This window comes from Arcticibacter svalbardensis MN12-7, from assembly GCF_000403135.1.
In the GTDB taxonomy this organism is placed as follows: Bacteria; Bacteroidota; Bacteroidia; order Sphingobacteriales; family Sphingobacteriaceae; genus Arcticibacter; species Arcticibacter svalbardensis.
In genome coordinates this window covers 57,672-115,342 of sequence record NZ_AQPN01000063.1, presented here as the reverse complement: position 1 = coordinate 115,342, position 57,671 = coordinate 57,672, and the positions used below count along the sequence as shown (strand labels likewise).

At 38.1% G+C, this 57,671-nt stretch carries 51 protein-coding genes; 29 read left to right on the top strand and 22 right to left on the bottom strand.

Annotation, left to right across the window (positions count from 1 at the left end; all coding sequences use genetic code 11):
- Positions 1-611: 611 nt before the first annotated feature.
- The 4 genes from ADIARSV_RS07845 to ADIARSV_RS07830 all read left to right on the top strand — a co-directional run bounded on the left by ADIARSV_RS07845 (position 612) and on the right by ADIARSV_RS07830 (position 3,278).
- Entirely contained in the window at positions 612-1,595 is a 984-nt protein-coding gene (locus ADIARSV_RS07845) for a hypothetical protein (protein ID WP_016194924.1), read from the top strand.
- Positions 1,596-2,065: 470 nt separating this feature from the next.
- Positions 2,066-2,614 (top strand): RNA polymerase sigma factor, encoded by a 549-nt coding sequence (locus ADIARSV_RS07840; protein WP_016194923.1) that lies wholly within the window; start codon positions 2,066-2,068, stop codon positions 2,612-2,614.
- 6 nt (positions 2,615-2,620) lie between these two features.
- Positions 2,621-2,956: a SurA N-terminal domain-containing protein gene (locus ADIARSV_RS07835; protein WP_040299443.1), complete on the top strand. Its 336-nt coding sequence runs from the start codon at positions 2,621-2,623 to the stop codon at positions 2,954-2,956.
- Between the two features lie 97 nt (positions 2,957-3,053).
- The gene (locus ADIARSV_RS07830) at positions 3,054-3,278 is read left to right on the top strand and encodes a hypothetical protein (RefSeq protein WP_040299441.1); all 225 of its coding nucleotides are present in this window, start codon (positions 3,054-3,056) and stop codon (positions 3,276-3,278) included.
- Between the two features lie 74 nt (positions 3,279-3,352).
- Here ADIARSV_RS07830 and ADIARSV_RS07825 read toward each other — a convergent pair whose 3' ends face one another.
- Positions 3,353-3,757: a hypothetical protein gene (locus ADIARSV_RS07825; RefSeq protein ID WP_016194921.1), complete on the bottom strand. Its 405-nt coding sequence runs from the start codon at positions 3,755-3,757 to the stop codon at positions 3,353-3,355.
- 56 nt (positions 3,758-3,813) lie between these two features.
- The gene (locus ADIARSV_RS07820; protein WP_016194920.1) at positions 3,814-4,536 is read right to left on the bottom strand and encodes a hypothetical protein; all 723 of its coding nucleotides are present in this window, start codon (positions 4,534-4,536) and stop codon (positions 3,814-3,816) included.
- A gap of 302 nt (positions 4,537-4,838) precedes the next feature.
- Here ADIARSV_RS07820 and ADIARSV_RS07815 point away from each other — a divergent pair, with 302 nt between their 5' ends.
- The 3 genes from ADIARSV_RS07815 to ADIARSV_RS07805 all read left to right on the top strand — a co-directional run bounded on the left by ADIARSV_RS07815 (position 4,839) and on the right by ADIARSV_RS07805 (position 5,955).
- Positions 4,839-5,057 carry an acyltransferase family protein gene (locus tag ADIARSV_RS07815; protein WP_016194918.1) on the top strand — a complete coding sequence of 73 codons (219 nt, stop codon included), beginning with the start codon at positions 4,839-4,841 and terminating at the stop codon, positions 5,055-5,057.
- Positions 5,058-5,417: 360 nt separating this feature from the next.
- Positions 5,418-5,630, top strand: coding sequence for a hypothetical protein (locus ADIARSV_RS07810; RefSeq protein ID WP_040299440.1), 213 nt, complete (start codon positions 5,418-5,420; stop codon positions 5,628-5,630).
- Positions 5,617-5,955 carry a type II toxin-antitoxin system PemK/MazF family toxin gene (locus ADIARSV_RS07805; RefSeq protein ID WP_016194914.1) on the top strand — a complete coding sequence of 113 codons (339 nt, stop codon included), beginning with the start codon at positions 5,617-5,619 and terminating at the stop codon, positions 5,953-5,955. The genes ADIARSV_RS07810 and ADIARSV_RS07805 overlap by 14 nt, the downstream gene beginning before the upstream one ends.
- 86 nt (positions 5,956-6,041) lie before the next feature.
- On the opposite strand, the gene ADIARSV_RS07800 is transcribed toward ADIARSV_RS07805, so the two are convergent.
- The 6 genes from ADIARSV_RS07800 to ADIARSV_RS07775 all read right to left on the bottom strand — a co-directional run bounded on the left by ADIARSV_RS07800 (position 6,042) and on the right by ADIARSV_RS07775 (position 12,347).
- Positions 6,042-7,595 (bottom strand): PepSY-associated TM helix domain-containing protein, encoded by a 1,554-nt coding sequence (locus ADIARSV_RS07800; RefSeq protein WP_016194912.1) that lies wholly within the window; start codon positions 7,593-7,595, stop codon positions 6,042-6,044.
- Positions 7,596-7,602: 7 nt separating this feature from the next.
- A complete protein-coding gene (locus tag ADIARSV_RS07795) occupies positions 7,603-7,902 on the bottom strand; it encodes a hypothetical protein (RefSeq protein ID WP_016194911.1) in 300 nt (99 codons plus the stop codon).
- Positions 7,903-7,908: 6 nt separating this feature from the next.
- Entirely contained in the window at positions 7,909-8,241 is a 333-nt protein-coding gene (locus tag ADIARSV_RS07790) for a hypothetical protein (protein WP_040299439.1), read from the bottom strand.
- 79 nt (positions 8,242-8,320) lie between these two features.
- Positions 8,321-10,792, bottom strand: coding sequence for a TonB-dependent receptor (locus ADIARSV_RS07785; protein ID WP_016194909.1), 2,472 nt, complete (start codon positions 10,790-10,792; stop codon positions 8,321-8,323).
- Positions 10,793-11,053: 261 nt separating this feature from the next.
- Entirely contained in the window at positions 11,054-11,989 is a 936-nt protein-coding gene (locus tag ADIARSV_RS07780) for an NADP-dependent oxidoreductase (RefSeq protein ID WP_016194908.1), read from the bottom strand.
- Between the two features lie 52 nt (positions 11,990-12,041).
- Entirely contained in the window at positions 12,042-12,347 is a 306-nt protein-coding gene (locus tag ADIARSV_RS07775; protein WP_016194907.1) for a hypothetical protein, read from the bottom strand.
- 117 nt (positions 12,348-12,464) lie between these two features.
- On the opposite strand from ADIARSV_RS07775, the gene ADIARSV_RS22440 reads away from it, so the two are divergent.
- Both ADIARSV_RS22440 and ADIARSV_RS22435 read left to right on the top strand, forming a co-directional pair.
- Positions 12,465-12,905, top strand: a complete 441-nt coding sequence (locus ADIARSV_RS22440; RefSeq protein ID WP_016194906.1) for a glycoside hydrolase family 97 catalytic domain-containing protein — start codon at positions 12,465-12,467, stop codon at positions 12,903-12,905.
- A gap of 37 nt (positions 12,906-12,942) precedes the next feature.
- The gene (locus ADIARSV_RS22435) at positions 12,943-13,392 is read left to right on the top strand and encodes a glycoside hydrolase family 97 C-terminal domain-containing protein (protein ID WP_016194905.1); all 450 of its coding nucleotides are present in this window, start codon (positions 12,943-12,945) and stop codon (positions 13,390-13,392) included.
- A gap of 71 nt (positions 13,393-13,463) precedes the next feature.
- Here the strand turns inward: ADIARSV_RS22435 and ADIARSV_RS07765 are convergent, their stop codons facing one another.
- The 3 genes from ADIARSV_RS07765 to ADIARSV_RS07755 all read right to left on the bottom strand — a co-directional run bounded on the left by ADIARSV_RS07765 (position 13,464) and on the right by ADIARSV_RS07755 (position 15,409).
- Positions 13,464-14,285, bottom strand: a complete 822-nt coding sequence (locus ADIARSV_RS07765) for an N-acetylmuramoyl-L-alanine amidase (protein WP_016194904.1) — start codon at positions 14,283-14,285, stop codon at positions 13,464-13,466.
- A gap of 137 nt (positions 14,286-14,422) precedes the next feature.
- Positions 14,423-15,055: a helix-turn-helix domain-containing protein gene (locus ADIARSV_RS20480; RefSeq protein WP_016194903.1), complete on the bottom strand. Its 633-nt coding sequence runs from the start codon at positions 15,053-15,055 to the stop codon at positions 14,423-14,425.
- 18 nt (positions 15,056-15,073) lie between these two features.
- Entirely contained in the window at positions 15,074-15,409 is a 336-nt protein-coding gene (locus tag ADIARSV_RS07755; RefSeq protein WP_235048383.1) for a type II toxin-antitoxin system HigB family toxin, read from the bottom strand.
- A 697-nt stretch (positions 15,410-16,106) separates the two neighbouring features.
- On the opposite strand from ADIARSV_RS07755, the gene ADIARSV_RS23005 reads away from it, so the two are divergent.
- The 3 genes from ADIARSV_RS23005 to ADIARSV_RS07745 are packed head-to-tail and all read left to right on the top strand — an operon-like array spanning position 16,107 to position 17,722.
- Positions 16,107-16,484, top strand: coding sequence for a radical SAM protein (locus ADIARSV_RS23005; RefSeq protein WP_316929495.1), 378 nt, complete (start codon positions 16,107-16,109; stop codon positions 16,482-16,484).
- 5 nt (positions 16,485-16,489) lie between these two features.
- Positions 16,490-17,248: a coproporphyrinogen-III oxidase family protein gene (locus tag ADIARSV_RS07750; protein WP_016194900.1), complete on the top strand. Its 759-nt coding sequence runs from the start codon at positions 16,490-16,492 to the stop codon at positions 17,246-17,248.
- Positions 17,249-17,287: 39 nt separating this feature from the next.
- Positions 17,288-17,722, top strand: coding sequence for a nuclear transport factor 2 family protein (locus ADIARSV_RS07745; RefSeq protein WP_040299438.1), 435 nt, complete (start codon positions 17,288-17,290; stop codon positions 17,720-17,722).
- 36 nt (positions 17,723-17,758) lie between these two features.
- Here ADIARSV_RS07745 and ADIARSV_RS22810 read toward each other — a convergent pair whose 3' ends face one another.
- From ADIARSV_RS22810 to glgX, 4 genes are read right to left on the bottom strand one after another with little or no spacing between them, the layout of a single operon-like run.
- Positions 17,759-17,971, bottom strand: coding sequence for a 4-alpha-glucanotransferase (locus ADIARSV_RS22810; RefSeq protein ID WP_083936541.1), 213 nt, complete (start codon positions 17,969-17,971; stop codon positions 17,759-17,761).
- Positions 17,961-21,851 carry a malto-oligosyltrehalose synthase gene (gene treY, locus ADIARSV_RS07740; protein WP_083936540.1) on the bottom strand — a complete coding sequence of 1,297 codons (3,891 nt, stop codon included), beginning with the start codon at positions 21,849-21,851 and terminating at the stop codon, positions 17,961-17,963. Before treY ends, ADIARSV_RS22810 begins: the two co-directional genes overlap by 11 nt.
- Before the next feature lie 27 nt (positions 21,852-21,878).
- The gene (gene treZ, locus ADIARSV_RS07735; RefSeq protein WP_200864730.1) at positions 21,879-23,714 is read right to left on the bottom strand and encodes a malto-oligosyltrehalose trehalohydrolase; all 1,836 of its coding nucleotides are present in this window, start codon (positions 23,712-23,714) and stop codon (positions 21,879-21,881) included.
- Between the two features lie 6 nt (positions 23,715-23,720).
- Entirely contained in the window at positions 23,721-25,850 is a 2,130-nt protein-coding gene (gene glgX, locus ADIARSV_RS07730; RefSeq protein ID WP_016194894.1) for a glycogen debranching protein GlgX, read from the bottom strand.
- Between the two features lie 158 nt (positions 25,851-26,008).
- On the opposite strand from glgX, the gene ADIARSV_RS07725 reads away from it, so the two are divergent.
- Entirely contained in the window at positions 26,009-27,808 is a 1,800-nt protein-coding gene (locus ADIARSV_RS07725) for a hypothetical protein (RefSeq protein WP_016194893.1), read from the top strand.
- On the opposite strand, the gene ADIARSV_RS22805 is transcribed toward ADIARSV_RS07725, so the two are convergent.
- The gene (locus tag ADIARSV_RS22805) at positions 27,809-27,943 is read right to left on the bottom strand and encodes a hypothetical protein (RefSeq protein ID WP_016194892.1); all 135 of its coding nucleotides are present in this window, start codon (positions 27,941-27,943) and stop codon (positions 27,809-27,811) included.
- A 996-nt stretch (positions 27,944-28,939) separates the two neighbouring features.
- On the opposite strand from ADIARSV_RS22805, the gene ADIARSV_RS07720 reads away from it, so the two are divergent.
- The 7 genes from ADIARSV_RS07720 to ADIARSV_RS07690 all read left to right on the top strand — a co-directional run bounded on the left by ADIARSV_RS07720 (position 28,940) and on the right by ADIARSV_RS07690 (position 43,002).
- On the top strand, positions 28,940-32,209 hold the full coding sequence (locus ADIARSV_RS07720) for a SusC/RagA family TonB-linked outer membrane protein (protein WP_016194891.1): 3,270 nt from the start codon (positions 28,940-28,942) through the stop codon (positions 32,207-32,209).
- A 31-nt stretch (positions 32,210-32,240) separates the two neighbouring features.
- Positions 32,241-33,848, top strand: a complete 1,608-nt coding sequence (locus ADIARSV_RS07715) for a SusD/RagB family nutrient-binding outer membrane lipoprotein (protein ID WP_016194890.1) — start codon at positions 32,241-32,243, stop codon at positions 33,846-33,848.
- Positions 33,849-33,888: 40 nt separating this feature from the next.
- Entirely contained in the window at positions 33,889-34,509 is a 621-nt protein-coding gene (locus tag ADIARSV_RS07710) for a hypothetical protein (protein ID WP_016194889.1), read from the top strand.
- Between the two features lie 28 nt (positions 34,510-34,537).
- A complete protein-coding gene (locus tag ADIARSV_RS07705; RefSeq protein WP_016194888.1) occupies positions 34,538-35,866 on the top strand; it encodes a M20/M25/M40 family metallo-hydrolase in 1,329 nt (442 codons plus the stop codon).
- A 28-nt stretch (positions 35,867-35,894) separates the two neighbouring features.
- Positions 35,895-38,642, top strand: coding sequence for a M14 family metallopeptidase (locus tag ADIARSV_RS07700; protein ID WP_016194887.1), 2,748 nt, complete (start codon positions 35,895-35,897; stop codon positions 38,640-38,642).
- A gap of 81 nt (positions 38,643-38,723) precedes the next feature.
- Entirely contained in the window at positions 38,724-40,169 is a 1,446-nt protein-coding gene (locus ADIARSV_RS07695; RefSeq protein WP_016194886.1) for an amidohydrolase, read from the top strand.
- A 40-nt stretch (positions 40,170-40,209) separates the two neighbouring features.
- Complete coding sequence (locus ADIARSV_RS07690; RefSeq protein WP_016194885.1) at positions 40,210-43,002, top strand: M14 family metallopeptidase; 2,793 nt, start codon at positions 40,210-40,212, stop codon at positions 43,000-43,002.
- 74 nt (positions 43,003-43,076) lie between these two features.
- Here the strand turns inward: ADIARSV_RS07690 and ADIARSV_RS07685 are convergent, their stop codons facing one another.
- A complete protein-coding gene (locus ADIARSV_RS07685; RefSeq protein ID WP_040299436.1) occupies positions 43,077-43,565 on the bottom strand; it encodes an RNA polymerase sigma factor in 489 nt (162 codons plus the stop codon).
- 203 nt (positions 43,566-43,768) lie between these two features.
- On the opposite strand from ADIARSV_RS07685, the gene ADIARSV_RS07680 reads away from it, so the two are divergent.
- Together ADIARSV_RS07680 and ccoS are read left to right on the top strand one after the other, a co-directional pair.
- Positions 43,769-46,168, top strand: a complete 2,400-nt coding sequence (locus ADIARSV_RS07680; protein ID WP_016194883.1) for a heavy metal translocating P-type ATPase — start codon at positions 43,769-43,771, stop codon at positions 46,166-46,168.
- Entirely contained in the window at positions 46,165-46,338 is a 174-nt protein-coding gene (ccoS, locus tag ADIARSV_RS21030) for a cbb3-type cytochrome oxidase assembly protein CcoS (protein WP_083936539.1), read from the top strand. The genes ADIARSV_RS07680 and ccoS overlap by 4 nt, the downstream gene beginning before the upstream one ends.
- A 6-nt stretch (positions 46,339-46,344) precedes the next feature.
- Here the strand turns inward: ccoS and ADIARSV_RS07675 are convergent, their stop codons facing one another.
- On the bottom strand, positions 46,345-46,746 hold the full coding sequence (locus ADIARSV_RS07675) for a DoxX family protein (protein WP_016194881.1): 402 nt from the start codon (positions 46,744-46,746) through the stop codon (positions 46,345-46,347).
- A 182-nt stretch (positions 46,747-46,928) separates the two neighbouring features.
- On the opposite strand from ADIARSV_RS07675, the gene ccoN reads away from it, so the two are divergent.
- Genes ccoN through ADIARSV_RS07645 form a run of 6 tightly spaced genes read left to right on the top strand, consistent with a single transcriptional unit; the run spans position 46,929 to position 52,719 of the window.
- On the top strand, positions 46,929-49,061 hold the full coding sequence (ccoN, locus tag ADIARSV_RS07670; RefSeq protein ID WP_016194880.1) for a cytochrome-c oxidase, cbb3-type subunit I: 2,133 nt from the start codon (positions 46,929-46,931) through the stop codon (positions 49,059-49,061).
- 19 nt (positions 49,062-49,080) lie between these two features.
- A complete protein-coding gene (locus ADIARSV_RS07665) occupies positions 49,081-49,290 on the top strand; it encodes a hypothetical protein (protein ID WP_016194879.1) in 210 nt (69 codons plus the stop codon).
- Positions 49,274-50,167: a cbb3-type cytochrome c oxidase N-terminal domain-containing protein gene (locus ADIARSV_RS07660; protein WP_235048382.1), complete on the top strand. Its 894-nt coding sequence runs from the start codon at positions 49,274-49,276 to the stop codon at positions 50,165-50,167. The genes ADIARSV_RS07665 and ADIARSV_RS07660 overlap by 17 nt, the downstream gene beginning before the upstream one ends.
- 42 nt (positions 50,168-50,209) lie before the next feature.
- Positions 50,210-51,604 (top strand): cytochrome c oxidase accessory protein CcoG, encoded by a 1,395-nt coding sequence (gene ccoG / locus ADIARSV_RS07655; protein WP_016194877.1) that lies wholly within the window; start codon positions 50,210-50,212, stop codon positions 51,602-51,604.
- Between the two features lie 6 nt (positions 51,605-51,610).
- Positions 51,611-52,039, top strand: a complete 429-nt coding sequence (locus tag ADIARSV_RS20475) for a FixH family protein (RefSeq protein WP_016194876.1) — start codon at positions 51,611-51,613, stop codon at positions 52,037-52,039.
- Complete coding sequence (locus ADIARSV_RS07645) at positions 52,036-52,719, top strand: sulfite exporter TauE/SafE family protein (protein ID WP_040299435.1); 684 nt, start codon at positions 52,036-52,038, stop codon at positions 52,717-52,719. The genes ADIARSV_RS20475 and ADIARSV_RS07645 overlap by 4 nt, the downstream gene beginning before the upstream one ends.
- A 3-nt stretch (positions 52,720-52,722) precedes the next feature.
- Here ADIARSV_RS07645 and hemN read toward each other — a convergent pair whose 3' ends face one another.
- From hemN to ADIARSV_RS07625, 4 genes are all read right to left on the bottom strand, one after another.
- Entirely contained in the window at positions 52,723-54,090 is a 1,368-nt protein-coding gene (hemN, locus tag ADIARSV_RS07640) for an oxygen-independent coproporphyrinogen III oxidase (protein ID WP_016194874.1), read from the bottom strand.
- Entirely contained in the window at positions 54,090-54,572 is a 483-nt protein-coding gene (locus ADIARSV_RS07635; protein ID WP_016194873.1) for a Rossmann-fold NAD(P)-binding domain-containing protein, read from the bottom strand. Before ADIARSV_RS07635 ends, hemN begins: the two co-directional genes overlap by 1 nt.
- Before the next feature lie 97 nt (positions 54,573-54,669).
- Positions 54,670-55,722 (bottom strand): response regulator, encoded by a 1,053-nt coding sequence (locus ADIARSV_RS07630; RefSeq protein WP_016194872.1) that lies wholly within the window; start codon positions 55,720-55,722, stop codon positions 54,670-54,672.
- Positions 55,694-56,908: a PAS domain-containing sensor histidine kinase gene (locus ADIARSV_RS07625; protein ID WP_016194871.1), complete on the bottom strand. Its 1,215-nt coding sequence runs from the start codon at positions 56,906-56,908 to the stop codon at positions 55,694-55,696. Before ADIARSV_RS07625 ends, ADIARSV_RS07630 begins: the two co-directional genes overlap by 29 nt.
- A gap of 134 nt (positions 56,909-57,042) precedes the next feature.
- Here ADIARSV_RS07625 and ADIARSV_RS07620 point away from each other — a divergent pair, with 134 nt between their 5' ends.
- A complete protein-coding gene (locus ADIARSV_RS07620) occupies positions 57,043-57,471 on the top strand; it encodes an HYC_CC_PP family protein (RefSeq protein ID WP_040299434.1) in 429 nt (142 codons plus the stop codon).
- Positions 57,472-57,671 lie beyond the last annotated feature (200 nt).

The following is a 57,671-nucleotide window of genomic DNA, read 5'->3' as shown; positions in this document are numbered from 1 at the left end:
ATTATTATGTAACAAACATGTGAATTAATGTAAAGTTTTTATGGGTTGAGAAGTTTGTTTAGAGGGTCAGTCAATGAGGGTGTTGAAGTTAAAAATAGAATAAAAATGGAATAGGGTGATATGATGCTGTGACTTTCGAATTAATGATGGCATAATGATACTATGTTGAGTCCACGATAAGTCCATGTTTTGGCTTTAAAACATGGACTTATCATGGTTTGAACCTAGTTTAAATTTGGAATTATTACTATCATGATTACTAGATAGTCACTCTTTCCATGTATTTTGTTTTTATGCTTTTTGACTCTTATTTGGATGAATTAGCACATTCTTGTTTTAATAAGGTTTATTATTTGATTGATCAAAAGTTTGGATAGACTGTTTGGTTTTGCTGCTTTTTAGCTTTTGTATGACTGAAATAGCATATTCTTGCTGTAGTTATATTTCATTTGGGGTCGTTTTAGCTGAGTTTATAGTCTTTTCTTTTTATGCTTTTTTGCTTTTGATTTCAAGAATTACCACAATCTTGCATGCTTTCTTTACAACTCCTTGATGAGGTTATTTTTCATAGGATTGTATTAAGTTTACCTGTAAAACTAAACTGAATTATTATGGCTGTTATAGACCACAAAGGCAATATTAGGGGCATTGCAGGCTCCGTCATTTTTAGAGGCTACGGGAAAAAGAACATTGTGCAGGGTAAACCCAAAGCATATCCACTAACGGCAGCAAGTATCACCAGTTCTTCCGAATTTGGACTGATCAGTTCGGCTGCTTTAGCTATCCGCAAGGCTTTTCTACCCGCTTACCGCTATTACGATGGGCCGGCTGTAGGACGGGTTACTTCTGCGGTATCCAAATGTATCCGTGGGGCTGCTGGAACAGTAGCCGGAGAGCGCGATTTGCATGATGGGGAACTGAGCCATCTGAACGGACTGGAGTTTAATTTAAACAACCCCTTATCTGCGGTATTGTTGGTTAAACCGCAGGTGGAGCAGGATTTTTCAGGCACAATAAAGGTTCTGATGCCGGCAATGAATCTGTCAAAAGACATGAAAATTCCTACATCGCTTAAAGGTAAAGCGTATAGGATTAAGGTACGTTTCCTGCTTACTGGTTTTAACTTCAGGGAGAACTATTACGAGTATGTCGACAATCAGGAGATTAGCTATGATCGTGATGAAAAGACCGCAGAGCGGATCATTGAAATGAAGGGGACGGTTCCTTCAGGTTGTATGTTAGTTTTGAGTATGTCGCTGAGCTTTTACAGTTTCAGTGATATGGATCAGGAACTGGTGCTATTAAACAGTGTAGAATGTAGTCCTTGTGCTATTATTGGCAGTTGGCAAGCGGAAGCCGTCATCCCGCTTGGGCAGCCAATACTGGAAGTAGTCGACACCGCTATAAGAACTTGCATGGAATACACTGGCAACTGGTTACTGGCAGAGTTGCCGAACAAGATTATTCAGCAAGCGAGAAAGGGAACTAATTCTGGGAATAAACAAGTAAATGGAAAGGTACAATTGGATACGTTCTCTACATTTCCGGATCATAATGAACTGGAAATGGTAATCGGGAAAAGGGTTGTGTTTTAGCAGTATTACAAGTTTGGTTGTTAATATAATAGCGATTAACTATTAGTGGATAGGACTATAAAAGGTGGTCTAAAAGGTGGTCCAATGGGTAGTTAATTGCAGATTTAGCTGGGATATAAAATGAAGCTTACTGAATCGCAATTAGACTCTGCATTTATAACCTTATTGATTTTGAAATAAAGTACTTCGATTGCAAGTATGTAACTGCAGCAAAATAAAAAGTAAAAATATTAGGTAAAATGCTAATAATCATTGGTATACTCATATTTGCAAGTTTATTATGCATAAGTAAATACAATTGAAGATATCAAATTCTATAAAGATGGTAGCTGGAACAGAGAATATATTCCATTTATGATAAATATAAATATTTAGCTAATATCTACAATCATATCAAACCTAAAAAACAAAATTCAAATAGTTTAAAGTAAAAAAGGCAGTTGACCGTCTTAGATACTAACAGCACGTAAATGCCAAAAAAAGAAACAGGCTCCACAGCAGACATCATCAAAAAGTACAGTGCCCAATTGTTAGGATTTATAACAAAAAAGGTGGTGCGGCTTGAGGATGCCGAAGATGTGCTTCAGGATGTCTGGTATCAGTTTAGCCGGCTCACAAATATCAGTGACTTGGAAAATACAAGCGCCTGGTTGTATAAGGTGGCTAAAAATAAGATCACTGATTTGTACAGGAAAGAAACGAATGATTCGCTGGAGGATTACACGTATGAAACGGAGGATGGGGAGCTGTGTATAAAATATATTTTGTTGTTGGATGAAAACAGTGATCCGGAGCTGGGTTTATTTAAAGATGCATTCTGGATAGAAATGATGGCTGCACTAGAAGAGTTGCCTGAAAAGCAAAAGCAGGTTTATGTTCTCAACGAAATAGATGGGAAAACATTGCAGGAGATCGCTGACATACAGGGTGATAACATCAAAACGATTATAAGTCGCAAAGGCTACGCAGTGAAGCATTTGCGCAATAGATTACAAGATTTGTATAACGATTTAAACTAAAATAACATGTATAGGAAATTTAAAGATCATAGAAAAGGGTGGTTCATACTATTTATCCCCCTAATGATTACGCTGGCATTTGCCCTTGGAGGCGTTATTATGTATTTATGGAATGCCATTCTGCCCGATTTGCTGGGTGTAAAGGTGATAGGTTATTGGCAGTCGTTAGGCTTGCTGGTTATGTGTAAGATCTTATTTGGAAGCTTTGGCCCGCATCGTCATCACGAGCACGGGCAACGGAACTCCTTTCTGAGAGAAAGACTGGCTGGCATGAATGATGAGGAGCGGCAAAAGTTCCGTGAAGAATGGAAAAATCGTGAAGAATGGAGAAGACGGTGCTAAATAGTAAATGTTAATATGATTATGCAAGAAACGAATTCAACTTTCGCAGTTGAAGCATATGGATTGGGTGAAAATTTTAATTAAATAATTAAGAGTTATGTATATCACAATTTTTAAAACTTCAATTGCTACTGTAAGGGATTTTTTACAGATTAAGCCACTACTCGATCTAAAAATAGAAATACAGTCCTGGACAATTGATCTGGATGATTGTGATAAGATCTTGAGAGTGGTAAGTCCGAGACAGTGTAAAGGGAATGTAACGGCGACTTTGAAAGCTAATGGATATTATTGTGAGGAGTTGCCTTATTCGCTTAGTTAGGGGTTAGTTTGAATGATACGTTTTTTCCTAATTATTCCTGATACAGAGATATACTTCAAGATGGTTCTTCCTTTTTAGTACACCTTTTCTTTAATTATTTCTACTCGGATTATTTCCCACTTTCCATTGTTCTTTTCCCACTCATATATTCCTTCTCTCTCAATAGTCCACTTTTTTGAAAAGAAAATAAAAATCTTTAAAGAGATTTGAGACTTTTGTACAAGTCTTTCAATTATCTTATCATCTACAACCTGGAAAGTAATTCTTTTATAGTCGCTAGATGAACTTATTACCCGTTTAAAATAGACTGCAATGTCATTTACCAATTTTGTTTTATTGATCGTTAGACCGTTAAGCTGCTTATATTTTAAATCATTTGAAAAATTCTCAGCATAGGATTTAAAATCTTTTTTCTTCAACGCTTCCTTCGCTAAAAGATGAGCATGATCAATTTCTTGTAGTAAAATGTCATTTTCCATTATGTGTCAAGTTGTGTTTGGTATGATGTGCGCTTTTTTTGCAAGACAGCTAACGGTTACAAATTTATACTATTAAGCCAATTCTCCTTCCTTACGGCCGGCTCTAAATAACGGGCTGAGTAGCTGAATTGTGAAGTAGAGTCTGATTCTGTTAGTAAAACCCAGTAGCCTTTTGCCATATCCTCACGCTCTAGTTGGTTAAGCCATTTTAGAGGTACAACCGTACCAATAATGCTGGATTGTTTGCTGAAGAATGTATAAGATTTCTCATCTGTGGTAACGCCCATTCCCCATACCAGATAAGATGTTTTGCACTGGCCAGCAATAATATTTGTGCAAAGCAAAATCATCCAATCATCATGCATGGAGTCTTCGTAATCGCCAAAATATACTCGTTGCTTGATCTCTTTTACAAATTGGATCTGTCCGGTTATCCGATTAGTTTTTAAATTTTGTAGGTTGAATTTTTTTAGTTCATCCGTAAAAGAGGGATTATCAGATAGAAGGTTGCGGTAGAACGCCATTGAAGAAATAGGAGGAAGCTCTTTGTTTACAAATGATTCAGTAAGCGTATTGATACCACGAATAGTTTTTAAAGAGCCTAATGGAGGTATGCATTTACCAGCTATGAAGCAAGTTTTGAGGTAGACTTTCACTCGGAAGCGATCGAATGCTGACCAGCTTGCTTTTTGCTCTATTACATGAAGATCAAGAAAAATTAATGCAATAAAACAGAGGATACCGCCTATAACTAAGCTAAATGTTTTAAGGTTTTTCATTTGAACTATAAATTTAATACAGGATTGGTAAGGTTTTTTGTGACAGGTCAAATGTATAAGATTTTTTCAAACGGTAATTTACCTATTCTGGGAAGAATACATCAGTTTTCGTTGAAATGAATTCAGGCTTATAATGTTAGGTAGTATGTAATTAATTTGCAACTACTATACGGATTGCAATTTTACTTTAGTAATTTGTGCATTTCCAAAGTATATGAACCAACCAAAGCCATCATCAAGCGATACTGCTACAGTAACTAAAAATTCTACCTTTCTGGAATCTAAAAAGCCATTACCAAATTTTGGATGGCTTACGTGGTGTAGCTGCTCTTGTTGTGGTTGCTTTTCACTGTTTTGAGGCTTATGCCGACGGTAACCGCTTTAACCAGATTCTTAATCATGGTTATTTGGCTGTCGACTTCTTTTTCCTTTTGTCGGGTTTCGTTGTTGCATATGCTTATGATGAGCCTGTGCGGGAATGGTTGAAGAGGCGTTTTTTGGTAAGAACTGTAAAGGTTTAGAAAGGGGTTGCATGTAAAAGCACCAAGGGGGTAAACAATAGAGCTGTTTTGGCGAAAAGTTTGAAGGAAATGACTAGTTTTAAGGAATAGTTATTTGTTTACTGATTCTTTAAATTTGTAATATGGAAACGCTGATTATAAATATTCCTGAAAAGAAGAATGTAATATTAAAGCACATTCTAAAAGAATTGGGTGTAATTTTTCAAAAAGCATCTCAGTCAAAAAAGGAAACTTTCTGACTTCTTGGGAGGTATTTCCAAAGAGACGGCCATTGAATTGTTACTTCATGATGTTGATCACAACCGGCAGGAATAGGAAAGAAGAAGAGTTGGGCAGTATAATTATTATTGAAATTAAAATATGCAAACAATCGATTTAATACAGGCAATTCAAGACTTACCACTTAATAAACGGTTTTATATTATCGAAGAAATTATTAAGTCAATTAAAATGGAAAAGATGAGCCAACAGATGGAACTTGCAGTCCATGAACTCTATGAAGATTACAAAAATGATCAAGAGTTGACAGCTTTCACCGCCATTGATCTGGAACATTTTTATGAAACAAAGTGAGATTTGGCTGATTGACCTTGATCCTACAAAAGGCGCTGAAATACAAAAAAGAAGACCTGCCATAATTGTCAATGATGATAGATTGGGCAAGCTCCCTTTGAAAATTATTGTACCGATTACCGACTGGAAAGATCGCTATGCTATTGCCCCTTGGATGGTAAAAATAGAGCCTGATGCTACAAACGGACTTTCTAAAGCTTCCTCTGCAGATTGCTTTCAAATTAGGTCTCTCTTTCAAGAAAGATTGATTAAAAAACTTGGTTATATTGATGGTTCTATACTTAATGAGATCAAAGAAGCTTTAAAAAAGGTTCTAGTTTTGTAAAAAATGAAAGCAAACTGAAGAGGGATAGATCAGGTAGTATATTGATTTTTAAAAGGCTACTATAGAAGTAAACAGCTTTTAAAAGATTATCCTTTCGGTTCTTTCCTTTTGGCCAACAAGCTAAACGCAAAGAAAGTAACGACAGAGGCAATCAACCAAAATGTATCAATTACAAAAATACTGGTTTGATGATGAGGCAGGGTTTTCCAGATCCAGTTTCCTGAGCTTAGTCCGTTTACTATCGGTATCAGCAACCCAACAATAGCAGCAATTAGCAGGGTGTATTTATTTGTGAAGTAATTGTTTTTCTTAAGGCCGAAAAGTAGTGCCATTACTATCCATCCAACAAAAAATACACTATACAGGATGGGTTGCCTCATGACGTCCATGTCTCTGGGGATGAGCTTTGATACGATGAAGGAGATTGCAGTTATTGGATACATGGTTAGACAAATGGAGAGATAGATATTACTCACACGGCGGTTAAACCGTCTTTTATATTCGGGGATACTTTTTTTATTCCTTGCTTCGAGCCAGATCAGGACACCTGAAATGATGACAAAACAGGTAATTATAGCCATTACGAAATAAGCGAACTTTAACCAATAGCCACCATAATCTCCGAAATGAAGTTTGCGAATGGCTAACTCCACATTTTCTAAGTAATTCGTATTATTTGGGTTTACAGAAGAAATTATTTGACCTGAATGAACATCATAAACCAGCCTTCCATAACCAAGTAATCTTTTATCGGGAGCTAATGCGCCATCAACCTGGTATTTCATGCTGCGGTCGCCATAGTTTTTGATATAAACTTGTAGCGGTTCAAATGACTTGCATCGGTCACTGTTTTGCTTAATGAATGTGTTGAAAGAGGTGACTTTTTCAGATTTGTGGAGTAGTGGAGAGGATTTGGTCATTGGACGTAGTTCCTCTAAAAGCTTAGCCTGGTTAGAATGATATAGGTAATTCGCAGGAATCAATACTAAAATAGATAAGCATAAAAAGCAACTGGTGAGGGCGTATACAAATTGAAATGGAAGGCCAATCATTCCTAAAGCAGTATGGGCATCCGTCCAGATCGTTTTTAGCTTTGATGTTGGCCTGAAAATGTAGAAGTTGCTAATGATCTTATCCCAGTGGACTATAACTCCCGTGACGATGGCAAATAGAAAAAATAAGGCGACGAAACCTGCAATATACAGGCCAAAAGGAATAGGGGTAAGGAAATGAAACCGGTAGATTAATTCGCCAAAACTGTAAAAGGCGTAGTAATCGGTAATTTTAAAGGTGACGGTATTGAGATAGAAATAAGCACCTGTTTTGTCCTGCTTACTGGCCTTTTCATATTTAGAGGCACTAAGTACGACTAGCATTTCATTCCGCTCATCGGGCATCAGTATGCGTACATCTCTGCCGGCAAGTGTATATCCTTTTTGCTGAATGGTACGAATTGCACGGTCGTAGTCGATGTTGCGCGGATTGTTTACAGTCACAGGTTCCCCTTTTTCCCAAACAGCGATATCACCTTTAATTAAAGCGAATGCTCCTGCAAAGAAGATGATAAACAAGAATACACTAATGGTAATCCCACTAACGGTATGCAGATGAAAAAAGATATTATAGTTCCGCTTGTTCATACGAGCTTTAAATGGGATGAATAATTTGACCGTAATGTACAGCAACACTAAATAGTAGGGTGGTCAGGAGATAAATTCCCCAGACCTTCCAGCCATTTTTTGCCAGGAAGGGAATGATCATTAATACCATCCAAAGAATAAATAAAGTAAATACAGAGGTAATGAGGACGATTTTATGATCAGGAAGCCATAATGCAAGGGCCATGTGGAAGGTAGAGGATACCAGATAACCGCCCAAGATAGCAGCAGATATTTTGGCAATACGTTGCGGGGTAGATTTGCTGAGGTATTTAGGATTTGCAGGCATGTTAGGTTAGCTGATAACGGTTTCCAGAAATATAGAAAAGAATAAAATGATCGATACGATCCGGATATTCATTAATTTTAATGGGGAAAGGATGATAATGAGTCCGCTGGCAATCATTAAAATAATGAAACCGGTTAACAAGCCTGCGGCTAAACCTTTTAATAGTACTAAGAGTACGAATACAATTAACAAAAGCAGTAAACCCATACTTTTAGAAAGAATGGGTTTACGGTGAAATGATGCTTGTAATTTTGATGACAGATTTAAGTCTGCCTTTTCGGAAGTGCTATATAACAGGTAAAACCCTAGAAAGAAAAGCAAGGAGATAAGAGATGTCATACGGATTTTACTTTGGCTATTTGAGATTCTTTATGGTATTAAAGAACAAATCCCTCTCGATAAAGAGAGGGATTTAATACTAAAAATTATAAGTGAAATTCGCTGAGAAAGTTCTAGCTGCCTGAGGACTGATCGTTGACCATCCCTTGTAGTAATCCTTATTGGTAATGTTATCCAGCTTTAAAGCTATCCGAAAGCTACTTGCTTCGTAAAAAGTGGAAGCATTGATGAGGGTGTATTTGGGTAATGTGAATGTTCCTCCAACGGTTCTATTAAATATTTCATTCTCACTTGCATAATTGCCTCCAAAACCTACACCGATACCATTTAAATCGCCTTTTAAGAATTTATAGCTTGTCCATAAATTAACCATGTGTTTAGGGCCGGCACTTTCGGGTCTTTTACCTTCAAAGTCAGCATCTCCTGCTGTAAGTTTGCTATCGTTATAACTGTATCCAGTGATCAGGTTTAATCCACTAACCGGACTGGCAATAACGCTACCCTCAAAACCTTTGCTTAATTGTTTGCCACCCTGGGAGTAAACATCTTGAGCAACATTAAGCACGATATCGGAAACTTTAATGTTGTAGTAGCTGAAGGTTGCGGAAAGCTTGTCATTCAATAAATTAAGTTTAGTACCAAATTCATATTGATTGGCTTGCTCAGGATCGAAGTTTAATACAGTCCCGGTAGTAGCAATAGTAATTGGAGCTACATTTTGGAATCCGTTCATGTAATTACCAAAAATGGATACCTTATCTAAAATTGGCTGATAAACTAAGCCGAATTTAGGAGATAAAGTAGTTTGCGTGTAACTATTATTATCAAAGTGGTCAATTCTTAAACTGGCCATGGCAGATAGCTGAGGGAAAAGCGTGATTACGTCGGAAACATAGGCACTGTAAATTTCCTGTTTGGATTTGCTGTAGCTTGAACCAGGGATATCAAGGCCTGCAATGCCTGCGTCTGCACCTGCCTGAGTCAAAATTCCTGTATCATCTGTTGTTTTAGTTGGATCTAATGTGTTGTTGTTTGATGGAGAATTATAATAAGCATGTAATGCTGGAGCTATGGCTTGAAACTGTGCTAAATTGTTTCCTAAATAAACAAATCCTTGATTACCATAACCGGTACTATTTCCAGTCTCATTTCGGTTAAAGTAATCCAGTCCAATTAGAACCTTATTTTTGATTTTGCCAATGTTGAAATTGCCTAAGAAATTTTGCTGAATATCAGAACCCGTAGTCTCTGAGTTTTGCTTACTGGTAGATCTTGATAAAATAATACCGCTAGTTAAAGTTGTTCCTGTAAGTCTTTCTGCAGGAGTGGTTATTTCATATAAATAGGAATAATAGCCATCAGATTTTGCTGACGTACTGGAAAATACGGTTTGGGATGTCCAGTTATCACTGAATTTATAATGCATCTGGCCTTGAAGACTAAATGTTGGCGTTTCCATGTATAGATCATTTCCTGTATAAGAACGCTTCTTGTCATATCCTAGTTCTTCAATATTATGAACGCGTAATGGAGAACCTCTATCTACAAAAAGCATAGGCTGATTGGTGCTTTTGCCTTGATAAAATTCGGTGTTCACAAAAAATGAAAGTTTATCGTTTACTTCGTAAGATAAAGAAGGCGCTACAAAAAGGGACTTTTTAAATCCGGCGTCTTGAAAGCTGCCTTGTGTATGATATGCTGTATTTAAACGGAAAGCAATATTCCTTTCCGTACTCAACATGGTGTTGACGTCGGCAGTGATCCTGTTTAAACCATACGATGCGGTTGTATAAGAGATGTTTCCACCAAAACCATTGTATGGGCGTTTGGTATTGATGTTGATTAATCCACCATAAGAGATTAAGCTGCTTCCATATAATGTCCCTGACGGGCCTTTGATCACTTCAATGCTTTCAACATTAGCAATGTCCGGAGAGCCATTAGTTAAAGCAGGCAAACCGTTAACCATTGTGGGTTGCACTGCAAACCCTCTTATAGAGAAATAGCCTGCACCATCGCCCCCTCTTCCTGTAGATTCCCATAATTTATCTATTCCTGGTGCATTTTTTAATGCATCATCAAAATTGGTTACGTTTTGTTCCTTTAATAAGATGTTGGAGATGGAATTATATACCTGGGGGTTTTCAATATCTTTCAAAGGCATTTTTGAAACTGTTATGCTTTGCCCCCTGTTGAATTTGTTGGGTGTTAAGTCATTGATGGTTACCTCATCCAAGTTAGAACCAGCTTGTTGTAAAATAATTGGAGGAACAGTAGTGGTTGAATTTGCGGAGACTTTGATACTGATAGTTGTAGATGCATAGCCCAAACGGGATACGCTTAAAGTATAATTTCCTTCCTTAATGGATGAGATATGGAATATGCCGTCAATATTTGTGCTTGCTCCTGCACTATGATTGACTATTTTGACACTCACATCCTGAATGGCTTCTTTATTTTTATTGATAACCTGACCTTCAATTTCACCGGTTTGAGCCAGTACTGAAAAGTTGAGTATAAGTAGACTGATTAACGTAATTGCTTTATGCATATTTAGATCAATTATAAATAGATTGCAAAAGTAGAAGGATATTTGAATATTCCAAATTATTTAGAATGATTATTGACAATTTGTTAAAATGGAAATAAAATGGTGTTTTATTAAGAAAAGAGCAGAAGTGTTCACTTAGAGGAAGTGATTAACTGAGGTGTGTTGACATACTTGTAACACTTGAAGGTTATGAAAAACTTCGAGGATATTTTTTTTAAGAAATTAAGGGTTGTATAAGCTGTTAGAGCCCATAGATGAATTTTATATTCTCACCACTATTTTCCCTTTGGTATCATGAGATTCTATGGCCTTGTGAGCCTGTATAATGTCTTCTAAAGGGAACACGCTATCTATTTCAACTTTCAATTTATCGTGTTCCAACAGGTCTGCGATTAGCTGCAACTGATCTTTGTTCAGGTACATCATAGGCCAGATTAATTTAACCCTATGTTTGATGGCAAGTGCTAAAGCTTTTGGGTCATCCTTAGTGGAAGAGGGAAGGCAAACAATAGTGCCTCCGGGTTTGACGCAAGCGATTGAACGGTATAATACTTCGCCCCCTATAGCGTCGAGTACAGCATCAAGAGGGGGAACTTTATCTTCAAATCTTTCATTTTTATAATCGATCACCTCATCAATACCCAGTTGTTTTAAGAATTCTGTGTTTTTTGCTGAGGCTGTTCCATATACATAAGCTCCATTTATTTTGGCGAATTGCACTGCCAGGTGTCCTACACCTCCAGCAGCAGCCTGAATCAAAACTTTTTGGTCAGGTTTTAATTTCAAATGATCATTGATGGCCTGGTAAGCTGTTAATGATGCTAAGGGAGCAGCGGCAGCTTCTTCAAAACTCATCTCTTCGGGTTTTTTAACAATTGAATCAGGGTCTGCCAGTGTAAATTCGGCATACGTTTTACCTGTACTATTGCATCCAAAAACGGCATTGCCTGGTTTGAAATAGGTTATGTTTTTGCCTACAGAATCAATTATACCACTTACATCTTTTCCTAAAATAGCAGGTAAGTGAAGATTTTTAGAGCTGATATGATTTCCTGATCTGATCTTGGTATCTACAGGATTAATTCCTGCAGCCATCACTTTAATAACTACCTGGTCGTCGTTTGCGATGGGTTTTTCCATTTCTGCCAGGTGTAATTCTTCTGGGGGTCCAAATTTACTGATGATGACTGCTTTCATTTTCTTACATTTTTAAAACGTTAATCTTTAAGAAAGAGTAAATATTACAAATTTACTTAATTACAATTTTTTTTACATCAATTAAATCAGGGCCGTTTTCTACAGGGTATCCTTCTACTTTGCTTCCTGTTATGCTTACTTCTTTACCCACATAATCGTCTAGTTTTACAATAGCGGTTTTTAATGCATATGTTTTGCTCTCTGTTTTTAAAAGATGCGTTCCATACTGAAAAGTCGACATGCCCATTTTTTCTACTGTTCCTTTAAGTACGAGAACGTTATTTTCTGCAGATGGTTTAACAGTTTTACAACTGATTATTGTGGAGATTATAATCAATAAGAGAATTGTTTTCTTCATAGTAGTGAAACGTAGAAATTTGTTTTTATGCTACAACAGATGATGTAAGTATTGAATATATTAAAGATTTTTGGAATCTGCTAATCTAAATATGTAACTCCTTATCCTGATTTCAATATGGAAGAAATAACAAATTATGCCAAGCAGAAAGGTGTAGAGATGATCATGCATAATGAAACTGGCGGAAGCGCTACCAATTATGACCGGCATTTAGATACCGCATTTCGTTTCATGAATAAGTATTCCTATAATGCAGTTAAAACAGGCTATGTAGGCCAAATTACTCCTCGTGGAGAGCATCATGACGGGCAGTGGATGATTGAACACTTTGTACGAGTGGCAGAGAAGGCTGCTCAGTATCAAGTGATGGTTAATATGCATGAATCAGTGCGACCTATTGGTCTGAATCGTACATATCCTAATTGGATTGCTAATGAAGCCGGAAGGGGGAATGAATGGAATGCTTTTAGTGATGGTAACACACCTGAGCATGAAACTATTATGCCATTTACCCGATTAATGGGAGGTCCAATGGATTTACACTCCCGGTATTTTTAAACTTAGACACTATGCTGAAAACGCGCCTGACAGACAAATGCACACCACACTTGTTAAACAGTTAGCCTTATATGTGACCATGTACAGTCCTTTACAAATGGCAGCTGATCTACCTGAAAACTATGAAGCACATCAGGATGCTTTTCAATTTATAAAAGATGTAGGTGTGGATTGGGATGATACCAAGATCTTAGAAGCAGAACCTGGCGATTATATCACTATCGCTCGTAAAGAGAAAGGTAAAGCGAACTGGTTTATCGGGGCTATAACAGATGAAAATAGTCGCCAGTCTTTGATTTCTTTAAGCTTCCTTGATAAAGGGAAAAAATATGCGACAATCATCTATAAGGACGGAAAGGATGCCGATTGGAAAACTAACCCGGAGGCGTATACTATTGAAAAAAGAATTGTAACCAGTTCTTCTACGTTAAAACTTAATTTAGCCAAAGGGGGAGGTGCAGCAATTAGTCTGATTCCTGTTCGATAACACCATCACAACTATCACCCTTTACCTGCTATTAGAAAAGAATGCGGGTAAAGGACCATTGGCAGCGTGGTTTAATTTCTTCTTAGGAACTTTGATGATACCCACCCTTCGAGATCCATAATACCATTAACATTTTCTAAGACTTCAACAAAGCTCCATGTGGTTTCAGTCTTCAATACATTCACTTTTACTCCAGGAGGTAAAGGGTCAGTTAAAGTAGGAAAAGTAGTTGCAGGACCGGAGCGAATATTAAGTGCCGTTGCAGTAATAAACTCGTCGATGGTCTCATCTTCTCTACCCATTGTTTTGGATCGGAAACTAGCCATTGGGAATGCAGGTCCTGGATCTGATTTCCTGATTGGAGATATGTCTTCATGTCCCAATACATCCTTTAAATTGTAAGTGCTTATAAGTAATGCTGCTATTTCTGTAGATACTTCAAGCTGATTTTCTGTATATTCTTGCCAAGCCGCAATATGGGTTTCATTTTTATGAACAGCCATGATTACTTCCTGGTCAGGGACTTTTCTCATATCAACTGAGCAAACCCATTTATCCCCGCTTCTTGTCAGACGCCCACCGTTAACTAACTCAATCCCGATTGAAAACTTATTCATGCCCACCAATCCTGCCCATTCGCTTTTGCCTGCATGCCATGCAATCCTATTAAATGGCAAAAACTGTGTAATTGCGCCATCACGACCTATGAGTAAATGTGCAGATGCCTGCGCTATCGGGTTGGGGAACCAATTTAACGTAGACTCGGTAGTGGTTGCAGCTGTATAGTGCAGAATAAGATATTGTGGATTATATGTGCCACCCATGTTAGGGGTGGCCTTAAACGGAACTTGTTTGCCATTATCGGCAAATAGAAGATCATGCTGTATTTTCATATTATTGAGTTGTAATACTAATTAACCCACAATTCATCAATTTTAAAATAGCTATAAATAGCCATTTTAAGGAATATAATATGCTACTTTAGATCGTGTTCGTTAACATTAACTCTAGTAGATGACCAATTAAGTAATTATTTATTATTGGATTTATATCGTTTGGGAACTAATTCAAATTCTGGTGCACTTTTGCTGAAATTACCCTCTTTTGCTAAAATGTATGGCTTCTTTTCTTCTCCAATAAGTATGATGTCAGGCAAATTAGATGACTTCGAAACACTAATTATCGAAGTCTCGCTTCTTAATAAGTCCGAAAGATCCTTTAATCTTAATATCCTTTCCCTGGATTTTTTTAATTGCTCGTCTATTATATCAGGTATATCTTCCTGACTACTGTAGTGCTCAAAGCCATATTGTTCATTGATAAATACTCTAGCTGGTATACTTAGAAAACTTGCCAATGATTTAGCCATTGATAAGGTTAATTGCCTTTTACCTTTAAGAACTGATGATATATGACCTTCAGAACCAATAATTCCAATAAGATCCCTGTTTCTCAATCCTCTTTGTTCCATTCGTAACTTAATAAATTGGATAGGATCATGGATTGGCATAGGATAGTATTTATCCTCATAATCCTTAATCAAAAGTCCTAGTAATTCTAATTCATCAAAGTCATCTGTACCAGGCTCTGAATCAAAAATTTGTTCTAATCGATTAACCGCCTTATTATACTCTTCTTGTGTTTTTAATATCTTCCATTTCATATTGTATTGTTTAGAAGGTTATAATTCAAATCTTATCGTTTCTACATCAATCGAATCATATTCCTTATGAGTTCCGAACCATATAACAAAGCACATTGATGCTTTGTAGTTGAATTTTATAACTAAACGATATTTATTGCCATGTATATTAAAAACTACTCTGTTGTTTCCTATTATACTCGCATTGCCATATACTATTTTCAATTCTTGAGGCGTTTGAAAAGAACATCTACTGAAATGATCATACCACTCACTTAAAGCGGTAGCAGACTCAGGATACTTTTTTTGATAATGATTAATGGTAGGCCTTTTTACTATATTAATCATATCCAAATTTAACAAATATCTTTTCATTTTGAAAAGATATTTATTTTTAAAAATAATGTAAGTGGTTCAAGTGTATTAAAAAATTAATTTTTTAGTCAATAGTTGTTTAACTCTTAATTTATTGCTGTTTTTTAGGTAGATTTAAGTGAGCATCCAAACAATCGGCAAAAATGATTCTTTGTTGCCGATTGTTTGAAAAATATTCTTACAGTTAGATAAGGTGGGCACCACTGTTTATATTGAATTCCACATCCTTACATCGACTAAAGCTGTTTTAAACTTTTTTATGACCTGCATGGGAATTTAAAGCTATTTTTAAAAAAAATCTATTCATCCTCTCTTTTGTTACGAAGTGCTTTAATAATCTTTATCAGGCTAGCTGATATGGGATGAGGCTTCTAAATAGTCTTTATCAACATAAATCATAAGGAACTCGTAGTTGCGTTTGCTGTTACCCTCGCCAGTATATGAATACACATCCAAATAAGCAATAAGTTTTCCGGGTCTTAGCTTTTTATATCTGATCGTTGCCAAGATATATCAGTTGCTTTTCTTTTGTTATTTTTGTCACTCGTTTATTTTGATAAAACAAAGGGTAACAAAAATAAAACAGAATAAAAATCAACAGATCAAAAAAGATAAAAAATATTATTTATGCTAATAATCAACAAGTTAATGGTATTTATCTGTCCGATTTTATCAGGGATTATACACTCTTAAAACCATGGCCGGCATCTATATACATATCCCATTTTGCAAGCAAGCTTGTCATTATTGTGATTTTCACTTTTCAACTTCTAAAAAATATAAAACCGAGATTATTAATTCAATGCTCAAAGAGCTTGAACTGCAGAAAGAATACCTCGGCCGGCAAACTATTGAGACTATTTATTTTGGAGGAGGAACTCCGTCCATTTTAACTGCTCAGGAAATACAGACGTTTATAGATCGGGTTATACATTTGCATCCCGTTGCTTCAGGTGCAGAGATTAGTATGGAGGCCAATCCGGATGACTTAACTCCGCAGCAGGTTAAAGAGCTAAAACCACAGACATTAACCGTTTCAGTATTGGCATCCAATCATTCTTTGAAGAGGATTTGAAATGGATGAACAGGGCACATAATGCAAAGGAAGCAGATAGTGCCGTGAAACGAGTACAGGATGCCGGTTTTGAGAACATCACACTTGATCTGATCTATGGTTACCCTTTGCTTACAGATCAAAAGTGGAAAGCAAATCTGGATAAAACACATGAGTTAAACGTTCCCCATATCTCTGCTTATTCGATGACGGTAGAATCTAAAACTGCCTTAGCTCATTTTATTAAAAAAGGAAAGCAGCCGGAAATGAATGACAATCAGAGTGCGGAGCAATTTTTATTCCTCATCGGGCAGCTTAAAGAATGGGGATATGAGCATTATGAAACCTCTAACTTTGCAAAGCCTGATCAATATTCCCGGCACAATACGAATTACTGGAGAGGGGTATCCTACCTTGGTATTGGCCCATCGGCACATTCTTTTAACGGCGAGGCCAGGAAGTGGAATATAGCCAACAATGCAAAGTATCTCGAGTCTTTATTGCTGGACAAGATTCCTGCAGAAATGGAAATTCTTACGCAGAATAATCGGGTCAATGAATATATCATGACCTCCTTAAGAACGATGTGGGGAATGGATCTTTCTAAAATTGATCGTGACTTTGGCTCAGGTTACAGTACTGAAATAGAAAAGAGTGCAGAAGAGTTTTTTGACAAAGGATGGATTATAAAAAAGGATCCGAATACGCTGGTCTTAACCGATGCCGGGATGTTATTCAGCGATCACATCGCTTCTGAACTGTTTATAGATGAAGAAAGGAAATAAAATTCTTAGTTTAGCAGCAGCCTATAATTATAATAAAATATGAAAAAAATTAGCTTATTTCTTGTACTGTCTATGTTTTTAAGCGTGGTGGTACATGCCCAAAGTAAAAGTGAAAAACAAGTTGCAATAGCTGTAGAAGCACTTAGGAAAGCCATGGTAGATGGAACGAAAAGTGAATTGGAAGCAATAGCAGATAATAATTTAACCTATGGGCATTCCAACGGTGTGCTGCAGAATAAAGTAGAGTTTGTAGATGCAATAGTTAGCGGGATGTCAGACTTTGTTACGCTTGAGTTTAAAAACCAGACTATTCTCGTATCTGGTAAAACAGCGATCGTTCGTCATGATCTAGTCGCTTCAACGAATGATAAGGGTAAAGAACCCGGTACTGCAAACTTGCATATCCTTACTGTTTGGCAAAAGACACATGGTAAATGGCTGATGCTGGCACGTCAGGCTGTTAAAAAAATCTAAAAATAAGGGGCTAAAGGCCCCTTATTTTATAATCCATCAACCCCTTCCATAAGTTAAAACCCAATTCCTTAAAGTTTTTGCATGTTTTGCATTCAGCTGATCAGGCAGTAAACGCCATTCCCAGTTCTTTTCTATTGTTGCCGGACTATTCATTCGGGCATGCTCACCTAAACCAATAATATCCTGTACAGGCAGTATCACCGTTACTGCAACACTGGAGTACGCTAAGCGACTCAGTTCAGTGTGCACATTTTTTGCTGCCGATCTTTTTCCCTAAGTAGCTATTTAAATTTTGCTTGATAGTCTTATCGGCATTTTCCTTGTACCAGCCAACCATGGTATTGTTATCGTGTGTGCCGGTATATACAAAAAAGTTTTCTTCAAACAAGTGGGGGCTGTTAAGCGATTGAGGCATATCATCTCCAAAAGCAAATTGAAGCACTTTCATGCCGGGCAAATTAAACGCATCCCGAAGTTCGTAAACCGGTTGGTCAATGTCGCCCAGATCCTCTGCAATAAAAGGAACCTTGCCAAGTGTCTGTTCCACTGCATCGAAAAATGCACGACCTGGCCCTGGCTTCCACTGTCCGTTTCTAGCAGTAAGCTCTTGTGCTGGTACTTCCCAATAGGAAGAAAATGCTCTGAAATGATCAAAACGTATCAGGTCAAAAAGTTCGGTATTCTTTTTTATCCTGTTGATCCACCAGTCATAATTTAGCTTTTTTAATACATCCCATCGAAATACGGGCATACCCCACAGTTGCCCGTTGTTATTAAAGTAATCGGGAGGAACTCCTGCAACGCCTAATATTCGGCCTGATTCATCCAGACAAAATAGCTCAGGGTTCGCCCATACGTCTGCAGAGTCGTAACTCGTATAAAAAGGCATATCGCCAAACAGGCTAATTCCTAAACCATTGCAGTAACTTTTCAATGCGCTCCATTGTTTGTTAAAGATAAACTGGATCCATTTTATCTCTTCAATTTGCTCAATTTTAGAAAACCTAAAGGTTTCTATAGCTTTCGGGTCTCTAAGTTTAAAGGCATCAGACCATTCATACCAAGCTAACTGGCCAAATTCATCCTTAAGAGCCCTATATAACGCATAGTTATCAAGCCATGAGGCTTCCCTTTCACAAAATAACATGAAATCATCTGAGGGTAGATACTCGTCTTTGAACCTGCGATATGCTTTTTTGATTAATGCCGATTTTAATTCTTGCACAAACTTAAAGTCAATCCGATCCGTAGGGATCACGTATTGCTTCTTTAAATCTCTATCACGTAGGAATCCCTCTTTAAGCAAGTACTCCGGACTAATAAGCAATGGATTACCCGCCATGCTTGAACACGAACTATAAGGGGAATGCATACTGGCTTCTTCTGTAGGATTTAGAGGAAGAATCTGCCAATACTTTTGTTTAGCGGAAGCTAAAATATCAGCGAATTTATAAGCTTCAGGACCAAAATCGCCTATTCCAAAAAGGGAAGGCAATGAACTGATATGTAATAACACACCTGCTGATCGTTTATTCTCAGATGGCTTAAGCTTCAAAACAGCGAATGGAAACGAACTAAAGATGGATCCAATCAACAGTTCCTCTTCTGCTTTTCCTGTTGCATCATTAAAAATATTTGTCCATTCCGAAGGAACTGATGAAGGTAGCAACAGGCGGGTTTTATGCCAGTCAATTTCCAATGGTTCACAATCTTGTTCTTCACAAATCTCTGCAAGATGTAGAGGGACTACGGTAACTACCCAATTGTTATGGTGTTTCCGTGCAAATGCAAGAATGTTATCCTTATATCTTCCCTTTACTGTCAAAGGTAAATAATCTCCCTTTTCATATAGCTCCGGAGACTGCTGCCTTAAATCAAATAGTTGATGGGTCAACACCAATTTGATTTCTCCGGAGTAACGATTATTCCATAAATGCTCAAAAAGGTTTTCCTGATCAAGAATCTCTTCATCAAATAATTGTTCCTTTAAAATTTGTTCTCTTTGAAAATAATTAACAGGCCTTCGGTTATCGGGATCAACAAGACTCAAATCCCATAATTCACAACCCTGATAAACATCAGGTACACCCGGACAAGTGAACTTAAGTATAGTCTGAGCCAATGAATTTAGTATTCCAAAATCGGCTACTTTTGTACGTATTTTTTCAAAGCTTTCCCAAAATGGACCATCGCGTTGAAGTAATTTTAAAGCAAATGATTTCGTTGCTTCTTCATATTGCGCATTGGGCTCCGACCAGCTAGTCTGAACTTTTGCCTCCCTTAGCGCTTTAGTCAGGTATTCCTGAAGCCTTTCAGGAAAATTATCTTCATCTTGTCCCGGCATTGGGTAAGCGCCGATAATAGTCTGGTAGATCAGGTATTCGTCATTGGCATCGGGCCTTGTTAAAGTTTTCAATGGCTCATTTATTTTGATCCATTTATCTACCTTCTTAAACCAAAGTTCAGGAATATCGGTCAATACGTTTAAACGAGCTCTCACATCTTCCCCTCTTTTGGTGTCGTGTGTCGATGTTCCATTCATCGATAATGGTCCCGATTGTTGCCTCTCCTCCATTTTAGAGTGGAAATTCGCTACTGAAATTCCAAAGGAATCAGGCGAATCTCCTACTTCGTTATGACCAATAAAACGATTGTAGGTATACATCAACGTATCTTCCACTCCTTTAGCCATTATTGGCCCGCTGAACTGCATACAGCGTTGATAAAAATACAGTGCCTGTGCACTGCATTCCTCATCTTGTGTACCTGATTTCGGTAAAATAGTTTCTTCCAGTATATCGACAGCACTAGTTAAGTGGGGCTTTTTATCTCTAATCTTTTGGAAGATACTCTTAAGACTTTTCTTTTCGGCTTTCTTTAATGGTAGCGCATTTCCATAATAACGATAAACAGGTGTGTAAATAAGGAAATAAGCAATTGCCGTTTTAAAATCAATCTCTGGATATACCGCCCTTGGAGAGAGATTTGAACTGATAAAAAGCTGATATAGGTTTTCAAGCTCACCCGTCATATTTTGAAATAGAATGGCTGCTTTTTTTTCATGAATCTGATCTTCAATATCTTCTCCCAAAGGCACCAGGTCATTGTAGAAATTGGTAAAGCGCTTTTTACTCTTCTCCAGACTAAATACATTGTTTACGATTCCAAGAAAATCATATCCGGAGTTTCCTTGTATAGGCCAGGAGCTAGGTATCGATTCTCCTTCTTCCAATATCTTTTCTACAATGATATAAGGCTCAGGCCCTGCTAAAGTTCTTAACCGATTTAAGTACTCTTCCGGATTAAACAAACCATCGATATGATCTATTCGCAGTCCCTGAAACACCCGGTCATCCACTAGCTTCTTTAAATATTCATGATATACGTTAAATACGTTTTGATCCTGAATATTAATGCATATCAGTCCGTTAACCGTAAAAAAACGGCGAAAATTGATCCTGTTATCGGTCTCCTGCCAATGGCAAAGTTCATAAAACTGTTCATCTGCAATGTGTTCCAGCAGATCAGGACTTGCATTAATATGATCCAGACGGGAATGAATGGAATCATCTTCTTCAGGCGTAATATTGTCATCATTAAATATCAATGCATAAGATGCCGCGTTCACAGGATAGTATGCATCGAAATAGTTTAATACAAACTTTTCATCCCTGTAATCCAGCTTTAACTCCTGCTTTTCTATTGCCTTTTTTAGCGTACTTCCTAAAAAAGGTACCATCAGTTTCCCCTGAAAGAAATCACTACTGAATGCCGTATCAAAAAATTCAGCATATTCAGATTCTTTACCTTTTTCCAATACATCCATTAACCAGGGGTTCCGGTGGTCGAATGCCATGTGGTTGGGTACAATATCCTGAAGCCATTGGATCTTACTTTCCTCCAGCATAACATGAATGCTCCGCAAATCTTCTTCAGTTCCTATTTCAGGATTAATCCGACCGGGATTTAAACCGTCATATCCATGTGTACTGCCTGGTGTGGACTCGAATATAGGGGAGGCATAAATGGTACTGACTCCAAGTTTTTTAAGGTAAGGAATGATTTTTTTAAAATGCTTGAAGGTAAATTCTTTATGAAACTGAATTCGGTACGTGGAAATGGGATTCATGAAATGAGTTTTTGAAGAGTTCTAATCTTATTCTAAAATTAATAGCGACTGCCCTGGTAATACTACCATCGTTTGATCCGTATAGTTTTCGGCAATTTTTAAATGACCATTCCATTGGCTATCTCCGGAGAAAATTAAAATGTTCCAATTTTTATGAAGAAATGGTAATTGAATTTCTTGATTCGTAGAAGAGAAGTTCATCAGGCAAAGGACATGCCTTTCTTCCTGCCACCGGTGTACCAATAAGGTGTTGTTTTGTTCGTCAACCGTTACTTCAATCTGCTTCCTATTCAAGGAACTCAAAGCGGGATGATGCTTCCGCAGATGAATAAGCTTCTGATAGTATCTAAACATGTTTTGATGCAAAGGATCTTCCAGCAAGTTCCATTGCAATTTAGAGTTTTCAAATGTTTCCATGGACATTGGATCAGGAGCTTCACCCTGCAAATGAAAATCTGCGAACTCCTTTTTACGGCCTTTTCGCACTGCTTCAGCAAGCTGTGGATCGGTGTGACTCACAAAGTACTGGAAGGGGTTAGTTTCGCTCCATTCCTCTCCCATAAAGAGTAGGGGCAAGTATGGAGCAGTTAAAACAGCGCCTGCAAGTAATCTTTGCATTTCAGGGGTATGCAACTGACTGGTACGCTCTCCTAACATGCGGTTACCAGTTTGATCATGGTTTTGCGAAAACACCACAAATTGCTTTCCCTCGTTCTCCTCTGCTTTAACCCCAAAGTGTTTTTTACGGTGAGGCGAATACTGTCCATCATATACATAAGCATCGGTATATGATTTTGCGAGATCTGAAATGCCTTTAAAATCGGCAAAATAGCCTGTTGCTGGTTCTCCTGCTGTAATACGTAAAGCATGATGAAACTCATCAATCCATTGCGCATCCATTCCATACCCTTGTTTTGCTAATGGATCTATAAAGCGGGTGTCATTCAGGTCTACTTCAGCAATCAGAAAATGATTTCTTCCTGTTTCCTGGTTTAACTGATCAACAGCTATTTTAATTTCCCGTAAAATATGTACCGGACTAAAATCTTTTATAGCATGTACAGCATCCAGCCTAAGTGCATCAATATGGAAGTCTTTGAACCACATCAATGCATTTTGTTTAAAGTAGCTTCTTACCGCATCACAATAGGCATCATCAAAATTTAATGCTTCCCCCCATGGGGTATTGTATTTTGAGGTGAAATAATAGCCGAAGTCATTGAAATAGTTACCTTCGGGACCGATATGATTGTAAACCACATCAAGAATTACCGCAATTCCATTTTCATGACAGCGATCAACCAGATGCTGCAGCCCTAAAGCACCTCCATAAGAATGCTGAACGGCATAAGGGGCAACGCCATCATAACCCCAGTTGCGTTCGCCTGGAAACTGAGCTACCGGCATTATTTCTATTGCTGTGATGCCTAATTGTTTAAGATGCTCAAGTTTGTCTTCAATCGCTGCAAATGTACCTTCAGGTGTAAATGTTCCGGTATGCAGCTCATAAATAATATAGGATTCGAGAGCTGTATTTTGCCAGTTGGTATCCGTCCAGCTATAGTCATTCAGATTGAGAGCTTGTGATGATCCATGCACTCCTTCAGGTTGTGATAAAGAGGCCGGATCAGGCCGCTCGGTTTTCCTGTCTAAAATTAATTGATACAGGTCGCCCTCTTTAATCTGATTCGTTTGGATGGTCCAGTAACCATAAGCCGTTTCTGTAAGAGGTAAACGTAATTTTTTGTCAACCAGACTGATTTCTACAAAGGTTGCTTTAGGTGCCCACACTGAAAATTGGGCAAGCCCTTGTTCATCGAAATGAAGTCCGGGTCTCATTCGGTCGTTTGCGTCAAGCATCATCTGATTTTAAGGTTTAACCAATCTTAAAAGTACAATACTGCGACTTTCAACCAGTAAGGATTCGGAAGATTTAAAGCGATCACCTTCTGTTTCAAAGAAGTTTTCATGTGTATCCAACACTTTCGTCCACTCTTTACCATACTTTTCTTCTGGCAATACAAAGTTTAAAGGTTCATAATGCGCATTGAAAATGACATAGAAACTGTCATCTATTATTTTTTCACCTTTAGGTCCCACCGATCGTATTGCATTTCCGTTTAAAAATACGCCTAATGATTTTGCAAAGTCATGCCCCCAGTTTTCATCCGGCATTTCAATTCCTTTAGGAAGGAACCAGGCTATATCTTCAAGACCAATGCCTTTAAATGGAAGTCCTGTGAACCAGCGACGCCTACGAAAAACAGGGTGATTTTTTCTTAAATGAATTAACTTTTTAGTAAAATTCAGCAAACTCTGATCTGCCTGCGGCCAGTTTAACCAGGAAACTTCATTATCCTGACAATAAGCATTATTATTTCCGCCCTGCGTTCTGCTCATTTCGTCGCCCGCTACTAACATAGGAACACCTTGAGAAAGAAAAAGCGAAGTTAAAAGGTTTCTCTTCTGCCTTTCACGAAGCTCATTTATAAGTACATCATCTGTAGGACCCTCTACTCCACAGTTCCAGGAGCTATTGTTACTTTCTCCATCATTATTATCTTCTCCATTCGCCTCATTATGCTTTTCATTATAAGAAACCAGGTCGTTCAATGTAAAACCATCATGGGCAGTAATGAAATTAATACTAGCTGTAGGTCGGCGATAATCATCTTTGTATAAATCGGAACTTCCAGTAAAGCGCTCCGCAAATTCTGCCAGCATACTTTCCGCACCACGCCAATAGTCACGCAGGCAGTCTCTGTATTTCCCATTCCACTCCCCCCAACCGGCAGGAAATTTTCCTACTTGATATCCACCTTCTCCAATGTCCCAGGGCTCGGCAATTAACTTTACCTGCGAGATAAGCGGGTCCTGATGGATAATGTCAAAGAATGAACCTAAACGATCTACATCATGAAGTTCACGGGCTAATGTCGACGCCAGGTCAAAACGGAACCCATCTATATGCATTTCAGTAATCCAGTAACGAAGACTATCCATCATCAACCGGAGGACTACAGGGAGCCGGGCATTCAAAGTGTTACCTGTTCCTGTATAATCTTTATAATACCGTGCATCATCCTCCATAAGGCGATAATAGGATGCATTGTCAATTCCTTTAAATGATAAGGTTGGGCCCAGTTGATTTCCCTCTGCGGTATGATTGTACACCACATCGAGTATAACCTCTATGCCTGCTTTGTGAAATTCCTTAACCATTTGTTTAAATTCAGTGACCTGTTCGCCAAGTACCCCACTGCCCGAATAGCGTACATCGGGTGCAAAGAAGCCGATCGAATTATAGCCCCAATAATTGTATAATCCCTTATCAGCTAAATAAGCGTCACTTACAAAATGATGTACAGGCATTAGTTCAATGGCGGTAATGCCTAAGTCAATCAGATATTTAATGGTTACCGGATGCCCTAATGCGGCATAGGTTCCACGGATATTTTCAGGAATGTCCGGATGAAGTTTGGTAAAACCCTTTACATGCGTCTCATAAATAATGGACTTATGGTAAGGGATGTTGGGTGCCTTATCATCCTCCCAATTGAAGTGCGGGTCAATAACTACTGATTTAGGAATATAAGCGGCACTGTCTTCTGAGCTGAAACTTAAATCGGCGTCCGGGTGTCCCATTTCATAACCAAACAAAGAGTTATGCCATTGGATTGTACCTGCAATTGCTTTGGCGTAAGGATCAATGAGCAATTTGTTAGGATTAAAGCGATGTCCGTTCTGTGGGTCGTAAGGACCATAAACCCGATAGCCGTATAATTGGCCTGGTTTCAGATCGGGAATGTAGACATGCCATACATGATGGGAACGCTCTTTAAGTCTGATTTTTATGTCCTCGGCAAGGTCGTCTGTCGAATTAAATAAGCACAGATCGACTCCTTCTGCATTTTCTGCATGTAGTGCAAAATTAATTCCATTTCCATCCCATGTTGCACCAAGAGGGAAAGGTGATCCAGGATATACAGTCGTATTCATTGCTTTTTAAGCTTAAAAAATATAAAATGTTTGCAAAAAAAAGTATTAAATGACCAATAATCGTTCAGGTATAATCAAGATTATGGCTTTATGTGACCTAAGTCATGTTTTAATAAATGAAATATCTTGTCTTTTGTAAAACATTTTATACCAAATTGATGAGTCATACATTTCATATACCTGTATTGGGGCTGGGGTTTACAGTAGATACACCATTAAAAGTAGGACGTTACGGGATTTCATCTGTGATTTCCATCGTTGACGATATGTTGATAGAACGAATGAGAAAGTTCTATGCTAAGAAACATGAGGAAGAGTACGTTGCTATTGATATAAAAGATGAAGATCATAGAGCAAAACGTATTTGTGATTATTTAAACATGGTTAACCGCAAGCTTAACGAACAGTTTGAACAATTGAAATCACAATTGTTTACTGCTGAGTCTGATCTTACACGTTATTTCCAACTGTTACCTGAAACTTCATTCCTTAAAATAAAATACAATCAAATGCTTGTAGAAGCAGATCAGGTTGAAAAGGACCGTATCGGTGCTGCATTACGCCAGGAAATGAATAAGGGAGCTATTGATGTAAACATCATGGCTAAAATTGATAAAACTAATTTTAGAGCAAACGGCGAAAATACAGGGGAAGATAATTCTGACGCTCTTGCTGGTTTAAGAGGCTTTGCAATGAGTGATCTTGATTCATCAATCGTACTGTCGGCGGGAATGAATCCTCGTTTGTATGGCTATTTGGAGAGTTTTCCAGACTTTTTCCCAGATCAGACTGAAAAGCTTAAAAAGAAAGTGATCTTAAAAGTGAGTGATTTTCGTTCAGCTTTCATACAAGCTAAATTCCTTGCCAAAAAAGGAATTTGGGTATCTGAATTCAGAGTAGAATCAGGACTTAATTGCGGAGGTCATGCTTTTGCTACCGAAGGGTATTTAATTGGCCCTATTCTGGAAGAATTTAAAACTAAGCGTCAGGATATGATAGTCGATATTTTTGCTATCTATCAGAATGCTTTACTTACAAAAGGAATTACCATCAGTAATCCACCTGCAATGCGGATCACTGTACAAGGTGGAATCGGTACTGTTGAAGAAAATAATTTTATATTAGATTATTACCAGGTAGATGGCACAGGATGGGGAAGTCCATTTCTATTAGTAGCTGAAGCCACTAATGTTGATGCTGAAACGCTTGAAAATTTAACAAAATCTACTGCGGCAGATTTTTATATCAGTGGGTCATCTCCATTAGGAGTTCCTTTCAATAACTATCGTTTGAGTAGTGCTGAAAAACAACGGGTTGCCCGAATTGAAAAAGGTCGTCCGGGAAGTCCTTGTAAAAAGAAATACCTGGTATCGAATACCGAATTTACTGCGCTACCTATATGTCTTGCTTCAAGGGAATATCAAAATCTAAAGCTAAAGCAATTGGATACGCTTGGTCTTGCACCTGATGATTATCAGACGCAGTATACAAAGATCACTGAAAAGTTATGTTTATGCGAGGGTCTTTCTGCTGCAACTTATATCAAAGACGGAATTCTTAATCCGAAAGAAGAGCCAGCAGTTGCAATATGTCCTGGTCCAAACCTAGCTTATTTCTCCAGAGCGTTTTCTTTGGATGAAATGGTTAAACACATCTATGGTAAAATAAATTTGCTACAAGGTGTAACCCGGTCATCTTTCTTTGTAAATGAGCTTAATTTATATGTTGATTATCTTAAGAATGACATATCCAATCATCTAAAAACATTAGATGCTAAAAAGATCAAACAACTAGAGAAATTTAAAGAGCAATTGTTGATTGGTATCGAATATTATAAAAAACTAGCAGGAAGTATTACCAACCAGACTGAACAATATTTGAATAAATTTATACAAGAACTTCAGGAGATCGAAGTTCAATTGAAAATGATAGCCATACAGGAATATAGCGAAGTTTAATTAAATAGCGGTGATTACTGAAATGACTAAAACCAGGGTTGCCAGAAAGATGTAAATGATCAGATCAGATCTTCTTTTTTCTGCGTCGCTCAGCTTAGTTTTGTAAGAATTTTCATTAAATGATTTAGCTATCATGGCTTAAATTTTATCTACTTATTAGTAGGCAAAATTTAAGCCATGATAGCTTTTTTTATGCATTTATTGTTGCATTTGAGGAGTTTAGCTTAAGATGAAATAATATTATTTTCAGGGGGTTATAGACATGAATATTAAATAGGACGGTTTAATATTCATGTTTAGGAAATAAAGGACATCTGTATAAAAAAGCCGGATTTTTATCCATTCTGAAATAACTTGGGAATGGTAAATTAAACAGTATAATAAGGCTATGATGATTATACTTAAAAGGGATATAATTCTGACCTCATTCTGAGCTGGCTCGCATTGCGAGCGAACAAGGTGCGGACAAGGTGCGGAGGAGGTGCGCGGAATGTGCGCTTTAATTATGATGGAGATATAAGCCAAAAAAGAACAATAACCGTATCACATTGTCGGATATAGTAGTTAGTTCAAGAATATAGGTAGTGCTTATCTGAATTACCTCAAATTTACGTATTGTCTTTTCTTAAATATTTTTTAAGCTTTTTTGATTGTTAAATCGTTATCTATTAGCTTAAAGGGTAAATGTGCATACGAAATTCATCAAATCTTTATTAAAAAAGGATTATTAGTTAATTTTTTATAAACTAATCATTAGTTGAAGTGATAATAATGTCAATTTCTGTATGATAACGGAAATATATGTAGTATATATATGGTTAATTATATAAATAGTATTAATAGATTATAAATTATATCAAAAACTTGCATAAAAATTCAAATACCTTCAATAAAACAGTATTTATTATGATTTATTACAATAAATTTCTATGTTTACTTGAAATAAACAAAATTTTTATGTCACATCTACCCTTTTTAATTGTAAATGGCACGCAAAAGACCGAAATGCGTGTAAAAACGAGTTGTTTCTTGAAATATTTATTCAAAATATATCAAGAATGATAAATGTAACAATAGGTTAATCGATTCACTCCCTTTAATTTTCATTATTAATCATGAATTAGCACGCATATGAAAAAATTTTTATCTGCATTTATTATTCTTTTTGTTCTTTTCAGTAAGGCACAAGCGCAAGAGCGATCAATTTCAGGAACAGTAACGGCACTCTCAGATGCTACAGGATTGCCTGGCGTTAGTATAAAAATCAAAGGCACCACTAAAGGTACAAGTACTGATTTAAATGGTAAATACCAGATATTAGTAAGTGGGCCATCGCAAGTATTGGTGTTTACCTATATCGGATTTAATCCAATTGAGGTTGCTGTATTAGCTAGCAATATTTTGAACGTTAAATTAGAAGAATCCTCTGCTGCACTAAATGAAGTAGTGGTAACAGCAGCAGGTATTAAAAGGGATAAGAGTACATTGGGTTATTCTGTAACTACAGTAAACTCTGAGAGTCTCACTCAAAAATCGGAGCCTGATCCACTAAGAGCATTAACAGGTAAAGTGGCCGGGGTTAATATACAAAGCTCCGGAGGTGTTGCAGGTGGTGGTACTAATATCACCATCCGCGGAAACTCTTCTCTGGGAAATAACAATCAGCCTTTGTTTGTTGTAGATGGAATCCCGTTTGATAATTCAAGTTTTGCCAACGTAGGGTCTACAGTTGGGGGAGCGGGAACAACTAACAGGGCGTTTGACCTTGACCCGAATAATATTCAGAGCATGACAGTGTTAAAGGGTGCAGCAGCTGCCGCCCTATATGGTTCCAGAGCAGCAAACGGTGCGGTTATCGTTACAACCAAATCGGGGAAGAAACAAAGCAAAAAGGGTACAGAAATAACATACAATACTTCTTATGCTGTTGAAAATGTATCAGGTCTCCCAGACTATCAAACGAAATATGGACAAGGGACTAATAATGACTATCGTCAGGGTGTATATGGATCATGGGGACAACCTTTTGCTGGTGTAAATAGTATCTTGCCAACACGTACTACAATACCTCATCAATTAACCCGACAATTTAGTTCTGCTGTATTTCCCGAAATATATCAGGCAGATGGAATAACGCCTATTCAAGTGCCTTATCAGTCATATGCGAAGGAAAATGCAAAGAACTTCTTCCAAACAGGAAGTGTATTTGAAAATGCCCTTTCTATCTCGTCAGGGAGTGAAAAAGGTAATTTCACTGCAGGTGTATCCCGGACTGATAATACAGGGGTGGTTCCTGAAAATACTATAAACCGGACATCAATAAATGTTGGAGGAAATGTAAAACTGGATAATAAGTTTTATGCAAGTGGTAGTATCAATTATGTCATTACCAGTCAAAAGACTCCTCCGATAGGTGGAGCAACAGGGTCTATCATGTCGGCGCTGATGTATACCCCTACCAGTTATGATCTGACAAACTATCCGTATGAAAATCCTGTTGATGGGAGTAATGTATACGATTATACAGGAGTAGATAATCCATATTGGTCTGTCAAACACAGTCCCACAACCAGTGATGTAGATCGTTATTACGGAAACCTGATCATAGGTGTTGATCCTTATTCCTGGTTAAATCTTCAGAATTCTGCTGGTTTCAATGCTTACACGGATCGCCGGTTAAGTGTTCGTGGAAAAGGCAGTTCTTCTTATGCCAACGGAAGTATCACAAGTGATAATATTTATCGTCAGGAGTTAGATAATACATTTCTTGCGACAGTTACTAAAGCAATTAATAGTGATATTTCTTTACGGTGGATTCTTGGAAATAATATAAATCAGCGTCTTACAAAGAGGGATGCATTTTATGGAGACGGAATTATTGTTCCTGATCTAAATACAATGACTAATACCTCGACTATTGTTCCGGTAAAATTATCAAATAATCGGAATGAAATTCAGCAACGTTTTTATGCTTTCTTCACAGATATTACCTTAGATTACAAAACATTTGCTTCTTTAAACTTAGTAGGAAGGAACGATGTATCCTCCACTTTGCCATCAGATAACAGTAGTTATTTTTATGGGGGTGTAAATGGATCATTAATATTTTCGGAGGCATTAAAAATCCCTAAGAAAATTCTTTCTTTTGGTAAGATCAGAGCGGGTTATACACGTGTTGGTAATGAAGCATCTCCTTACCAGGTGAACACTGTATATTTAAGTAATACGGCTCTGGGTACTAATACAGGTGTAGGGGCCTTAGGAAATCCTTTCTCTTATACACCAATTGGGAGTACAAATTCAGTAACAACGAATGTTTTAACACAAATAGATCTTTTATCGAATGCAGGTTTAAAACCTGAGTTTATAACAGAACTTGAATTGGGTACAGAGCTTCGATTCTTAAACGGTAGAATTGGATTGGATTTTACTTATTACAATAAAAAGAGTACTTCGCAAATTTTTACTGTAACCGCTGCACCTTCATCGGGTTATACTCAAAAGATTCTTAATCTCGGGAAAGCAACCAATCAAGGTATCGAAGTAGGACTTACTTTATCTCCTATTCAATCTTCACAACAAGGCTTTAACTGGGATATTTCTTCAAACTTTACACGAAACAGAAATATAATAAATGATCTGGGAGGATATTCCCGGTTTAGTTATGGAGGAACTGATGGTACGAGTAGTGTGCATATGGTGGGTCAGCCTTTTGGCCTCATACAAGGAACCGCTTATGCCAGAGATGATGAAGGAAATGTGTTGATTGACCCTAACACAGGTAAACCGTTAGTATCTGGAAGTTTAATGCCTATAGGAGATCCTAATCCTGATTTCATTTTGGCGATTAACAATTCATTTACTTATAAAAGCTTCAGTCTAAGTGTTCTTTTTGACTGGAAACAAGGTGGCGATCTTTATTCCAGCACCGTAGGTAATATGTTTTCACGTGGTGTTACCCGCGATACTGAAAACAGAGAATTTACGATCGTATCGCCTGGTGTATATGGCGACATCAATACACTGCTTCCATTGTTAGATGCAAACGGCAACAAAATTCCAAATAGTACGGCCATTTCATATGAAGATCATTTCTTTAGTAATGGTATGGGACCTGGAGGAGTAAATGAAGGATCTGTTCTGGATGCAACGGTGTTCCGCTTAAGGGAAATATCTTTTGGATATCAAATACCTAAATCTTTTCTGAAAAAGACACCTTTTGGCTCGGCATTTATATCTCTAAGCGGACGAAACTTATGGTATAAGGCACCAAACTTCCCTAAGTATATGAATTTTGACCCTGAAGTAAGTTCATTAGGTGTTGGTAACTCGCAAGGGTATGATAACCTTGCCGTACCGACGACCAAAAGATTTGGAGTTAACTTAAGATTCAGCTTCTAAGATTCGAACTAATTAATTTAAAGGTATAATTATGAAATTCAGATATAAAAAATATACATTTCTGGTAGCTGGTATTTTACTCCTAAACAGCTCTTGTAAAAAGTTTGTGGATATTAATGATGATCCCAATAATCCAACTGTTGCTCAATTAAGCTTGTTGCTTCCTTCTTCTGAAATATCAATGGCAAGTAATATGTATCTGGTTAACAGTGGGGCTTCAACTTTCATCCAACATGCCATATTTTCATCTAACTTAGGCCGTTTTCAACAATCCGGGACTAGTTTTAATGATTCCTGGAATGGGTTTTATAGTCAATCACTAAATGATATTGAAACAATTATTAGTACAGGAACTCAACAAGAGCAATGGGGTTATGTAGCGATTGCAAAATTAGAAAAGGCCTATTTGTATAGTATAATGGTAGATATGTGGGGAAAGATTCCTTTTTCAGAGTCTAATCAGGGTCAGGTGTATGATAGTCCTGCATTTGAAGAAGGCGCTGAAATCTATGAGAAAGTTTTTGTACTTATTGATGAGGCTATTGCAGATGCAAATAAAGTTTCTGGTACAACTTTACTAACATCAGGAGGAGTAGATGTTTTTTACGGAGGCACAAAAACTTCATGGATCAGCATGGCTAATTCGCTTAAGTTGAAGTTATATAATCAGATCAGATTGGTAGATCCTGCAAGGTCAGCTGCTGCAATTACTGCATTAGTAAGTACGCCTGCGACTTTAATAGGTGGTACAACAAATGCGAATACAACTGATTTTATATTTAAATTCGGATCATCAATAAGTCCGAATAACCGACACCCTTGGCACCGCATTGAATACCAGGCGAGCAAAACGTTCTATATGAGCCAGTCGCTGATCAGTACCTTATTCAGTAATGATGACCCAAGGCTCCGTTATTATATTTTCAGACAGAATGCAACTGCTGGCTTAAACAACTCAACGAATAGTAATGGTTATTACGGACGAGAACCTGGTGATCCTACAGCAGTACCAGCAGATTTATCAAGAAGAGCAACATTTGGTATTTATCCGGCCGGGGGTCTTTACGATAATGCCACTATCAATAACTTACCTGCTACAAATGTGTTTTTAACTAATCCGGCAAGTCCTGGTGCTGTGAAAGTAGTTGGTGTAAATGATGGATCAGGTGCTGGTGTGTTGCCATTGATCACTAATTTCATGGTTAAGTTTATTCGTGCGGAAGCGGCGTTGACGCTCAATACGGAAAGTCCTGCAGCAGCCAGACAACATTTTATTGATGGAGTTACCGCAAGTTTAAACAGCATCGGAACGATAAGTGGGATAGCGATGCCTGCCACAACAATTTCAGGATTTACGGCTAAGCTTGCTGCACAATATGATGCTGCAAATGCTGCCGAAAAGCTTAATCTGGTTATGACTCAAAAGTACATTGCCTCTTATGGTAATGGAATGGAATCGTATACTGACTATAGAAGAACTGCGCTTCCGGTATTAAGAGGTCTGGCATCTCCTTTAAATGTATTTCCATTAAGAATGTATTATTCTGACACCGAATTAACGACGAATAGTACAATAATGGATAATGCGAGTGCGATACAAACTGCACAGCAGATCACACCGGTATTTTGGGATAAATAAAGCAAAAGGATAATCACAATAATCATTTAAAAAACATCTGATGAAAAGAATCATATTTGCCATGCTAATCGGTTTAATAGGAATTAGCGCTTGTAAGACAGTGGATTACGATTGGGAGAATTATAAATATACGGCAGTTCCCATAGTGACTTTAGATACCGCAAAATCTGCATTAGCTACCAGGCAGGCTGCGAAGGTTTCATTCTTTAATTTAAAAAGTGCAGATGTTGGTAGTCAGCAATTTGGCTTCAGCCTCAATTGGGAAGGATTTGGACTGGTTACCGTTTCGTCTATTGAAGTGTATGCAAGCTATAATAAAGCAGAAGCGAGTGTACCGGGGTATCCTATTGTGATTAACTATCCGGGAAATCAATATCCGAATATTTATCAGTTTCCTATTCCGAGTGTTGTTAAATCTACAGAGAAATTATACGATACAGCAACTACTTTTCCCAAAACATATTCTTTCACGGCAAATGAACTGGCCACATTAACAGGCGCAAATTTGAGTACTGTGGAGGTGAATGACTATTTTCTCTTTAAGTTCATTTTGAACCTTTCGGATGGAAGAAGGATCATTACATTCTTTAATAATGTGTGTGATGAATCGCGTGGAGAACCAGGAGATTGCAGAGTTGGAGTACGGTTTAAGAATCAATAAGTAGAGTTGAATTTAAATTAAAACCCTTATGAGAAAAAGTACACGAGTTGTATATGCATCACTTTTTTTTACGCTGATCATGATGATGAGCAATGCAGAAAAGCTCCAGGCGCAGGATAAGCCTGAAAGTGTTCCTGTAGCAAAAAAGTATACAGCAGAAATAAAAAAATTAACAGGCAACCCACAGGTAAAAAAAGCATTTCAGCTTATTGTGGATCTGGAACCTGAGACGATGAGTAATCATATTTTGCTTACAGAAATCCCTGCCCCTCCTTATAAGGAGGCGGTAAGGGCTAAGAAATTCGCGGAAATGATTAAGGAGGCAGGAGCTGATTCGGTGTGGACGGACACTGCAGGAAACGTGATTGCTCTTCGTAAAGGGCGAACAGGAAAGAAAAGAGTTATACTCGAAGGACATATGGACACTGTTTTTCCTGAAGGAACAGATGTTAAAGTGGTACATAAAGGAGATACACTTTATGCTCCAGGAGTAGGGGATGATACCCGTGCGCTGGCTGTTTTGCTTACTGTAATGAAGGCTATTGATAAAACTGGAATTCGTACAGATGCGGATGTGTTAATAGTTGGCACAGTAGGTGAAGAAGGGCAAGGTGATCTTAGGGGAGTGAAAAACCTTTTTAGTGCCAGTGGACCCGGTATAATAGATTCTTATATCGCTATTGATGGTGGTGCAGTTGGGGGAATTACGCATCGTGGTTTAGGTTCTCACCGTTATCGCATTATGTTTAAAGGTCCGGGAGGTCATTCTTCAGGTGCGTTTGGACTGGCAAATCCGCACAATGCATTAGGTCGGGCAATTCATTACTGGGCTGTTGAAGCGGATAAATTTACAAAGGAGAAAGGTGTTCGGGTTACCTATAATGTGGGTGTGATAGGTGGTGGAACTTCGGTTAATTCAATTCCATTTGAATCGTGGATGGAGGTGGATATGCGTTCAGAGAGTCCGGAGCGGTTAGCCGGTATTGATAAATTACTTCAGGATGCTGTTCAGAAAGCTTTACTGGAAGAAAACCAAATGAAAACGTTAGGTAAAGATCTAACAGTAGATATGAAACTTATAGGCGACCGTCCTTCGGGTGGAAATGATCCAAATCTTCCTTTGGTTCAGCGCACCATGGCTACTATTCAATACCTGGGAGCAGAACCGAAATTAGGAGTAGGATCTACTAATTCAAATATTCCAATTTCAAAGGGAGTGCCGGCAGTAACTATCGGACGTGGAGGTGCAGGAGGTAACGCTCATTCTTTGGACGAATGGTATTTAAACGAAAAGGGATATTTAGGTATTCATCAGGCATTGCTGGTTTTACTGGCAGAAGCGGGCATTGCAAAATAATTCATTACTCATTCATAAACTTTTAAAAATGGTCAATAAAACCTATAGGATATTTACCCTGACTGTACTGTTGTTTACCATAACAATAGCTAAATCGCAATCTATTCCCTCACCAAAGGAGTTCTTCGGATTTAACATTGGTGACGATTACAAACTAACGACTTATACGCAAGCGGAGGCTTACATTAAAAAGCTGGCTACTTCTAACCGAACGAAATTAGTTGATATCGGGATGACTGAAGAGGGGCGGCATCAATATATGCTTATTGTCTCTTCACCAGAAAATATTAAGAAACTGGATCATTATAAAGAGATTTCACAAAAGCTGGCAAGGGCAGAGGGGCTAACTCCAGCGGAAGCACATAAATTAGCAGATGAGGGCAAGTCTGTCATTTGGATAGATGGAGGGTTGCATGCTACAGAAGTTGTGGGGGCACATCAGCTTCTGGAAACGATGTATCAGCTGGTTACCCGCACGGATGAGGAAACGTTGACGATTTTAAATAACGACATTGTTCTGCTTGCACATGCAAATCCGGATGGTCAGGAGCTGGTTACCAATTGGTATATGCGGGAAGCAGATACGTTGAAGCGCAAGATGGACATTCCACGCTTATACGAAAAGTATGTAGGTCATGATAATAACCGTGATTTTTATATGATGAACATGAAGGAAAGTCAGAACATCAGCAAACAGCTGTTTGTTGAGTGGATTCCTCAAATCATGTATAATCATCATCAAAGGGGACCTGCAGGATCTGTATTGGCTGGGCCACCGTATCGCGACCCTTTTAATTATGTTTACGATCCACTTATTGTAACCAGTATTGATGCCGTAGGTGCAGCAATGAATAACCGCCTTAATGTGGAGGGCAAACCAGGGTATACACAGCGTAATGGATCACAATTCTCTACATGGTGGAACGGCGGATTGCGTACCACTCCTTATTTTCATAATATGGTAGGCTTGCTGACAGAAATAATTGGAAGTCCAACACCCGAAACTATTCCTTTAGTTCCAGATCGTTTGATTCCTACTGGGGCAACTCCAAATCCTGTGAAGCCTCAAATATGGCATTTCCGTCAGTCGATAGACTATTCAGTTTCGTTAAATTATGCTGTACTTGATTATGCATCGCGCAGTAGATCTGAGCTTTTGTACAACATCTACCAGATGGGGCATAATGCTATAGAAAAAGGTAAAGGGGATAATTGGACTTATTATCCTAAATATATTCAGGCGATAAAAGATGCTTATCAAAAAGATCAAAAAGATGTAAAGGCTGAAAGTGATGCTTCGAAAGAATTTTCCTTTGGAGGAGAAGGTGATATTCCGACCAAGTACTACGATGCTATATTTAAGGATAAAGCACTCCGTGATGCTCGAGCTTATATTATTCCTTCCGATCAGGCTGATTTTCCAACAGCTGTACGGTTTATTAATGCTTTACTGCTTTCGGGAATTTCGGTAGAAAAGGCTACTGGAAGTTTTAATGTAGGTGGTAAAGAATATCCGGCAGGGTCATTTATTGTGTCAACGGCACAAGCTTTTCGTCCGCATGTAATTGATATGTTTGAGCCTCAGGATCATCCAAATGATTTCCAATATGAGGGAGGTCCACCAATACGTCCTTATGATGCTGCGGGTTGGACACTAGCTTTTCAGATGGGAGTTAAGTTTGATCGGATCCTGGAAGATTACAAAGGTCCATTTGAACAAGTAGCTTATGGAGCGTTACAGTCGCCACCTAAACAAACTATTGCAATTGTTAAAGCCGGATATTTAATAGATCCGAAGGAAAATAATGCATTTATTGCTGTTAATGACCTGCTGAAAGCGGGAGTTGAGGTATATAGGTCCACTTCAGGAGCTACACTTGGATTTTTTTACATTGCCGGAAATGCGAAAGCTCAGGCAATTCTTACTAAAAGTGAGGCGCAATATGGGCTTACTATTAAGTCGGCAACAGAGAAGCCTGCAGTATTAACCAAAATTGGAGCATCCCGGATTGCCATCGTAAATATGTATGGAGGTTCAATTCCTGCCGGATGGGTTCGTTGGTTAATGGAGCAGTATCATTTTGGTTATCAGTTGATCTATCCTCAGGATATTGATGCAGGTAATTTGAATAAAAAATATGATGCTATTATATTGGTGACAGGAATTATACCTCCGGTGGGGAAACCTGAAGTGAATCGTTATGCTGGACGTCAGCCTAAAGCAGAAGAAATACCTGTTGCGTTTCGTCCATGGATTGGAACAATCACTCCTGAAAAATCTATACCACAGTTAAAGAAGTTTTTGGAATCGGGTGGTCATGTTGTGACTATAGGTACGAGTACAAACCTGGCGTATCATTTGCAATTGCCGGTGAAAAATGCATTGGTTGAACCGGGTAAAGATGGCAAGGACAAACCCTTGTCGGCTACCAAATACTATATTCCAGGAAGTTTATTAAAGGTTAGTCTGGATACTTTAGAAATGGCTAACTGGGGTATGCCGGGAGAAAATGACGTTTATTTTGATCGAAGTCCGGTATTTAAACTGGAAGCTGGGGCTGCAGCAAAAGGCATTAAACCTTTGGCTTGGTTTACGACAGATAAACCTCTTCATAGTGGATGGGCATGGGGACAAGCTTATTTGAAGGATGGTGTAGCTGCTTTTGTAGCTCCAGTAGGTAAGGGTAAATTTTACGCATTTGGTCCGGAAATAACCTTTAGAGGTCAGTCTCACAGTACCTTTAAGATGTTATATAACCTGTTATATAACGAATAATACGAATGTAAATACTAAAACTCATGCGATTGCTTCGCATGAGTTTTATAGAAACCTATAATTTAATGTTAAATCATTGTAATGAATAGAAGATTTATAGTGCTAAGTATTGCCTTCAACATCTCTCTTGCTGCAATGGCTCAGAATGCCGATAAAGAAAAGATGATTACTTCGATACAGAGTCACGAAGTGGAGTATGCTAAAATTGCGAAACAAATCTGGGAGTATGCAGAGCCAGGATACTTGGAAGTAAAAAGTTCGGCATTGCTGGAAGATAAGTTAAAGCAGGCTGGTTTTATGGTAACTAAGGGGGTGGCAGAAATTCCAACTGCATTTGTGGCTACATACGGATCAGGGAAACCTGTTATTGGAATCTTAGCTGAATTTGATGCTTTGCCTGGTCTGTCACAAACAGATGAGCCTGTGCAAAAAGCGTTGGTACAGGGTGCTGCGGGACATGGTTGTGGTCATAATTTGTTTGGTACCGCTTCTGTAGCAGCGGCTATTGCTGTAAAAGATTGGATGAAAAGTTCAGGAGGGAAAGGTACACTAAAGGTGTATGGCTGTCCGGCTGAAGAAGGAGGATCAGGTAAGGTTTACCTGGTGCGTGCAGGTCTGTTCAATGATGTGGATGCCGTATTACACTGGCATCCGGGTAACGACAACACTGCAAGTGTCTTTCCTTGGTTGGCAAATAAAAGTGCAAAATTCAGATTTCATGGCATTGCGGCTCATGCATCTGCAGCACCAGAAAAAGGAAGGTCGGCACTTGATGCTGTAGAAGGAATGGATAATATGGTGAATATGATGCGTGAACATATTCCTTCAGATACCCGGATTCACTATGTGATTACGCATGGTGGTGAGGCTCCAAATGTAGTGCCTGCCTTTGCTGAGGTATATTATTATGTGCGAAATCCGGATATTCAGGTGTTAAAAGATGTGTGGGACCGGGTAGTTAAGGCTGCACAAGGTGCTGCCATGGGAGCAGGCACAACTATGGATTATGAGGTGATTGGTGGTACCTATAATATGTTGCCTAATGTTCCTCTTTCGAAGATCATGTACGAAAATCTGAAAATAGTGGGTGGTTTTGCTTATACCCCGGCGGAAAAGGCTTTCGCAGAAAAGATACAGTCTACTTTTCATGGGGGTAAAAACCCGCCGTTAGAGACAACAGATTCGGTAGTTCCGTTTGAAGTAATTGAAAAAGGAGGTACTGGTGGTGCTTCATCTGATGTAGGTGATGTAAGCTGGAATACGCCAACTGCTGGAATTATGACTGCAACGTTTGTTCCTGGATCTTCGGGACATAGCTGGCAAAATGTGGCCGCTGCAGGGAACACAATAGGAGCAAAAGGTATGATGGTAGCGGCAAAAACAATTGCGTTATCTGCCTACGATTTGTTTAATAGTCCGGACGTGCTAACAGCTGCTAAAAAGGAATTTGCAGAAAGAAGAGGGGCTGATTTTAAATATGAATCGATGCTGGGGGATAGAAAACCTGCTCTTGACTACAGGAAATAATTGCGCATAACGAACGAGTACTAAAATTCATCCCTTAAAAATGAAAATCAAAATTATCAGTATCCTTACTGCGGCATTAGTTGCTTCATCCTTTATGAGCCAGTCGCAAACTGTTCCATCTCCTAAAGAATTTTTCGGGTTTAATATAGGTGATGATTATAAGTTAACGAACTACACAAAAATAGAAGCGTATTTAAAAAAAATTGCGGAGACGTCAGATCGCGTAAAATTAACCGACATTGGGCTAACAGAAGAAGGAAGGCACCAATATATGCTTGTGGTTTCATCGCCTGAAAACATAAAAAATATAGCGAAGTATAAGGAGATTTCCCAGAGGCTGGCGCGGGCTGAGGGGTTGACAGATGCACAAGCACTTTCTCTGTCGGAAGAGGGCAAAGCAGTGGTTTGGATTGATGGCGGGCTTCATGCTAATGAAGTTGTTGGTTCCCATCAGCTCATAGAAACTATTTACAATTTTGTAAGTAGGAATGACGCTGAAACTATGCGAATCCTTAAAAATGTGGTGATTTTGTTTACGCATGCTAATCCGGATGGGCAAGAGCTTGTTTCCAACTGGTATATGCGCAATGCTGATGTTAAAAAGCGTACGGTTAATCAGTTGCCAGTATTATACCAAAAGTATATCGGGCATGATAATAACCGTGATTTTTATATCATGAATATGAAGGAGTCTTGGAATATGGGACGCCAGCTCTTCCTGGAGTGGATGCCTCAAATTATGTATAATCATCATCAAAGAGGTCCGGAAGGTTCAGTTCTTGCAGGTCCGCCATATAGGGATCCCTTTAATTACTTTTTTGATCCACTCATGATAACCGGTATTGATGCATTAGGGGCAGCCATGTATAACAGGCTAAATGTTGAGGACAAACCAGGGTATACCCGTTTAAACGGATCAAGTTTTTCTACCTGGTATAACGGGGGATTGCGTACCACTACACAATATCATAATATGATTGGTCTGCTTACTGAGATCATAGGCAATCCTACACCTGAAAAAGTTCCGTTAGTTCCTGCAAGGCTGATACCTAATGGGGCAACACCAAATCCTGTTTTACCACAGGATGAATGGCATTTCAGACAATCTATAGATTATTCAGTATCATTAAACTATGCTGTTTTAGATTATGCCGCACGGCAGCGGGATGAAGTCTTGTTCAATATTTACAAAATGGGCAAGAATGGTATAGATAGAGGTAATAAGGATAATTGGACCTTGTCGCCCAATAAATCAAACAAGATTTCAACATCGTATGCTGCTGACCAGAAAGCTCTGGGCAAAGAGGTTAAAGTGGATCCGAATGATCCGATGGGATGGATGACACGCGGTAATGAAATTCCAATCAAATATTATAATGATGTACTGAAGAATCCTGAATTGAGGGATCCCAGAGGATATATTATTTCTGCAGACCAGACTGACTTTCCAACTGCAGTAAAGTTTATTAATGCACTTATTAAAACGGGTATATCTGTTGAAAAGGCAACTGCTGGTTTTACAGTAAAAGGTAAATCGTATTTAGCGGGATCCTATATTGTGAAAACTAATCAGGCTTTTCGTCCGCATGTTTTGGATATGTTTGAGCCTCAGGATCATCCTAATGATTTTCAGTATCCGGGAGGACCACCGATACGGCCTTATGATGCGGCAGGCTGGACCTTGGCTTTTCAAATGGGTGTAGACTTCGACCGGATCCTTGATGATTTTGATGGGCCCTTTCAGCAAGTGCCTTATGGCGAATTGCAGGAACCTTTGAAGCAAACATTGGCTGCTACTGCTGCATCAGGTTATTATCTTGATGCAAAAGTGAATAATTCGTTCATTGCTGTGAATGATCTATTGAAAGCTGGTTTGGTGGTATATCGTTTGCCAAAAGGTATTGATGGATTGCCGGATATTACTGCAGGAACTTTCTATGTTGCAGGTAGTGCTAAAGCGAAATCAGTACTTGAAAAATCAGTAATAAATCTGGGTATTAAAGTTATGGTAGCGGCACAACGGCCAGATGGGCTCAAAAAAGTATCTCCTATGCGGATTGCTCTTTGGGATACATATGGTGGTTCAATTCCATCAGGCTGGGTGCGTTGGATCATGGAGCAATACCACTTTCCTTTTGAAGTGATCTACCCTCAGCAGATTGATGCTGGAAATTTGAATAAAAAATATGATGTGATTGTGTTTGTTACACGAGCAATACCTCCATATAAAGGGGTAGAAAACGATCGTTATGCCATGATGAACAAACCTCCTTTAGCTGAAGAGATTCCTGTAGAATACAGGAGAATGTTAGGGAAAATTACTGCTGAAAAATCTATTCCACAGCTGTTGAAGTTCCTGAAAGCCGGAGGGAGTGTAGTTACTATCGGTACAAGCACAAATCTTGCTTATCATTTGGGACTACCTGTAAGTAATGCATTGGCAGAAAAGGATAGTTTAGGAGTTGAAAAACCTTTGCCTGGAACTAAGTTTTATGTTCCGGGTAGTTTATTACGAGCATCTTTTGACAATGAGCAACCTGCAGCATGGGGTATGCCTAAGGAGGGTGATGTTAATTTTGATAATAGTCCTGTATTTAAACTTAATGAAGGAGCTGAGGCAAAAGGGCTGAAACCTCTAGCGTGGTTTACTACAGATAAGCCATTGCGAAGTGGTTGGGCATGGGGACAAGCCTATTTAAAAGATGGCGTTGCTGCCTTCAGTTCCCCGGTAGGTTCTGGAATGTTTTATGCTTTTGGGCCTGAAATTACTTTCAGGGCACAGTCCCATAGTACATTTAAACTCTTGTTTAATGAGCTTTATTTAATGAAATAAGTGCTTTCTAATTGTGGCATCCACAAATAGGGTTCTTGAAATGGATGAGATGTATCTGTTCCAAGGACCTTATTTTAATTTTCTTCGGGTAAAAGGGCTTTAATTAAAATCTTTCTGGCTTTGTAAATTCTATTCTTCGTGGTTCCGATGGGTCCTTTAAGCTTATCATTGATTTCTTGATATTTATAACCATCAATGAACATTTGAAGTGGTTGCTGATATTGGCAAGGCAGCTTGTTCAATAAAGAATTAATATATTGAATATTCATGTTCGATTCAGCTGCATTGTTCACCCGAAGTTGAAAGTCTTCTGCCTGCTCTATTGGGCAGGTTATATATTTTTTCTTTCGATACTGGTTCACGAATAAATTCCGCATAATGATAAATAACCATCCCTTTATGTTGGTGTCGTCTCTGAATTTGTCCCAATTTACAATTGCTTTAATTAGTGTATCCTGAATCAAGTCTTTTGCATCATCTTCATTCTGGGTGAATTTCATTGCATGAGGCTTCAGATACCGAATATGCTTACTTATCAAACAGTTAAATTGCTCCTTATTCATAATTAGTAACGTAAAGGGGAGGTCTCGTTATATACAAATAAAGCACTACAAGTTTAAAATGTTAGTGATGGTGGTCATTGTTAAATTTGATTGTAATCAATGTAGCGTGTGCTAGAGAAGTGATAAAGGTCACATTTAATATTAATGTCTGTCATTAGGATGTTTAAACGCATATTGCATCTTTGATCTCTTATAGAAGTATTATGACATCATCTGATACATCGATCAAAACATTATGCTTTCATTGTGGGGATAATATTGTCACAGAACCTTTAATAGTTGATGATAAATTATTCTGTTGTGCAGGATGCAAGGGGGTTTATCAAATATTAGCTCAAAATAATCTATGTAGTTATTATAATTATAATAGCTCGCCGGGAGAGAAGAAAAGTTATACTGAACAACATCTGGAGTATTTAAATGAACCTGGTATATTTTCTAAACTGGTTGATTATACGGATGAAAAACGAACGCTTATTACCTTTTATATTCCAGCAATTCATTGCAGTTCTTGTCTATGGTTACTGGAGCATCTTCATAAAATTCATCCAGCTGTAGCGCATTCAAGAGTTGACTTTTTAAAGAAGCAGGTTGAAATTACCTTTGATCATCATGAACTTCCGCTGAAAAGCCTGGTTGAAATTCTGATTTCAATTGGGTACGAACCGCTTATCAGTTTACAGGATATTGTTAAAGACAAAAGCAACGCTGTAAATCGTGAATTGATTCTTAAGATCGCAGTCTCTGGATTTTGCATGGGAAATGTAATGCTATTCAGCTTTCCTGAGTATTTGGGACTGTCTTCTTTAGAGCATCAGTTTCAAACCTTATTTGGTTGGCTGAATTTAGCTTTTGCCAGTGTAGCTACTTTTTACTGTAGTCGCGATTTCTTTGTATCGGCTTGGGGAAGTTTGAAAAATAAAGTAATTAACCTGGATACACCTCTAGCTCTGATTGTAGCGGTGTTATTTATGCGCTCGGCCTATGAGATCATAAGTGGTGCGGGTCCTGGTTTTTCAGATACCTTAACCGGACTTGTTTTTCTACTGTTAATGGGAAGATGGGTAAAACAGCGCACGTACAACCATATTTCCTTTAATCGTGATTATCGATCGTATTTTCCAGTGGCTGTAACGCTATTGAATGAAGAAGGGATAGAGGTTCCTGTTCCGATTAACGATCTGGAGATTGGCGCAAGAATTTTAGTGCGTAACAATGAGATCGTACCTGCCGATTCAATTTTGATGAAAGGAACGGGCTGTTTTGATTTTAGCTTCGTTACCGGAGAGTCTCAACCTCAATCAAAAGTGCTTGGTGAAATTATATATGCAGGGGGGAGGCAAATTGGTGAAGCTATAGAACTGGAAGTTGTGAAACCGGTCTCTCAAAGTTATCTGACCCGCCTTTGGAATAATGAAGCTTTCAAGAGAAGTGATCAAAGTAAGATCAAGAATTTTAATGATACTATTGCTCAATATTTTAGCCTAGCAGTTATTGCTATTGCTTTAGTGTCTGCGGGTTTTTGGTGGTATATGGGTGATACAAGTAAGGGTTGGGATGCATTTTCTTCTGTGCTTATTGTGGCATGTCCCTGTGTGCTTGCGTTGAGTACTCCCTTAACTTTATCTACGGTGCTGGGGATATTTGATCGGAATGATTTTTATCTTAAAAATACCGATGTGGTTGAACAGCTGGCCCGTATTGATACGGTAGTATTTGATAAGACGGGAACAATAAGTTGTCCTGAAACTAATAACTTAACCTTTTCAGGAGAATTGACCCTTTTTGAAGGTTCGCTGGTTTCCTCTGTTGCGAGAAATTCATCTCATCCTTTAAGTCGTCAGATTACGAAATGGTTAGATGGTAAAGATTATTTAAAGGCAGATAGCTATCGCGAGATTCCAGGTAAAGGTATTTCTGCATTTTTTGATCGTCATGAAGTGCTTATGGGAAGCCGTTCATTTGTATCTCCTCAAGCCTTGTCCTTAAGTAATGCTTCAACTGTTCATGTGCGTATTGATGGGCAGTATAAAGGTTATTTCAAGATCAATCAGAAATGGCGGACGAGTTTGAAAGACCTTATTGTTTCATTGAAAGTTCAATATAGGTTGCATGTAATTTCAGGAGATCATTCAGATGAAAAAAAGGATCTGATGGAAGTATTCCCAGAATATGTACCTATGCTTTTTAACCAAAGTCCGCAGGATAAACTGGAGTATGTACAAAAACTTCAGGTTGATCAAAATGTGGTGATGATGCTCGGCGATGGGTTGAATGATGCAGGGGCACTGCGCCAGAGTGACCTTGGTGTTGCGGTTACCGACAATATAAATAATTTCACCCCAGGCAGTGATGCTATTTTGAAAGGAAGTGCTATGGGTAAGTTGCCTCAGTTTATAAGTCAGGCAAAAAGTGCAGTGTTAATTATAAAGTGTAGTTTTATGATAGCGACAATTTATAATTTGATAGGTGTTTTTTTTGCTGTTCAGGGGAGGCTTTATCCGCTCACAGCAGCTATATTAATGCCTATGAGTACCATTACTATTATCATATTGACTAATTTAGCGAACCGCTATTTTGCTAAGAAATACAGACTACGATGAATATATTATACTTTCTCATTGGAACGAGCGTAATTATGGCACTCCTTTTTTTAGCTGCCTTTTTTTGGGCTTTAAAAAATGGTCAGCATGATGATATGTATACTCCTGCCGTACGCATGCTTTTTGACGATGATAAACCGGAAGAAGAGAAGGCGGAGGTAAAGGAGTAATGTTGCTTATTTAAACAAGCGATCTATTGCATATTTTCCGGGACCGGTAAAGAACAACGTCACAAAAATACTCAGGTTAAGGAATGCAAGTTCTTTCGTTCCAAAAGGGTCTGCTGCGTGAACGACAAAAAAGGCAACCAGCATAGTGATTATTAAAGGGATTAAGGCCAATCTGTGTGCAAATCCAATGATGATTAGTATCCCGCAAAAAAACTCTGCAAAAATAGCCAGATATAGCGATAACTCAGGTCCAATGCCTATTGGGTTTGCGAATTCAGTAACTCCAGCAAGAGCCTTTTGTAACTTGGGCCAGCCATGGCTTAATATTGTTCCTCCAGCTGCTAGTCTTAATAATAATAAACCAAAATCGATAGAGATGACATTGCTTTTTAATAGTGGCGATTTCATTTGTTAATAATTCAGTTAATCAATGATTAAACTGTTAATAAAAGGATCTTGTAAATTGTTTTCTTAATTCGTAAAAATTAGAAAAGTGACTGATGTCATTTTATTAAGAAACTGATGTCATTCTAATAGAAGTTATAACAAACTATTTTTGACATTAGGAATACATAACCTATTTTTTGAATATGCAGCTTGAGAAATTTGAATACGACAACAAAACCGTTCGAAACTTTGCAATTGCAACAATTGTTTGGGGTTTAATAGGAATGACAGTGGGGCTTTTAATCGCTTCACAGTTATTTCAGCCTGCTATGAATATGTCATCGCAATATACTTCGTTTGGACGTATAAGGCCTTTACATACCAACGCAGTAATTTTCGCATTTGTGGGGAATGCGATTTTTATGGGGGTTTACTACTCTTTACAAAGGCTTCTTAAAGCGCGAATGTTTAGCGACCTGCTCAGTAATATACATTTCTGGGGATGGCAGTTGATCATCGTTTCTGCGGTAATTACCTTGCCTTTGGGCTTAACAACTTCACATGAATATGCCGAACTGGAGTGGCCAATAGATATTGCGATTACCCTGATCTGGGTAACATTTGGGGTCAATATGTTTGGAACCATCATTAAACGGCGGGAAAGGCATATGTATGTGGCCATTTGGTTTTACATCGCGACGTTTGTAACGGTTGCTGTTCTTCATTTGGTTAATTCATTTGAGCTGCCTGTTTCGTTTTTCAAAAGCTATTATGTTTACGCTGGTGTACAGGATGCATTAGTGCAATGGTGGTATGGTCATAATGCAGTCGCGTTTTTCTTAACTACGCCTTTTTTAGGGATGATGTATTACTTCCTTCCTAAAATGGCCAATCGTCCGATATACTCGTACAAACTAAGTATCCTGCATTTTTGGGCGCTGATCTTTATTTATATATGGGCTGGTCCCCATCATTTATTATATACCTCATTACCTTCATGGGCACAATCATTAGGTGTAGCCTTTTCCATTATGTTGATTGCTCCAAGTTGGGGAGGGATGATCAACGGACTTCTTACCCTTAGAGGTGCCTGGGATAAAGTGCGAGATGATGCTATTCTGAAATTTATGGTTGTAGGTATCACAGCCTATGGTATGGCTACTTTTGAAGGCCCTATGCTAGCTTTAAAGCAAATTAATGGTATTGCTCACTTTACGGATTGGATTGTAGCACACGTGCATGTAGGTGCTTTGGGATGGAATGGTTTCTTGACCTTCGCAATCTTATACTGGTTAATTCCAAGGATTTATCAAACTACATTATATTCTAAAAAAGCGGCAAGTTTCCATTTCTGGATCGGAACCCTGGGGATTTTATTCTATGCTGTTCCTATGTATTGGTCCGGATTTACCCAGGGCTTGATGTGGAAAGAATTTACTCCCGAAGGGATGTTAAAATATCCAAATTTTCTTGAGACTACTTTAGCAATTATTCCAATGCATGTTTTGCGAGCTGTAGGAGGAACATTATACCTGACGGGAGTAATTGTGATGACTTGGAATCTTTGGAAAACGATGGCTCAGGGTAAACTTTTAGCCAATGAACCAGCAGAAGCAATGCCTTTAACTGTAGCTTTTGTTCCGGAAGGAACTGATAAAGGTTGGCACCGTAAGCTTGAACGCCGGCCAATGCAATTCCTTGTGCTGTCACTTATTGCGATATTGATTGGTGGAATGGTGGAGATGATGCCAACATTTATGATCTCCTCAAATGTGCCTACAATCGCTAGTGTAAAGCCTTACTCTCCTTTAGAACTTCAAGGACGTGATATTTATATTCGTGAAGGATGTGTGAACTGTCATACTCAAACGGTCCGTCCTTTCCGTTCAGAAACGGAACGTTACGGCGAATACAGCAAGGCTGGTGAATATGTTTACGATCATCCATTCCTTTGGGGATCTAAACGAATAGGTCCTGATTTGCATCGGGTTGGGGGCAAGTACTCCAATGCATGGCATTTTAACCACCTTTTTGACCCTACAACAATGTCTCCGGGAAGTATTATGCCTCCATATCCCTGGTTAACTGAGCAGGATCTGGATATTACCACAACCTTCGCTAAGATCAATGCAATGCGGTCTTTGGGTGTTCCATATCCAGTGGGCTTTGAAAATGAAGCGAATGCTGATCTGAAAAAACAGGCTGCTTCAATTTCTGCTAACCTTGCTAAGGATAATATTAAAGTTAAAAGTGATAAAGAGATTATTGCTGTTATTAGTTACCTCCAACGCTTAGGTATCGATATTAAAGCGAATAAGACTGCAGTAACTAATTAATTCTATAAATTTTAAAGCCATGTTCAGACAATTTATAAGTTCAGTTGATGGGAGTCAGGTTTACCTGATAACCTCTTTTGGCATATTCCTCGTATTTTTTATTGTGGTTTCTATCATGCTTTTTTTTATGAAAAAAGACCATATCAAGTATATGAGTGAAATGCCAATTGAAAGTGATACAAATAAAACAGATAACCAAGAACCCGAATACAATGAAACACATTTATAAAATACTACTCATGCTTGTGATCAGTATTCCGGCTTCTGCTCAGGAACAGACGGTTGAAGCTGTGACGGCTGCTCCTGCATCATCAGGGGATATGATGATGAATATTGTTATCGCTGTTTTTATACTTGCAGCCTTAGTGATGCTTATTGTATCCTTTGTGTTGCTCCGTACTTTTAAGATTTTAGCCAAAGAACTTACCAATCCAACTGCATATGTGGCTCAAGAGCCTGTCGTTAAACTTGAGTTTGAGGATTGGCTTACGTTGAAAAAAAGCAAACCTTCTATTTTTACTAAATTGCTAAGTTTAAGACCGATAGAGGAAGAAAAGGATATTGTGATGGAACATCAGTTCGATGGTATTTCGGAGCTTGATAATCCTACGCCTCCTTGGTTTATGTGGCTGTTTTATGCATCTATCGCATTTGGTGTTGGTTATATGTTAAACTACCATGTATTTAAATGGGGTAAACTTCAGGATGAAGAGTATATGGTAGAAATGGAGGAAGCTAAAGTTTCGAAAGCTGAATACCTGGCAACCGCAGCGAACCTTATTGATGAGAATACCGTAAAGGTGGATAAAGAGGCTTCAACTATTTCATTAGGAAAAGCAGTCTTTACTAGCAATTGTGTGGCTTGTCATGGAGATAAGGGACAGGGATCAGTTGGGCCAAATCTTACGGATGAGTATTGGCTGCACGGTGGAAAGGTTAATAATGTATTTAAGACTATTAAGTATGGAATTCCTGAAAAGGGTATGATTTCATGGGAAAAGACACTAACTCCCAAACAAATAGCTGAAGTCGCAAATTACATTTTATCTTTAAAAGGAACTAATCCTGCAGGAGCGAAGGCCTCTCAGGGAGATAAGGAAGTTTAAGGTTTCCTGAATCTATTCATCCTTTAAATAAGGAGATTATTCATGATTGATAAAACATCATCTTATAAAGATCACGTAAGTACTATTACTGAAGATGGGAAAGGCCGTAAATGGATGTATCCTAAACTTATAAAGGGAAAACTTTATATGCTTAGGAATATCTTTGCGGGAGCACTTCTGACCTTACTATTCGCTGGTCCATTTATTAAAGTAAATGGCGAACAGCTCATTCTGCTGAATATCCTGGAAAGACGTTTTGCTTTTTTTGGGGTTATATTCTCCCCTCAGGACTTTTATCTCTTTGTATTAGGCACATTGATTTTTATTGTATTCATTGTGCTCTTTACTTCTCTGTTTGGAAGGGTCTTCTGCGGTTGGGCTTGTCCTCAAACTATTTTCATGGAAATGGTATTCCGAAGGATAGAAAGATGGATAGAAGGGGATGCTAAACAGCAAAAGAAGCTGGATAGTGGGCCAATGACTACCGAAAAGATTTTAAAGAAGGCAAGTAAGCACTTTCTGTTTCTTCTGATCTCTTTTTTGATTTCGAATATATTTCTATCTTATATTATCGGCTCTGATCAACTGATCCAAATTATTACAGAGCCACTTGCTGGTCATGTCACCGGGTTTATCTCTATCTGTATTTTTACCTTCGTGTTTTATATTGTATTCTCAAAAATTAGAGAACTTGTTTGTACAGTAGTTTGTCCTTATGGTCGTTTGCAAGGTGTATTACTGGATAGTAATTCGATGATTGTGGCTTATGATTATGTCCGTGGAGAACCAAGGGGTAAAAGAAAACGTGAAGCTGGGGCTGATGTAAAAGGCGATTGTGTGGATTGTGGTTTATGTGTAGATGTTTGTCCAACGGGTATTGACATTCGTAACGGTACTCAAATGGAGTGTATTAATTGCACCCTGTGTATTGACGCCTGCGATATGGTAATGGAAAAGATCAATAGACCGAAGCGTTTGATTGGATTTTTCTCCGATGAGCATATCACAAATAGAAAACAGTTTACTGTAGGCCGCAGGATCTATTCGTATGCTGCTATTATATTAATTCTGAGTGCGATACTTTCTTTTTTAATACTGAGGAGGACAGACATTGAAACGACTATATTAAGAGCTTCTGGTACCTTGTATCAAATGAGGGATGATGGCACGGTAAGTAATTTATATAATGCGGAGTTTTATAACCGGACAAGTCAGTCGATCAAATTTCAGGTAGTACCACATGGCCCTGGTACACAAATTCAGTATATTACCAAGCCGGAAGAGCTGAAAAAGGGTGCTAGTATGAAGATTACCTTTTTCATTATACAGGATATCAAAAATATAAAATCGTATAAATCAGACATCAAACTGCAAGTGCTGTCTGCCGGTAAGGTACTTGAAAATATAGAAACAACTTTTATTGCACCACCTAATTAAGAAGAGATGAACTGGGGAACAAAATTAGTGATAGCATTAGGATTATTTATTTCTTTTATAGTAGTGCTGAGTGCAAAGATGATCTTTAGTGATAAGGATGATTTAGTGGAAAGTGACTATTATGAAAAGGGTTTAAGTTATGATTTAGATTATAATAGAGCCAAAAATGTAGTTATTTATCATGCTGAGCCTACAATAACCTTAGGGATCAATAAAAGTATCGAGATACAGTTTAAGAAGCAGGCAACCGGAACGATTAAGTTTTTGCATGCCAGTAACAAAAAACTGGATCGTTTATACCAGGTGAATAGTGACGCAGCAGGGAATGCCGAGTTGTCTCTTAAAGACTTATCGAATGGATATTGGCATGCTATATTAGAGTGGAAAAGTGATACGACAAGCTATCTGTTCAAGAAAAAATTGCATATACAATGAGTCTTTGGGCACTAGCATTTTTCACCGGACTCTTCGGTAGTGTGCATTGTTTAGGGATGTGCGGTCCATTAGCCTTTGCTATTCCTTCGAAACATGCAAACCGCTGGTTGGTGTTGCTTGATAAATTAATTTATCAGGTAGGGAGAATTATATCTTATAGTATTCTTGGCATAATCATAGGGGTTCTTGGAAAGCAGCTTTGGCTATCCGGATTACAGCAATCGGTAAGTATCTTAAGTGGTATTTTTATTATTTTAGCCGCTTTATCTCAATTAAATAAAAGACATTTTTTAAGAAATCAATCTTCAGTAGTTATAAAGTACTATAATAAATTGTTTTCTTATGCACTGCAGCATAAAGCAAATCACTTAATTACAGGAGTGTTGAATGGGTTTTTACCTTGCGGATTTGTATACCTGGCTCTTGCAGGAGCAGTAAATACAGGTAATGTGATTGATTCAGCACTATATATGGCTCTTTTTGGATTAGGTACTTTACCGCTGATGCTGATTGCAACCTTCGGTATGGGAATGGTAGGTTCCTTCTTTAAGCAAAAGATCAATCGGGTAGTTCCCTATTTTATGATTTGTTTGGGATTGTGGTTTATATTAAGGGGATCTGAATTAAGTATCCCTTACCTGAGTCCTGCTGCCGTAGATAATACGGAAGTCTGCGAATAAACCTTATCCGGCCATACTAAACATGACAGTTTTGGGCTGGTTAGCCCATAGTCTTGCATCCAGCGCCATACATATATTACGAAGGAACCGTTGCCCCTGAGGAAGTACAAGCAGCTTGAATGGCTCTAATGTAATTAACCCGTCTTCTTCAAGCGATTTAAGACGCTTTAATCCGTCCATGAATGCCTTGCATTGAAGATTAGGATCTTGCCAGGAGGTACTGCCATTACACATGATGTTTTGAATATGCTGACGTATGATCAAATCTTCTTTTGTGAGCAGGTGGCCTTTGAATACAGGTATTTGTCCTGCCTCTACACGGGCTCTGTAATCTTCTACTTTTTTCTCATTCTGAGCGAAAGCATAAAGTGTATCACTGATAGATGACACACCCAGACCAATCATCAGTTGGGTATACTGATGGGTATAACCCATAAAGTTTCGGTGCAAAAGACCTTCTATCTGAGCTTTATATAAGGAATCGGAAGGTAATGCAAAATGATCCATGCCAATTTCCAGGTACCCTGCATTGATTAGCATTTCGCGACCTAGCTCATATAATTTCTGCTTTAATTCAACAGAAGGAAGATCTTTTTCTGTGTAACGCCTTTGTCCTGGTTTAACCCATGGTACGTGAGCGTAACTATAAAACGCAATCCTATCAGGCATTAATAAAAGCGTTTTATGAATTGTTTTTTCCAAACCTTCCAGTGTTTGAATTGGAAGGCCATAAATTAAATCATAATTAACCGACAAATAGCCAATTTTCCTGGCTTGGTCAGTCACTGATTTTACGTCTTCATAAGATTGCATGCGGTTGATCACAACTTGTACCAGTGGATCAAAATCCTGAATCCCCAGGCTTACCCTTCTGAATCCAAGTTTATATAATGTTTTAAGATGTTCCTCTGTGGTGTTAGCAGGATGCCCTTCGAATGAAAATTCTGCTTGCTGGTGTATAATGGCATCTTTAAATAGTCCCTTTATCAGGAGCTCTAAATTGTCGGGACTGAAAAATGTAGGTGTACCTCCACCTAAATGTATTTCTTTAATTACAGGCTTCTCCTTAAATAAAGATTTATATAAATCCCATTCTTTAAGTAAGGTTTGAATATAAGGTTCTTCAACAGTATGATTTTTAGTAATACGGGTGTTGCAACCACAATAAGTACATAGGTTTTCGCAGAATGGTAAGTGGACATACAAGCTTATTCCATCGCGTGTGTTGCTTTCTTCGAATGAAAACCGGACAGATTTAATCCATTCGTCATTACCCATAAATTCCGCATTCCAATAAGGAACAGTTGGATAACTGGTATAACGGGGTGCTGGAACATGATATTTATTAATTAAATCGTCTTCAACGTTCATTATGCAGGATTTTGATCTATTCGGCTCTGAAACTCACCTGCAATGATATGACTTTCGCAATCCTGTGAAATGGTACAACTATCTCCGTTGCATTTTGTGTTTTGCCAATAATCCAGATTGTGAATGGTGTCATTAGCGATCTTAGAATAGAATGATTTAGCATCCATTGTCGCTGAATCTGCATTGGATACAGATATTGAAGCAAGTTTTATATCATGTAAAGCAGCAGCTTTTTCATCTATATGTTCAAGGGTTAAAGATCTGCTTGTAATAAATTTAATTCCTAAAGCAGCAAGTTTTTCTATAACGTCTAATGTAACTTTATCTTTGTCAGAGATTATAACAACCTCTTTTCCAGTAGCATATTCGGCTGTTTCAATACCAAGTTCATTTGATATCAATGTGATTTCGTGTTTCTTATGATTGGCTTTTGCCAGTGGCTCCTTTTCAAAGGACCTTATACTGTATGCTACGGCTCTCATTCTTAAATAGATAATGTAAATTGACAATACTATTTCAAAGATAAGAATGAGAGTTGTAACTTGGAATGAGGGAAATCAGGCAAGAAAATGACTTTGGTCAGTTTTTCATGTTTATTAATTTTGTTGCGTTTAAAATGATTATCTGGCTGCCTTTTTTTTCTATCAGGCCTTCATCTTTAAAATCACTTAAAGTACGACTTACTGTTTCAGTAGCCATTCCTGCCATCGCAGCGAGGTCATCTCTGGAAATCCGTAATACACCTTTTTCCGGGTCAGTTCCTGCCAGACGGAGAAGAACCTGAGCCATTCTTTTTCTAACGGAATGGTATGCCAGTTGCAGTAACTGATCTTCCTTTTCTTTCAAATTGTTTGAAAGGATTTTTATAAAGGCGCGTCCTACTTGCGGATAATGATTAACCAGCTGATCGATCATTTCTTTTGGAAGCATGCATATGGAAGTATCCTCTACTGCTTCTGATGTTTCATGATAAACATCATTGGAAAGCAGTGCATTGACACCAATATACTCATCTGGCCCATAAATGGATGTGAGTAGCTCTCTGCCATCATTACTTAATTTGAATGTCTTTACCTTGCCATTTAAAATTAAATAAAGGCCTGAGGGACTATCTCCTTCATAATAGATGACTTGTTTTTTCTTTACAGTCCTGATTTTACGATCGGCTACAAGTTTTTGCAGTTCTGCAAGACCATCGCCCCGTCCAACCAGATTGTCAAGTTTTTCTAAAGATTTGTTATAGAAAGCTTCTTGTTTATCTCTTTTATTTAGCCTGCTTTCAATGGCGTTAAGTAATTCAACGTCATCAAATGGTTTAGTAAGATAGTCATCAGCGCCCATTTCCATGCCTTTTCGCATGTCAATTCTTTCTGCTTTTGCTGTTAAAAATATGAAGGGGATAGTTGATGTTTCCGGTGTTTTATTTAGCATAAACAGTACTCCGTATCCGTCTAGCTCCGGCATCATGATATCACATAAAATGATATCAGGCAGGTGCTTAACAGCTAATTCCACGCCGGTTTTCCCATTGTTTGCATGAAATACAGTATAGTTTGCTAGTTCTAAAATCTCCGTAGTGCTTTCACGGATATCATCATTATCCTCAATTATAAGAATGGATGTTTTTTTCATTATTTGAAGAAAAAGATATAGTAAATGTAGTTCCTTTATTTATAATACTTTCAAACTCAACCTTGCCGTTCATTAAACCGGCATAGCGCCTTACAATATTAAGTCCTAATCCAGTACCTGGAATATTTCCTGTATTATGAGCACGGAAAAATGGTTGAAACAAGTGTTTTTGATCTGCATCGGGGATGCCAATACCATTATCCCTAACGGTTAATATGTATTCTTCTTCTGTTACTTCTGAATTAAATTCTATAAAGGTGTTCTCTCCGGAGTATTTAATTGCATTGGTAATTAAGTTGATGATGCAATTTTTAAGTAGATTCTGGTCCAGGATAACCATACTGGTCAGTCCCGTATGTTCATAAATGATATTTTGGTTTTGCTTAGTTATCATTTGCATCTCTTCAGTAATCTCTTCCGATAATTTGACTACGTCAAAGTGTGTGTAAGTCGGTTCAACTCGTCCGGCCTCGAGTTTTTCGAGGGAAAGGAAATCATTCAATATGGCGGTTAAATTACCTACAGCATTTTTGATCTTATTTACATGCTTGGTAATATTGGTTGGATCTTCCTGCTGCGAATATTTCTCTATCAGGGATGCTGATAGTTGAACCGAACTCAATGGAGTCCGGAACTCATGTGAAGCCATCGAAACAAACCTGCTTTTAAGCTGACTTAATTCCTTTTCTTTTTCCAAAGATAAACTCACTTCTTCCTTCGCTTCCTGTAATGCACGAACCGTCTTTCTTAATGACGCAGTACGCTCTTCTACCAATTCTTCTAATTGTGCGGCATGGTTTTTAATCCTTTCCTCTGCTGCTTTTTCACGGCTAAGATCATTAACAAAACCGGTATAGATGGTTCGGTCTGACAGAATCACTTCGCTTACACCTAAGCGGAAGGGAAACTGAGTGCCGTTTTTTCGTAACCCCTTTACTTCTCTGCCTATCCCAATGATGTGCCGCTCCCTTGTTGTATTGTAACGATGTAGGTACTGATCATGTCGGGAATGATCAGGTTCCGCCATGAGCATGGATATATTATTGCCTATTACTTCATCTGGAATATATCCAAATAGTCGGCAAGCAGATGGGTTAATGGATTCAACAATCCCTTTTTTGTCAATCGTAATAATGCCATCAATGGCATTTTCTATAATAGCATGTAAAAGGGTTGCATCATTCATTTGAAAAAATATACCTTGATTCTCATCAAAAGTAATAAATTAATAATATCACAAAGCTTTCGCACCATTTAAAAGATAAATAACTGGCATATATTATACTATAAACTAATGTATATTATTATTTTTGTATCCAAATGCAATTAATTAAAAGAATTGGTTTTCAAATTTTGGCTCTGATAATTATTATCTCAGCTAGTGGATTTACTATTTCTGTTCACCATTGCTGTGGTAAAATAAAAGGGATCAATTTTTTTGCCGAATCTAAAGGGTGTCAAATACACAAAAAAAGCGCAAAAGGCCACACTCAGAATAATGTACCCGCTTCTTCTGTAACCAGTAAGAGCTGCTGTTACAATCAGAAAATCTCCAATCCTGCTAATATGCAGAGTTCTGGAGAAAAGATGCCTATACGCAGCCAATCGATGCCTGTTCTTTATTTAATTCAATCCCTGTTTAATAATTGGTTCGGCTCTTCCGAACATGTTGAAGTTAAAGTAAAACCTTACACCATTCTTTGGTATCAAGAACCACTTAATATACTCTTCCGACAATTTAAAATATAGAATTCCCGTTTCTATATTAGTTAGCGATTTCAAAGGATGTTTTGAAAAAGACGAAAACACTTCATGTGGTCATAAGAAGCTGGTTGTCACTAAGCAATCAATTTGCTTTTTAATGGATCTGTTTTTTGTTCTTAAAGCTTATCCGTAAATTTTGAACCGCTAATTTATTTCCTAAGTAAAAATGATACTCTTTTATCCTT

Bases quoted from the DNA above. Each gene is read 5' to 3' on its own strand.
- ADIARSV_RS07845 (WP_016194924.1), top strand. From the start codon at position 612: ATGGCTGTTATAGACCACAAAGGCAATATTAGGGGCATTGCAGGCTCC.
- ADIARSV_RS07840 (WP_016194923.1), top strand. From the start codon at position 2,066: ATGCCAAAAAAAGAAACAGGCTCCACAGCAGACATCATCAAAAAGTAC.
- ADIARSV_RS07835 (WP_040299443.1), top strand. From the start codon at position 2,621: ATGTATAGGAAATTTAAAGATCATAGAAAAGGGTGGTTCATACTATTT.
- ADIARSV_RS07830 (WP_040299441.1), top strand. From the start codon at position 3,054: ATGTATATCACAATTTTTAAAACTTCAATTGCTACTGTAAGGGATTTT.
- ADIARSV_RS07825 (WP_016194921.1), bottom strand. From the start codon at position 3,757: ATGGAAAATGACATTTTACTACAAGAAATTGATCATGCTCATCTTTTA.
- ADIARSV_RS07820 (WP_016194920.1), bottom strand. From the start codon at position 4,536: ATGAAAAACCTTAAAACATTTAGCTTAGTTATAGGCGGTATCCTCTGT.
- ADIARSV_RS07810 (WP_040299440.1), top strand. From the start codon at position 5,418: ATGCAAACAATCGATTTAATACAGGCAATTCAAGACTTACCACTTAAT.
- ADIARSV_RS07805 (WP_016194914.1), top strand. From the start codon at position 5,617: ATGAAACAAAGTGAGATTTGGCTGATTGACCTTGATCCTACAAAAGGC.
- ADIARSV_RS07800 (WP_016194912.1), bottom strand. From the start codon at position 7,595: ATGAACAAGCGGAACTATAATATCTTTTTTCATCTGCATACCGTTAGT.
- ADIARSV_RS07795 (WP_016194911.1), bottom strand. From the start codon at position 7,902: ATGCCTGCAAATCCTAAATACCTCAGCAAATCTACCCCGCAACGTATT.
- ADIARSV_RS07790 (WP_040299439.1), bottom strand. From the start codon at position 8,241: ATGACATCTCTTATCTCCTTGCTTTTCTTTCTAGGGTTTTACCTGTTA.
- ADIARSV_RS07785 (WP_016194909.1), bottom strand. From the start codon at position 10,792: ATGCATAAAGCAATTACGTTAATCAGTCTACTTATACTCAACTTTTCA.
- ADIARSV_RS07780 (WP_016194908.1), bottom strand. From the start codon at position 11,989: ATGAAAGCAGTCATCATCAGTAAATTTGGACCCCCAGAAGAATTACAC.
- ADIARSV_RS07775 (WP_016194907.1), bottom strand. From the start codon at position 12,347: ATGAAGAAAACAATTCTCTTATTGATTATAATCTCCACAATAATCAGT.
- ADIARSV_RS22440 (WP_016194906.1), top strand. From the start codon at position 12,465: ATGGAAGAAATAACAAATTATGCCAAGCAGAAAGGTGTAGAGATGATC.
- ADIARSV_RS22435 (WP_016194905.1), top strand. From the start codon at position 12,943: ATGCACACCACACTTGTTAAACAGTTAGCCTTATATGTGACCATGTAC.
- ADIARSV_RS07765 (WP_016194904.1), bottom strand. From the start codon at position 14,285: ATGAAAATACAGCATGATCTTCTATTTGCCGATAATGGCAAACAAGTT.
- ADIARSV_RS20480 (WP_016194903.1), bottom strand. From the start codon at position 15,055: ATGAAATGGAAGATATTAAAAACACAAGAAGAGTATAATAAGGCGGTT.
- ADIARSV_RS07755 (WP_235048383.1), bottom strand. From the start codon at position 15,409: ATGAAAAGATATTTGTTAAATTTGGATATGATTAATATAGTAAAAAGG.
- ADIARSV_RS23005 (WP_316929495.1), top strand. From the start codon at position 16,107: ATGGCCGGCATCTATATACATATCCCATTTTGCAAGCAAGCTTGTCAT.
- ADIARSV_RS07750 (WP_016194900.1), top strand. From the start codon at position 16,490: ATGAACAGGGCACATAATGCAAAGGAAGCAGATAGTGCCGTGAAACGA.
- ADIARSV_RS07745 (WP_040299438.1), top strand. From the start codon at position 17,288: ATGAAAAAAATTAGCTTATTTCTTGTACTGTCTATGTTTTTAAGCGTG.
- treY (WP_083936540.1), bottom strand. From the start codon at position 21,851: ATGAATCCCATTTCCACGTACCGAATTCAGTTTCATAAAGAATTTACC.
- treZ (WP_200864730.1), bottom strand. From the start codon at position 23,714: ATGATGCTTGACGCAAACGACCGAATGAGACCCGGACTTCATTTCGAT.
- glgX (WP_016194894.1), bottom strand. From the start codon at position 25,850: ATGAATACGACTGTATATCCTGGATCACCTTTCCCTCTTGGTGCAACA.
- ADIARSV_RS07725 (WP_016194893.1), top strand. From the start codon at position 26,009: ATGAGTCATACATTTCATATACCTGTATTGGGGCTGGGGTTTACAGTA.
- ADIARSV_RS22805 (WP_016194892.1), bottom strand. From the start codon at position 27,943: ATGATAGCTAAATCATTTAATGAAAATTCTTACAAAACTAAGCTGAGC.
- ADIARSV_RS07720 (WP_016194891.1), top strand. From the start codon at position 28,940: ATGAAAAAATTTTTATCTGCATTTATTATTCTTTTTGTTCTTTTCAGT.
- ADIARSV_RS07715 (WP_016194890.1), top strand. From the start codon at position 32,241: ATGAAATTCAGATATAAAAAATATACATTTCTGGTAGCTGGTATTTTA.
- ADIARSV_RS07710 (WP_016194889.1), top strand. From the start codon at position 33,889: ATGAAAAGAATCATATTTGCCATGCTAATCGGTTTAATAGGAATTAGC.
- ADIARSV_RS07705 (WP_016194888.1), top strand. From the start codon at position 34,538: ATGAGAAAAAGTACACGAGTTGTATATGCATCACTTTTTTTTACGCTG.
- ADIARSV_RS07700 (WP_016194887.1), top strand. From the start codon at position 35,895: ATGGTCAATAAAACCTATAGGATATTTACCCTGACTGTACTGTTGTTT.
- ADIARSV_RS07695 (WP_016194886.1), top strand. From the start codon at position 38,724: ATGAATAGAAGATTTATAGTGCTAAGTATTGCCTTCAACATCTCTCTT.
- ADIARSV_RS07690 (WP_016194885.1), top strand. From the start codon at position 40,210: ATGAAAATCAAAATTATCAGTATCCTTACTGCGGCATTAGTTGCTTCA.
- ADIARSV_RS07685 (WP_040299436.1), bottom strand. From the start codon at position 43,565: ATGAATAAGGAGCAATTTAACTGTTTGATAAGTAAGCATATTCGGTAT.
- ADIARSV_RS07680 (WP_016194883.1), top strand. From the start codon at position 43,769: ATGACATCATCTGATACATCGATCAAAACATTATGCTTTCATTGTGGG.
- ccoS (WP_083936539.1), top strand. From the start codon at position 46,165: ATGAATATATTATACTTTCTCATTGGAACGAGCGTAATTATGGCACTC.
- ADIARSV_RS07675 (WP_016194881.1), bottom strand. From the start codon at position 46,746: ATGAAATCGCCACTATTAAAAAGCAATGTCATCTCTATCGATTTTGGT.
- ccoN (WP_016194880.1), top strand. From the start codon at position 46,929: ATGCAGCTTGAGAAATTTGAATACGACAACAAAACCGTTCGAAACTTT.
- ADIARSV_RS07665 (WP_016194879.1), top strand. From the start codon at position 49,081: ATGTTCAGACAATTTATAAGTTCAGTTGATGGGAGTCAGGTTTACCTG.
- ADIARSV_RS07660 (WP_235048382.1), top strand. From the start codon at position 49,274: ATGAAACACATTTATAAAATACTACTCATGCTTGTGATCAGTATTCCG.
- ccoG (WP_016194877.1), top strand. From the start codon at position 50,210: ATGATTGATAAAACATCATCTTATAAAGATCACGTAAGTACTATTACT.
- ADIARSV_RS20475 (WP_016194876.1), top strand. From the start codon at position 51,611: ATGAACTGGGGAACAAAATTAGTGATAGCATTAGGATTATTTATTTCT.
- ADIARSV_RS07645 (WP_040299435.1), top strand. From the start codon at position 52,036: ATGAGTCTTTGGGCACTAGCATTTTTCACCGGACTCTTCGGTAGTGTG.
- hemN (WP_016194874.1), bottom strand. From the start codon at position 54,090: ATGAACGTTGAAGACGATTTAATTAATAAATATCATGTTCCAGCACCC.
- ADIARSV_RS07635 (WP_016194873.1), bottom strand. From the start codon at position 54,572: ATGAGAGCCGTAGCATACAGTATAAGGTCCTTTGAAAAGGAGCCACTG.
- ADIARSV_RS07630 (WP_016194872.1), bottom strand. From the start codon at position 55,722: ATGAAAAAAACATCCATTCTTATAATTGAGGATAATGATGATATCCGT.
- ADIARSV_RS07625 (WP_016194871.1), bottom strand. From the start codon at position 56,908: ATGAATGATGCAACCCTTTTACATGCTATTATAGAAAATGCCATTGAT.
- ADIARSV_RS07620 (WP_040299434.1), top strand. From the start codon at position 57,043: ATGCAATTAATTAAAAGAATTGGTTTTCAAATTTTGGCTCTGATAATT.